General features: G+C 60.8%; 48 protein-coding genes and 1 pseudogene. 23 read left to right on the top strand and 26 right to left on the bottom strand.

Going from position 1 to position 52716, the window contains the following annotated elements; all coding sequences use genetic code 11:
• Together HSS18214_RS19510 and bfr are read left to right on the top strand one after the other, a co-directional pair.
• The coding region (locus tag HSS18214_RS19510) for an RNA-guided endonuclease InsQ/TnpB family protein (RefSeq protein ID WP_016914995.1) at nt 1-1066 on the top strand (1066 nt) is incomplete at its 5' end.
• Nucleotides 1067-1148: 82 nt separating this feature from the next.
• Nucleotides 1149-1634 carry a bacterioferritin gene (gene bfr, locus HSS18214_RS0109140; protein ID WP_016914994.1) on the top strand — a complete coding sequence of 162 codons (486 nt, stop codon included), beginning with the start codon at nt 1149-1151 and terminating at the stop codon, nt 1632-1634.
• A gap of 97 nt (nt 1635-1731) precedes the next feature.
• On the opposite strand, the gene HSS18214_RS0109135 is transcribed toward bfr, so the two are convergent.
• The 6 genes and pseudogenes from HSS18214_RS0109135 to HSS18214_RS18015 form a co-directional block, all read right to left on the bottom strand.
• Entirely contained in the window at nt 1732-3204 is a 1473-nt protein-coding gene (locus HSS18214_RS0109135; protein WP_016914993.1) for a carbon starvation CstA family protein, read from the bottom strand.
• 144 nt (nt 3205-3348) lie between these two features.
• On the bottom strand, nt 3349-3882 hold the full coding sequence (gene sodC, locus HSS18214_RS0109130) for a superoxide dismutase family protein (RefSeq protein WP_016914992.1): 534 nt from the start codon (nt 3880-3882) through the stop codon (nt 3349-3351).
• Between the two features lie 84 nt (nt 3883-3966).
• Entirely contained in the window at nt 3967-5388 is a 1422-nt protein-coding gene (locus tag HSS18214_RS0109125) for an ABC transporter ATP-binding protein (RefSeq protein WP_016914991.1), read from the bottom strand.
• Complete coding sequence (locus HSS18214_RS0109120) at nt 5385-6227, bottom strand: ABC transporter permease (RefSeq protein WP_016914990.1); 843 nt, start codon at nt 6225-6227, stop codon at nt 5385-5387. The genes HSS18214_RS0109125 and HSS18214_RS0109120 overlap by 4 nt, the downstream gene beginning before the upstream one ends.
• Nucleotides 6224-7159, bottom strand: a complete 936-nt coding sequence (locus tag HSS18214_RS0109115; protein ID WP_016914989.1) for an ABC transporter permease — start codon at nt 7157-7159, stop codon at nt 6224-6226. Before HSS18214_RS0109115 ends, HSS18214_RS0109120 begins: the two co-directional genes overlap by 4 nt.
• Before the next feature lie 20 nt (nt 7160-7179).
• A pseudogene (locus HSS18214_RS18015) lies at nt 7180-8460 on the bottom strand (ABC transporter substrate-binding protein).
• Nucleotides 8461-8640: 180 nt separating this feature from the next.
• On the opposite strand from HSS18214_RS18015, the gene HSS18214_RS0109105 reads away from it, so the two are divergent.
• The 3 genes from HSS18214_RS0109105 to HSS18214_RS0109095 are packed head-to-tail and all read left to right on the top strand — an operon-like array spanning nt 8641 to nt 10486.
• Nucleotides 8641-9414, top strand: coding sequence for a pseudouridine synthase (locus HSS18214_RS0109105; RefSeq protein ID WP_016914986.1), 774 nt, complete (start codon nt 8641-8643; stop codon nt 9412-9414).
• 8 nt (nt 9415-9422) lie between these two features.
• Nucleotides 9423-10271, top strand: a complete 849-nt coding sequence (gene tcdA, locus HSS18214_RS0109100) for a tRNA cyclic N6-threonylcarbamoyladenosine(37) synthase TcdA (RefSeq protein ID WP_016914985.1) — start codon at nt 9423-9425, stop codon at nt 10269-10271.
• Nucleotides 10268-10486 carry a DUF1653 domain-containing protein gene (locus HSS18214_RS0109095; RefSeq protein ID WP_016914984.1) on the top strand — a complete coding sequence of 73 codons (219 nt, stop codon included), beginning with the start codon at nt 10268-10270 and terminating at the stop codon, nt 10484-10486. Before tcdA ends, HSS18214_RS0109095 begins: the two co-directional genes overlap by 4 nt.
• 58 nt (nt 10487-10544) lie before the next feature.
• Here HSS18214_RS0109095 and chrA read toward each other — a convergent pair whose 3' ends face one another.
• Nucleotides 10545-12011: a chromate efflux transporter gene (chrA, locus tag HSS18214_RS0109090; protein ID WP_237718604.1), complete on the bottom strand. Its 1467-nt coding sequence runs from the start codon at nt 12009-12011 to the stop codon at nt 10545-10547.
• Between chrA and HSS18214_RS0109085 the strand changes: the two genes are divergently transcribed.
• On the top strand, nt 12000-12962 hold the full coding sequence (locus HSS18214_RS0109085) for a chromate resistance protein ChrB domain-containing protein (protein ID WP_016914982.1): 963 nt from the start codon (nt 12000-12002) through the stop codon (nt 12960-12962). The genes chrA and HSS18214_RS0109085 overlap by 12 nt on opposite strands.
• A 107-nt stretch (nt 12963-13069) precedes the next feature.
• Here HSS18214_RS0109085 and HSS18214_RS0109080 read toward each other — a convergent pair whose 3' ends face one another.
• The 6 genes from HSS18214_RS0109080 to HSS18214_RS0109055 all read right to left on the bottom strand — a co-directional run bounded on the left by HSS18214_RS0109080 (nt 13070) and on the right by HSS18214_RS0109055 (nt 18479).
• A complete protein-coding gene (locus HSS18214_RS0109080) occupies nt 13070-14491 on the bottom strand; it encodes an FAD-dependent oxidoreductase (RefSeq protein ID WP_016914981.1) in 1422 nt (473 codons plus the stop codon).
• Entirely contained in the window at nt 14491-15438 is a 948-nt protein-coding gene (locus HSS18214_RS0109075; protein WP_016914980.1) for a polysaccharide deacetylase family protein, read from the bottom strand. The genes HSS18214_RS0109080 and HSS18214_RS0109075 overlap by 1 nt, the downstream gene beginning before the upstream one ends.
• Before the next feature lie 4 nt (nt 15439-15442).
• Nucleotides 15443-16396 carry a polysaccharide deacetylase family protein gene (locus HSS18214_RS0109070; protein ID WP_016914979.1) on the bottom strand — a complete coding sequence of 318 codons (954 nt, stop codon included), beginning with the start codon at nt 16394-16396 and terminating at the stop codon, nt 15443-15445.
• A gap of 15 nt (nt 16397-16411) precedes the next feature.
• Nucleotides 16412-17077, bottom strand: a complete 666-nt coding sequence (locus HSS18214_RS0109065) for an isochorismatase family protein (protein WP_016914978.1) — start codon at nt 17075-17077, stop codon at nt 16412-16414.
• 68 nt (nt 17078-17145) lie between these two features.
• The gene (locus tag HSS18214_RS0109060; protein ID WP_016914977.1) at nt 17146-18063 is read right to left on the bottom strand and encodes an isocitrate lyase/PEP mutase family protein; all 918 of its coding nucleotides are present in this window, start codon (nt 18061-18063) and stop codon (nt 17146-17148) included.
• The gene (locus tag HSS18214_RS0109055) at nt 18060-18479 is read right to left on the bottom strand and encodes a nuclear transport factor 2 family protein (protein WP_016914976.1); all 420 of its coding nucleotides are present in this window, start codon (nt 18477-18479) and stop codon (nt 18060-18062) included. Before HSS18214_RS0109055 ends, HSS18214_RS0109060 begins: the two co-directional genes overlap by 4 nt.
• A 147-nt stretch (nt 18480-18626) precedes the next feature.
• Between HSS18214_RS0109055 and HSS18214_RS0109050 the strand changes: the two genes are divergently transcribed.
• From HSS18214_RS0109050 to HSS18214_RS0109025, 6 genes are all read left to right on the top strand, one after another.
• The gene (locus HSS18214_RS0109050; RefSeq protein ID WP_016914975.1) at nt 18627-19430 is read left to right on the top strand and encodes a GntR family transcriptional regulator; all 804 of its coding nucleotides are present in this window, start codon (nt 18627-18629) and stop codon (nt 19428-19430) included.
• Nucleotides 19431-19583: 153 nt separating this feature from the next.
• Nucleotides 19584-21017 (top strand): 3-isopropylmalate dehydratase large subunit, encoded by a 1434-nt coding sequence (leuC, locus tag HSS18214_RS0109045; protein WP_016914974.1) that lies wholly within the window; start codon nt 19584-19586, stop codon nt 21015-21017.
• On the top strand, nt 21014-21652 hold the full coding sequence (gene leuD, locus HSS18214_RS0109040) for a 3-isopropylmalate dehydratase small subunit (RefSeq protein WP_016914973.1): 639 nt from the start codon (nt 21014-21016) through the stop codon (nt 21650-21652). Before leuC ends, leuD begins: the two co-directional genes overlap by 4 nt.
• A 150-nt stretch (nt 21653-21802) precedes the next feature.
• Nucleotides 21803-22801, top strand: a complete 999-nt coding sequence (dctP, locus tag HSS18214_RS0109035; RefSeq protein WP_016914972.1) for a TRAP transporter substrate-binding protein DctP — start codon at nt 21803-21805, stop codon at nt 22799-22801.
• A gap of 73 nt (nt 22802-22874) precedes the next feature.
• Nucleotides 22875-23381, top strand: coding sequence for a TRAP transporter small permease (locus HSS18214_RS0109030; protein ID WP_016914971.1), 507 nt, complete (start codon nt 22875-22877; stop codon nt 23379-23381).
• Nucleotides 23381-24694 carry a TRAP transporter large permease gene (locus HSS18214_RS0109025; protein ID WP_016914970.1) on the top strand — a complete coding sequence of 438 codons (1314 nt, stop codon included), beginning with the start codon at nt 23381-23383 and terminating at the stop codon, nt 24692-24694. Before HSS18214_RS0109030 ends, HSS18214_RS0109025 begins: the two co-directional genes overlap by 1 nt.
• Nucleotides 24695-26115: 1421 nt before the next feature.
• Here the strand turns inward: HSS18214_RS0109025 and HSS18214_RS0109020 are convergent.
• Together HSS18214_RS0109020 and HSS18214_RS0109015 are read right to left on the bottom strand one after the other, a co-directional pair.
• Nucleotides 26116-27630: an AbgT family transporter gene (locus HSS18214_RS0109020; protein ID WP_016914969.1), complete on the bottom strand. Its 1515-nt coding sequence runs from the start codon at nt 27628-27630 to the stop codon at nt 26116-26118.
• 56 nt (nt 27631-27686) lie between these two features.
• Nucleotides 27687-28868 carry a M20 aminoacylase family protein gene (locus HSS18214_RS0109015; protein ID WP_016914968.1) on the bottom strand — a complete coding sequence of 394 codons (1182 nt, stop codon included), beginning with the start codon at nt 28866-28868 and terminating at the stop codon, nt 27687-27689.
• 144 nt (nt 28869-29012) lie between these two features.
• On the opposite strand from HSS18214_RS0109015, the gene HSS18214_RS0109010 reads away from it, so the two are divergent.
• Nucleotides 29013-29936: a LysR substrate-binding domain-containing protein gene (locus tag HSS18214_RS0109010; protein ID WP_026001835.1), complete on the top strand. Its 924-nt coding sequence runs from the start codon at nt 29013-29015 to the stop codon at nt 29934-29936.
• Between the two features lie 209 nt (nt 29937-30145).
• Here the strand turns inward: HSS18214_RS0109010 and HSS18214_RS19775 are convergent, their stop codons facing one another.
• Complete coding sequence (locus tag HSS18214_RS19775) at nt 30146-30514, bottom strand: DUF2946 family protein (RefSeq protein WP_371827793.1); 369 nt, start codon at nt 30512-30514, stop codon at nt 30146-30148.
• Nucleotides 30515-30836: 322 nt separating this feature from the next.
• Between HSS18214_RS19775 and HSS18214_RS0109005 the strand changes: the two genes are divergently transcribed.
• On the top strand, nt 30837-32225 hold the full coding sequence (locus HSS18214_RS0109005) for a PepSY-associated TM helix domain-containing protein (RefSeq protein WP_337459489.1): 1389 nt from the start codon (nt 30837-30839) through the stop codon (nt 32223-32225).
• A 70-nt stretch (nt 32226-32295) separates the two neighbouring features.
• On the opposite strand, the gene zigA is transcribed toward HSS18214_RS0109005, so the two are convergent.
• From zigA to HSS18214_RS0108985, 4 genes are all read right to left on the bottom strand, one after another.
• A complete protein-coding gene (gene zigA / locus HSS18214_RS0109000; RefSeq protein WP_016914965.1) occupies nt 32296-33522 on the bottom strand; it encodes a zinc metallochaperone GTPase ZigA in 1227 nt (408 codons plus the stop codon).
• Between the two features lie 97 nt (nt 33523-33619).
• Nucleotides 33620-33895 carry a TIGR03643 family protein gene (locus HSS18214_RS0108995; RefSeq protein ID WP_016914964.1) on the bottom strand — a complete coding sequence of 92 codons (276 nt, stop codon included), beginning with the start codon at nt 33893-33895 and terminating at the stop codon, nt 33620-33622.
• Between the two features lie 41 nt (nt 33896-33936).
• The gene (locus HSS18214_RS0108990; protein ID WP_016914963.1) at nt 33937-34584 is read right to left on the bottom strand and encodes a class I SAM-dependent methyltransferase; all 648 of its coding nucleotides are present in this window, start codon (nt 34582-34584) and stop codon (nt 33937-33939) included.
• 181 nt (nt 34585-34765) lie between these two features.
• Nucleotides 34766-35128, bottom strand: a complete 363-nt coding sequence (locus HSS18214_RS0108985; protein WP_026001833.1) for a helix-turn-helix domain-containing protein — start codon at nt 35126-35128, stop codon at nt 34766-34768.
• A 477-nt stretch (nt 35129-35605) separates the two neighbouring features.
• Between HSS18214_RS0108985 and HSS18214_RS0108980 the strand changes: the two genes are divergently transcribed.
• Together HSS18214_RS0108980 and HSS18214_RS0108975 are read left to right on the top strand one after the other, a co-directional pair.
• A complete protein-coding gene (locus HSS18214_RS0108980) occupies nt 35606-36025 on the top strand; it encodes a hypothetical protein (RefSeq protein WP_016914961.1) in 420 nt (139 codons plus the stop codon).
• Nucleotides 36026-36046: 21 nt separating this feature from the next.
• Nucleotides 36047-38413, top strand: a complete 2367-nt coding sequence (locus HSS18214_RS0108975) for a bifunctional diguanylate cyclase/phosphodiesterase (protein WP_156808499.1) — start codon at nt 36047-36049, stop codon at nt 38411-38413.
• Here HSS18214_RS0108975 and HSS18214_RS0108970 read toward each other — a convergent pair.
• Nucleotides 38406-39365, bottom strand: coding sequence for a helix-turn-helix domain-containing protein (locus HSS18214_RS0108970; RefSeq protein ID WP_016914959.1), 960 nt, complete (start codon nt 39363-39365; stop codon nt 38406-38408). The two genes, HSS18214_RS0108975 and HSS18214_RS0108970, sit on opposite strands and share 8 nt — an antisense overlap.
• A 212-nt stretch (nt 39366-39577) precedes the next feature.
• Here HSS18214_RS0108970 and HSS18214_RS0108965 point away from each other — a divergent pair, with 212 nt between their 5' ends.
• From HSS18214_RS0108965 to HSS18214_RS0108935, 7 genes are all read left to right on the top strand, one after another.
• Nucleotides 39578-40981, top strand: coding sequence for an ethanolamine ammonia-lyase subunit EutB (locus HSS18214_RS0108965; RefSeq protein WP_016914958.1), 1404 nt, complete (start codon nt 39578-39580; stop codon nt 40979-40981).
• A 1-nt stretch (nt 40982) separates the two neighbouring features.
• On the top strand, nt 40983-41822 hold the full coding sequence (eutC, locus tag HSS18214_RS0108960) for an ethanolamine ammonia-lyase subunit EutC (protein WP_016914957.1): 840 nt from the start codon (nt 40983-40985) through the stop codon (nt 41820-41822).
• Nucleotides 41823-41974: 152 nt separating this feature from the next.
• Nucleotides 41975-43408: an ethanolamine permease gene (eat, locus tag HSS18214_RS0108955; RefSeq protein WP_016914956.1), complete on the top strand. Its 1434-nt coding sequence runs from the start codon at nt 41975-41977 to the stop codon at nt 43406-43408.
• A 96-nt stretch (nt 43409-43504) separates the two neighbouring features.
• Nucleotides 43505-44017, top strand: coding sequence for a CIA30 family protein (locus HSS18214_RS0108950; RefSeq protein WP_016914955.1), 513 nt, complete (start codon nt 43505-43507; stop codon nt 44015-44017).
• A 142-nt stretch (nt 44018-44159) separates the two neighbouring features.
• A complete protein-coding gene (gene aceK / locus HSS18214_RS0108945; protein ID WP_016914954.1) occupies nt 44160-45926 on the top strand; it encodes a bifunctional isocitrate dehydrogenase kinase/phosphatase in 1767 nt (588 codons plus the stop codon).
• Nucleotides 45927-45928: 2 nt separating this feature from the next.
• Nucleotides 45929-46642 carry an SIR2 family NAD-dependent protein deacylase gene (locus HSS18214_RS0108940; protein ID WP_016914953.1) on the top strand — a complete coding sequence of 238 codons (714 nt, stop codon included), beginning with the start codon at nt 45929-45931 and terminating at the stop codon, nt 46640-46642.
• Nucleotides 46643-46763: 121 nt separating this feature from the next.
• The gene (locus HSS18214_RS0108935; RefSeq protein WP_026001831.1) at nt 46764-48101 is read left to right on the top strand and encodes an IS200/IS605 family accessory protein TnpB-related protein; all 1338 of its coding nucleotides are present in this window, start codon (nt 46764-46766) and stop codon (nt 48099-48101) included.
• Between the two features lie 57 nt (nt 48102-48158).
• Here HSS18214_RS0108935 and bioA read toward each other — a convergent pair whose 3' ends face one another.
• From bioA to bioF, 5 genes are all read right to left on the bottom strand, one after another.
• Nucleotides 48159-49436, bottom strand: coding sequence for an adenosylmethionine--8-amino-7-oxononanoate transaminase (gene bioA / locus HSS18214_RS0108930; RefSeq protein ID WP_016914951.1), 1278 nt, complete (start codon nt 49434-49436; stop codon nt 48159-48161).
• Complete coding sequence (gene bioD / locus HSS18214_RS0108925) at nt 49433-50155, bottom strand: dethiobiotin synthase (RefSeq protein WP_016914950.1); 723 nt, start codon at nt 50153-50155, stop codon at nt 49433-49435. Before bioD ends, bioA begins: the two co-directional genes overlap by 4 nt.
• Nucleotides 50152-50937 (bottom strand): methyltransferase domain-containing protein, encoded by a 786-nt coding sequence (locus HSS18214_RS0108920; RefSeq protein WP_016914949.1) that lies wholly within the window; start codon nt 50935-50937, stop codon nt 50152-50154. The genes bioD and HSS18214_RS0108920 overlap by 4 nt, the downstream gene beginning before the upstream one ends.
• Entirely contained in the window at nt 50934-51644 is a 711-nt protein-coding gene (locus tag HSS18214_RS0108915) for an alpha/beta fold hydrolase (protein WP_016914948.1), read from the bottom strand. Before HSS18214_RS0108915 ends, HSS18214_RS0108920 begins: the two co-directional genes overlap by 4 nt.
• Nucleotides 51641-52716 (bottom strand): 8-amino-7-oxononanoate synthase (gene bioF, locus HSS18214_RS0108910; RefSeq protein WP_016914947.1); only part of this gene is annotated, 1076 nt, incomplete at its 5' end. The genes HSS18214_RS0108915 and bioF, both read right to left, overlap by 4 nt.

Genomic DNA, 52716 nt, shown 5'->3' with positions numbered 1-52716 from the left:
AGCCATGAAGCAGACCAAGACCCTCAAGGTTCGAGTGAAGGACAAACACGCCGCCGAGCTTAACCGCATGGCCCGCAGCGTGAATTTTGTTTGGAACTACCTCAACGAACTGTCTTCCCGAGCCATTCGGGAGAAAGGTCTGTTTCTGTCTGCCTACGACATGCACCCCTATACCAAGGGTGCTGGCAAGGACCTCGGCCTGCACAGCCAAACGCTGCAATGCATCGCTGCTGAATACGTTGCCCGCCGCAAGCAGTTCAAAAAGCCCCGCTTGAATTGGCGCAAGTCCGGCGGTGTACGCCGCTCACTTGGCTGGATTCCGGTCAATACCGGCGCGGCCAAGTGGAAGAACGGGCAGGTATTTCACAACGGCACCTACTTCAAGGTGTGGGATAGCTACGGCCTGTCGACATACAAGTTCCGTGCCGGCAGTTTCAACGAAGATAGCCGGGGCCGGTGGTATTTCAATGTTGCGGTCGAGGTGGACGTGCAGCCGACGCTTGGGCAGGGCGCCGTTGGCATCGACCTTGGGCTCAAGGATGTGGCCACCTGTAGCGATGGAGGAAGGCTGGAAAACAGCCGCTTCTACCGCCGCATGGAAGACCAGTTGGCGACAGCCCAACGTGCCCGCAACAAGCGGCGGGTAAAAGCTATTCACGCCAAGATCAAGAACCGTCGCCAGGACGCGCAGCACAAGTTTTCCCGGAAACTCGTCAACCAGTACGGCGAAATCGTCGTGGGCGATGTTTCCTCAACCAGGCTCGCGAAGACCAGGATGGCCAAAAGCGTCTACGACGCTGGCTGGTCACAACTGAAAACGATGCTGGAATATAAATGCGCTCACGCAGGCATCGTCTTCAAGGTCGTTCGCGAAACCAACACCACCCGCGCCTGTTCGTCGTGCGGCTCGCTTAGCGGGCCGCAGGGCGTCAACGGGTTGCGAGTAAGGGTCTGGGAGTGCGTGGAGTGTGGTGTACTCCACGACCGGGACGTGAATGCGGCCCGGAATATCCTCAGCCTCGGGGCAGGACGTTGCCCTCAAGAAGTTGGAATCCCCGTCCTTTAGGGCGGGGAGGGCGTCAAGGCCTATACTCCTTGTTTGACGCAGCTGTAATCAACAGCACTATACTCTAAAAGAAGGTGACGGCATGAAAGGTGATCCGAAGGTCATTCAGCATCTCAACATCGCACTCGGCAACGAACTGGTCGCCATCAACCAGTACTTCCTGCACGCCAAGATGTACAAGGATTGGGGGTTGAAAACCCTGGCCAAGTGGGAGTACGACGAGTCCATCGAAGAGATGCAGCACGCTGACAAGCTGATCGAGCGCATCCTGTTCCTGGAAGGCATCCCCAACCTGCAAGACCTCGGCAAGCTGCACATCGGCGAGAACGTCAAGGAAATGCTGGAAGCCGATCTCAAGATCGAGCACGACGGCCGCAACGACTACATCGAAGCCATCACCTACTGCGAAAGCGTCAAGGATTACGTGACCCGTGACCTGCTGCGCGACCTGCTGGCCGATGAAGAGGGTCATATCGACCACATCGAAACGCAGCTGAAGCTGATCGAGCAGGTCGGTATTCAGAACTACCTGCAAAAGCACATGGCGTTGGCGACCGACGAAGAGTAACGCGTCAAGCCGGGCATGCACTGCATTGCCCCGCCAACCAAAACGGGCAGCCCCAAGGGGCTGCCCGTTTTTTATGCGCTTCGGAATGAATGGCGGGTCACTGGCCCTGAGGCGCCAGCTGGCCCTCCGGATTCGCTGGGGCCTCGAGAACGGGTTCATCGACGCTGAAGGTCGTCCGGCTCAGGCGACGTACCCGCTTCATGAACAGCGCGATGCACACCAGCGTACCGCACGCGGCAACTACGTAGCTGACCTGCAGCGGCAGGTTGAAGCCAATGGGGGCGTAGGCGAGGTAGGTGAACGTTGCCATGGTCATGAAGACCGCCGGGATGGAGGTGATCAGGTAGGGCTTGCGTGAGAGTACCAGGTACATCGTCGCGGTCCACAGGGCGATGACGGCGGTGGTCTGGTTGGCCCAGGAGAAGTAGCGCCACAGCAGCGTGAAGTCCATGTGGGTGAGCGCATAAGAGGCCACGAACAGCGGCAGCGCGATCATGATGCGCTTGGCGATCGGTTTCTGGCCCACTTTCAGATAGTCGGCAATGATCATGCGCGCACTGCGGAAAGCGGTGTCGCCGGACGTGATGGGCAGCACAATGACACCCAGTACCGCCAGCGTGCCACCGACGGCGCCCAGCATGGTGGTAGAGACTTCGCTGACCACGGCGGCCGGGCCACCGGACGCCAGCACGTCGGACAGGGTCTGGTCGCCGTAGAACAGGCTCATGGCGGCGGCGGCCCAGATCATGGCAATCACGCCTTCGGCAATCATCATGCCGTAGAAGATCTTGCGGCCATTGGTTTCGTTTTCAGTGGTTCGCGAGATGATCGGTGTCTGGGTGGCATGAAAGCCGGAAAGCGCACCACAGGAAATGGTCAGAAACAGCAGCGGGAAAATGGGCGCATTGTCTGGGTGCATGTTCTGGAAAGAGAGTTCGGGAATGGGCGCACCAGTGACCACGAGGCCGATGCCGATACCGGCGGCGCTGAACAGCAGCAGCGCTCCAAAGTAGGGGTAGATACGGCCAATCACCTTGTCGATGGGCAGCAGCGTGGCCACCAGGTAATAGGCAAAGATGGCCAGGATGATCAGCGTGACCGAGAAAGAGGTCATGTTGGCCAGCAGGGCAGCGGGCGACGTCACGAACACCGTACCCACCAGCAACAGCAGCAAAATGGCAAAGCCGTTGACCACGTGCTTCATGGCTTTACCCAGAAACTTGCCAGCCAGTTGGGGCAAGTGCGCGCCGTGGTTACGAATCGAGATCATGCCGGTCAGGTAGTCGTGAACGGCACCGGCGAAAATACAGCCAATGACGATCCAGACGAACGCCACCGGGCCGTACAGCGCCCCCAGGATAGGGCCGAAAATGGGGCCTACGCCTGCAATGTTAAGCAGCTGAATCAAGGAGTTACGCGTCGTATTCATCGGCACGTAGTCGATGTTATCGCGCATGCTGAAAGCGGGGGTCTGGCGCTTACGATCAGCGACAAACACGCGCTCGACGAACTTGCCGTAGGTAAAGTAACCCACGATCAGCAGTAGTATCGAGAGAATGAAGGTAATCATCTAAAGCACTCAACAGGTCTGGGGGAGTGCGTGGCCATTGACGGGCCACGCTTATTTAGCCGGAAGGAATGTACAGAGACCTGTCAGGTCATGCCTTACAACTTTAGTGGTTGACGACTTTAGTGGCTTACGACTTTAGTGGAGTTACGAGCTGATCACGCCACACGCCATGCGAGCACCGCCGCCGCCCAGGTGAGGTTCGTCATCGTAGGTGTCGCCGCCTTCATGAATGATCAGGCTGCGGCCCAGCACGTCTTCCATGCTCAGGCGCGGTGCCAGCACCGGCAGGTTGGCTTCTCCGTCCTCATTGACGGTCAGCACCGGCAAATCACCCAGGTGGCCATCGCCATAGGGGCCCTGGTGGGTGTCGGTCTCTTCGGGGTCGTAGTGGCCACCAGCCGCTTGCGCTGCGGTCATCTCGCCATCTTCGTTTTCAGCCGGGTCGCAGCTGGCGTTTTCATGCATGTGAAAGCCGTACACGCCTGGCTCCAGATCACTCAAGGAGGGCGTGAAGAGCACGCCGTGATCGGTATGCTCGATGGCGATGGTACCAATCGACTCTTCGATACCTTCAGCGCTCACCTTGTGTATCTCGACGTCCAATGCTTCATTGGCCTGTGCCGCGCCTGCCAACAGCAGGGCCGCAGCGATACCGGTCAGCGGTAATGAATAGCGCATGTGATGGCTCCTTTCCTTGTCCATGGAAGCCCTGGCACAGCGTGGCGTGCCAAGGGGTGCCTTATCAAGGTAGTTGGCGAAGGGCTAACCCGCCAACGCCAGGGCCATCTGACGATCACACACTTTCTCGATCAAGGCCGGGTCATGGCTGACCAGCATCACCGCACAGCCCTGTTCCCGGGCCAGCTCGATGAGCAGGCTGAGGGTGTGCTGCTGAGTGACGGGGTCGAGCCTGGACGTGGGTTCGTCGGCGAACAGAAAGCGTGGCTCGAGCAGCAACACGCGCAGCATCGCGAAGCGCTGCAGTTCGCCGCCGGAAATCTCCCCCGGCCGGCGGGCCAGCAGGTGGTCGTCGAGCCCCAGGCGCTGCAGCAGCGGTGCTACCCGTGCCGGGTCGAAGCGGTGACGGCACTGCAGGTCGGCCAGCAGCTGCGCCAGTGTCCAGTGGGGCGAAAAGGCGGCCGGAGGGTCCTGGTAGAGCTTCTGGCGGCCCAGTACGGGAATACTTTGATGGTAGTCGACGCGCCCCTGATTGGGCCGCGTGACGCCCAGCAGAATATCGCCCAGCGTGCTCTTTCCGCAGCCGGAAGGGCCCACCACGCCGACGATTTCGCCGGGGCGCAGGCTGACCTCCAGCTGGGAGAAGAGCTCTCGACCGCCGCGCGTCATGGCAAGCCCCTGGGCGCTGACCACGGGGGCCTCGGCGTGGCCACGAAACACGGGGGGATCGGGCCAGCGGCTGGGTTCGGCGGCCAGCAGGCGTTGGGCATACTCGGTATTCGGGTGGTTCAGCAGCACTTCGGCAGGACCGCGTTCAACCACCTGTCCCTTGCGCAGAATGATCACTTCGCCCCCCAGTCGCCGGGCGACTTCGATATCGTGTGTGATGGTCAGCAGGGCGCCGCCACGCTCGGGGGTGCTGGCCAGTAATTCGACCACGTCATCCCGGCGCGGGGCATCCAGCCCTTTGGTGGGCTCATCGGCAATCACCATGGCAGCCCCCGCAGCGCTGGCGGCCGCGAAGGCCACCCGCTGGGCCATGCCGCCGGAAAGCTCCCCCGGCAGTTTATGCAGCGCATGGGCAAGACCCAGGCGGCTCAACTCGGCCTTGGCGGCGGCTTGGGCGTCTGCTGCTGTCTTGCCAGCGACGAAACGATGGGTTTCTGCCACTTGTGGCAGGGCGCGCATGGTGGGGTCCAGCGCGTTCCAGGGCTCCTGGGGCAGCAGCGCCAGAGTGCGGCCCCACAGCGCCTGCCGGCTTTGCGGGGCGTCGGCAGGGTAAGTCACACCGGCAATCTCCAGCGAACCTTGCGCCGCCAGCCCCGGCGGCAGCGTGCCCATGATGGCCTGGGCAATCAGGCTCTTGCCCGAACCGGTTTCCCCCAGCAGGGTCAGGCGCTGGCCAGCGGCCAGGCGAAAGCTGATCGGGGCGATGGTGACGCCATCGCCAGTGATCTCCAGATCACTGACATCCAGCAGTTGAGTGGTGAGCGTCATGGAGGTCATCGTGGGTCCTTCCCTGCCAGCAGGTTCAAGCTCAAGACCACCACGAACAGCACGAAAATCGGCTGCGCCATGGCCCAGGGAGCTTCGTGGTAGTAGGGCAACAGCTCGATCATCATCAAGCCCAGTTCCGCCGTGGGCGGCCGCAGGCCAACGCTGACAAAGCCCAGCGCGGCCATGGCGAGAATCGCGCTGGCGGCACCGAAGGCGGCCAGTGTGAACACCTGGGGCGCCAGCTCCGGCCATAAGTGGCGACGAAACAGCATCACCGGGCCAAACCCCAGCAGTCGGCTGGCTTCGATCTGTGGCGAAGTGACCAGCGCTTGGGTGCGCGCTCGTACTACCCGGAAATACTCGATCCACAGCACCAGCGAGATCCCCACGTAGAGGGTCCAGAAGTTGCCGGGGGCGATGGCGGCCAGCAGCAGCACCAGCAACAGGCCCGGCAGCGCCAGGCAGGCATCGGCAACGCTACCCAGCAGGCGGTCGGTCCAGCCGCCCCGCCAGCCCGCCACGACGCCCAGCAGTACGCCGGGAATGGCGGCGGTGGCTACGCTGAGCAGTGCCATGCCCAATGAGAGCCGAATGGCGGCCGCCATACGCGCCAGCATGCTGCGGCCAAGGTGGTCGGTACCGAAGGGCTCGGCCAGCGAGGGTGCCTGCAGGATGCGGCTGAGCTGCTGGCGGGCGGGGTCGGCGTCGACCAGCCAGGGCACCAGCCAGGCAAAGGCGAGCAGCAGGGCCAGCAGGCCCGCGCCCCACCATTGGCGCGCCGATAGCAGCGTCGTATGGCCATGCAGGGGGCGGGAGGCAGGTAGCCGTGACGAGGTAGTGCCCATCATGCTTGGCGTCTCCTTGGGTCGAGTAGGTGGCAGGCGATATCCACCGCCGTATTCAGCAGCACGAACAGCAGGCCCATGACCAGCGCCGTGCCCTGAATCATCGGCACGTCTCGGGCCACGATGGCGTGCACCAGGGCGTGGCCGATGCCGGGCCAGGCGAACAGGGTTTCGACCACCACGACACCTTCGATCAGGTAGACGAACTGGACGCCCAGATAGGCCACCACGGGCACCGATGCGTTGCGCAGACCGTGGCGCAGGAAGCTGCGCCGTGGCCCAAGGCCCTTGGTGTGAGAAAAGGCGTAATAGGCCGACTGGGAAACCTCGGCCATGGCGTTGCGAGCCACGCGGCTGGAGACCGCCGCCAGGCCCAGCGCCAGCGTCAGGGCCGGTAGCACGGTATGCAGCGGCCCACCGTGGCCTGCCACCGGCAGCCAGCCCAGGGTGACGGCAAACAGCATGATCAGCAGCAGCCCGACGGCAAAGGCGGGCAGCGCGCGCAACACGCTGGCGGCGACTTCACTGGTGCGATCCAGCAGGCCGCCGGGGCGGCGCCCGGCCGCCAGCCCCAGCGGGGGGCCAATCAGCAGCGAGAGCAACACCGCCACCACGGCCAGGCTCAAGGAGTGGCCCAACTGGTGGGAAAGCTCTTCCAGCACGGGCCGCCCGCTCACCAGCGAGCGGCCCAGATCGAACTGGACGAGATCCCAGAGCCAGCCCAGGTAGGCGCCCAGGCCCGACTGGTCCAGCGCCAGCTCGGCCCGCACGGCCTCGGCGGCGGCGCCATCCACCATGTCATGCCCATAGCGACCGGCGGCAATGCGGTAGGCCATATCGCCTGGCAGAGTGCGGGTAATGATGAACGTCAGCGTGCCCACCAGCCAGGCCACCAGCCCTGCCTGCAACAGCCGCGACCACAGTAGTCGGCCCAATCCATGGTTCCAGCGTGATATCACTCTGCCCACCCCATTTGGTCGATGCGGTAACTGCGCTCCAGCGGATCGATGGAGAACCCTTCCAGGGCGCTGTTGACCGCTGCGGTTTGTTGATACCAGGCCACGGGAATCAGCGGCATCTGCTGGTGAAGGCGCTCTGCGACCAGCGGTGCCAGGTCATCGAGGGTCTGCTCGTCGGTGGCTTGACGCAGCGCGTCCAGCCACTGAGCCACCTCTTCGTCACGCCAGTTCATGGTGCCCCAGTCGCCGCCCATCGAGTTGGCGTCACTGCCGATATCGTCCATCAGCGAGCCCAGCGGGTTGGGCACCAGACCGTAGTTGCGGCCTACCAGGCCGACTTCCAGGCTGTTGTCGTGGTGGCCGGAAGGGATCTCGCTGGCGTTACCCATGGCGACTTCCAGCGCGACACCAATATCGCGCCACTGATCCTGCAGGGCAGTGGCCACGACCGGAAGCTCGGGGCGATCCGCATAGGTGCGCAGGGTCAAGGCAAACGGCTGGCCATCGCGCTCCAGCATGCCATCACGCCCTGCTTCCCAGCCCAGTTCGGCCAGCAGCGCCTTGGCGGCCTCGATATCCTGGGCATCCGCAGGGTCAAGCCCCAGGTGCCAGAGGCCAAGGCTATCCGGGAAGAGTTCGGCGGCCGCGGCTTCCGGGGTGCGCAGCAGGCCCGCCGCAATGCCCTGCCGGTCGATGGCCATGCTCAGCGCCTGACGAGCGCGCGCATCTTCCAGCAGCGCATGGCCTGCATTCAGTTTCAGCATGATGGTGCGTGGCAGCGGCTCGGCGTGCAGCGCTAGCCGTGCGTTGCGCGCCAGGCGTGCCTGGCTGGCGGGGTCCAGGGTGTACACGATATCGGCGTCACCGCTTTCGGCCATCAGGGCGCGGGTTTCGCCTCGGCTAACGGCCAGGTAGCTGGCGCTGGCAATGTTGGCGGGCTCCCCCTAGTAATCCTCGAACCGCGTGACGGTCATGCGCTGCGGGGGCGAGAGCGCCTCCACTTGATAAGGGCCGCTACCGATCATCGCCACGACGTCGCCATTATCGGCAAACGCCGCATCGGCAAGAATCAGCGCGGTGGAGTGTGCCAACAGGGCCGGCAGGGGCGAGAAGGGGCTTTCCAGCTCGATGACCACGGCACCCTGGTCGGCCCGCATCTGCTGAATCGGGGCGCTGTCGAGTATGCCCGGTTTGGCACGGGCGACTTCCAGGCTGTGGAGCGCTGCCTCGGCGGTCACGGCGCTGCCGTCATGAAAGGTGGCTCCCTCCCGCAGCAAAGGCGCGCTTCATAAGAAACTCCTGATGGAATAAAAGAGTTATCTTATAACATATCAGGTCAGGTATGAAAGTCATTCTCGTCTGTGCAACGGATGACATTCACCTCTGTAGCCGCGACAATAGCCCGCCGGGCATATCGCCACCCGGGTCGTCGTTTCATGCCGTTAGTAGGGAATTCCATGCCGCCACTCAACATCCTCTATCAGGATGAGCATCTCGTTGCCGTGCATAAGCCTTCCGGGCTGCTGGTGCACCGCTCCGCCCTGGCGCGGGGAGAAACCGAATTTCTGCTCCAGCGCCTGCGCGACCAGTTGGGCAAGCGGGTATATCCCGTGCATCGGCTGGACCGCCCCACCTCCGGGGTCATGGTGCTGGGGCTCTCGTCGGAAGCGGCGGCGCTGCTGGCCGAAGCGTTCAGCGAACGCCAGGTGGAGAAGCGTTACCTGGCCGTGGTGCGCGGCAAGGCACCTGAGCAGGAGCGGCTGGACTACCCGCTCAGGGAGGAGGACGGCACCCGACCCAAGGCGGAAATGCCCGCCATGCCCGCGATGACCGACATTCGCCGCCTGGACAGCGTCGAGCTACCCGTGCAGGTAGACCGCTACCCGGTGGCGCGTTACTCGCTGGTGGAGGCGCGCCCCCTGACCGGGCGACGGCACCAGATACGCCGCCACTTGTCCCGTCGCGGCTACCCGATCATCGGCGACGCCAAGCACGGCAAGAGTGTCCACAACCGCTTTTTTGCCGAACAGCTGGCAGCGCCACGCCTGCTGCTGGCAGCGACTTACCTGGCCTTCGATCATCCGCTGCTGGATAAGCGCATTCAGCTTGGCTGTGCCGTGGACGACACCATGAAGCACCTGTTCGAGCAGTTTGGCTGGCAGGGGCATTTACCCCTGGATAGCGTGCGAACGCCACCCATTGCCAAGCCTTCTGTCCTGCAAGCCCTGTGAGTCAGCCCATGTCATTGAATGAATCTACGCCCTCTTCCAGCGATTATGATTTCCGCTTTGGCGGTATTCGGCGCCTTTACGGCCAGCGTGCGGCGCAGGCATTTCGCCGTGCCCACGTGGTGGTCGTCGGGGTCGGTGGTGTGGGTAGCTGGACGGTCGAGGCGCTAGCCCGCTCAGGCATCGGCAAGCTCACGCTGATCGATCTGGACGACGTGTGTGTCTCCAATGTCAACCGCCAGCTTCACGCGCTGGATGGCACGATTGGCCAGCCCAAAGTAGACGTTTTGGCCCAGCGCTGCCGCCTGATTGCCCCCGAGATCGAAATCATCGCGGATACCGCCTTCGTCACGCCCACCAATCTGGCCGAACGCATTCCCGACGATGCCGACCACGTGGTGGATGCCATCGACAGCGTCATCGCCAAGGCCGCGCTGATTGCCTGGTGCAAGCGGCGCAAGATCCCGATTACCGTCACCGGTGCGGCAGGCGGGCAAACCGACCCCACGCGCATTCAAGTGGCGGATTTGACCCGTACCGAGCACGACCCGCTGCTCTCCAAAGTGCGCTCAAGATTGCGCCGCGACTACGGCTTCTCCCGCAATCCCAAGCGGCGCTTCTCGGTGGAGTGCGTCTACTCCGATGAGCAGTTGATCTACCCCAGTGCCGACGGCGAAGTGTGCCTGCAAAAGCCCGGCAGCAACGAGGCTACACGGCTGGACTGCGCCTCTGGCTTTGGCGCGGCGACCTTTCTCACCGGGACCTTTGGCTTCGTGGCCGCCTCCAAAGTACTGGAGCGCCTCGCCAAAAAAGCGCAGCAGCCCGCCGCCACACACACAACCGAAGAGGAAAGCGAATGATCACCCCCACCCCTGGCATTTACCGCCACTACAAAGGCAGCCTTTACGAAGTGATGGGCACCGCCCAGCACAGCGAAAGCGAAGAACCGCTGGTGGTCTACCGCGCCCTCTACGGCGACTACGGCCTCTGGGTGCGCCCGCTGGCGATGTTCATGGAGAGCGTGACGAAAGAAGGGAATACCCAGCCGCGCTTTGCGTTGGAGAAGGCGTTTTAGGCGCTGACTCAGATAACACACCATCGCACAATGAGTGAGTGATGGTGTATCTGATCGTTTACAAGCCTGCTAAAGATGCCAAAACACCAAAAATAGCGCAGCTAGCCAGCACTGTGAGCATGCCTACGTTGAAACGAAAAATTGCGATCATGGCGCTTGCCGACAGCAATAGTGCCAGCAGGTCCAGAGTGGCTACGTCAGGTATCAGCAAACGAGCGCCCATGATGTGCCATTCGCCTACGTCAGCGAAGATGACGTGAAGCCCGAACCAGATGGCCAGGTTGAGAATTACCCCGACGACTGCAGCGGTAATGGCGGACAGCGCAGCGCTCAGGGCGCGATTGTCGCGTAGGCGCTCTACATGGGGAGCGCCCAGAAATATCCAGAGAAAACAGGGAACGAACGTTACCCAAGTGGTCAGCAATGCCGCCAGCGTTGCCGCTACCATGGGGTCAAGGCCTGTGGCCTCACGAAAAGCGCCCATAAATCCGACAAACTGCACGACTTGAATCAGTGGGCCTGGGGTGGTTTCCGCCATGCCCAGGCCATCCAGCATTTCACCCGGCGCTAACCACCCGTAATGTTGCACCGCTTCTTGAGTGACGTAGCCCAGTACCGCGTAAGCGCCGCCAAACGTCACTACCGCCATTTGACTGAAGAAGAGCGCAATCTGGCTGAATACATTGTCGCTACCGAATAGAGCCAGGAGCAGTACTACGGGGGTCAGCCATAACAGGAGCAACGTACCTGACATGCGCAGAGACCACTGGCGACTGGGGCGTGCATGGGCAGGCAGCCCTTCGCCAAGTAGAGAATCCCGGTCGCTCAGTACCGAGGCGTCGGCATTGCCATGGCCGCCTCCTGCTTGAAAGGCCGCGATGCCATGTTTTCCTCCCCAATAACCGAGTAGAGCGGCGCTCAGAATGATCAGTGGGAATGCCACTTCGAAAAAGAAGATGGCAATAAACGCGGCCGCAGCAAGGCTGAGCATGACCCGGTTTTTCAAGGCTCGCTTACCGATGCGAACGACGGCATTGAGTACGACGGCCAGCACGGCGGCCTTGAGCCCAAAGAAGAGCCCTTCAACGGCACCCACGTTGCCCAAGGTGGCATAGAGGTAGCTCAAGGCAAGAATAGCGATGAAGCCAGGCAACACAAAAAGACTGCCCGCGACCAAGCCGCCTTTGGTGCGATGCATCAGCCACCCGATATAAATAGCCAGCTGTTGCGCTTCTGGTCCCGGAAGCATCATGCAATAGTTCAGTGCGTGAAGAAAACGGCGCTCTCCAATCCATTTTTTTTCTTCAACAAGAATGCGATGCATCACCGCTATTTGCCCTGCGGGGCCACCAAAGCTCAATAGCGCTATTCTCAACCATACTTTGACGGCCTCGCGAAATGGGACGTGATGGGGCGACTCATTGATGGGATGCATGGAACACTCTTTGGTGAAGTGAGAGGTTTTTTGTAAAATGTATAACAAGTTAGTCATACGTACAACGAAGGAGCCGGTATGGCTGATCATGCACAGCATTGGTTAATACTGATCATGCGTCTTGCGGGACGGGCGGGTACCCCACGGATGAGGATTTGGCGGGCACTGCGTGGTTTGGGTGCTGCGGTGCTCAGAGATGGCGTGTATCTGCTGCCTGCCAGCCACTCGCGTAGGAAAGCGCTGGAGGAGCAAATGGTCGCTGTTCGGGAATTGAAAGGAAACGCACTGCTGATCGAAGTAGCCGAATCCGCCATCGATAGTGCTGATGTGCTGGCTTCACTTTTTGATCGCACATCAGATTTTCAAGCGTTGCAGGCGGATGTACTCGTCTGGCAGCAAGCATGTTCTCAATTGGAGGCGCGAGAAGCACAGCGCCAACTGACCCAGTTGCAACGTCGTTTACATAGTATTGTGGAGATCGACTTTTTTCCTGGACCAGAAGGCGAACAAACTGTCCAGGAATTGGCAAACGCTGAGACCCTCTTCAATCGCTGTTTTGTACCAGACGAGCCACGGTCAATTCAGGCTGACATCCCTCGGCTTGAGCGTGCCAAATTTTGCGCCAAAGTGTGGGCAACGCGTCGTCGCCCTTGGGTGGATAGGCTCGCTTCTGCCTGGCTGATACGGCGTTTCATCGATCCAGAGGCCCACTTTGTCTGGCTTGCACATCCAAGCCAATGCCCAGTCGGTGCGCTTGGGTTTGACTTTGATGGCGCAGATTTCACTCATGTTGGTGAAAAGGTGACCTTTGAAGTACTGATCGCAAGCTTTGGCCTTGAGCAAGATATGGGTTTGCAAAGGATGGCAGCGCTTGTTCACTACTTGGATGTAGGTGGCACACCTGTCGCAGAGGCTGTGGGATTAAAGCTTATGCTAGCCGGGGCCAGGGAGCGCTGTGACAACGATGATGTCTTGCTGCAGCACACAGATAGCTTGTTTGACGACCTCTATCAGGGGTATTTGGCGGGGAGTACAGGTTAAATTAACGTTGGCTGCCCAATGGCAATGGGTGTGCCTTTTGCTGGATATTGCGAGTGGATTAAGCACACCACCTGACCATGGGGTGGTGTGCTACCAATCCATGAATATCAAGGAAGCGCGGCGGAGCTGAGCTTCAAGTGCAGCAGCTCGGCGGCACTTTTGCCTGCTACCGCGCCCAGCACCACGGCGCTCAACAGCCCGTTGCCGGAAAGATAGCCGCTGTCGTTGGAGCCCGACACCCCGCGCGCCGCGCCGCCTGCGGCAAACAGGTTGGGCAGTGCCTGGCCCTGGGTATCGAGCACGCGGGCCTTGCGGTTCACTTCCAGGCCGCCCTGGGTATGGAACAGCGCCCCGGTGACGCGAATGGCGTAGTAGGGGGCTTTCAGCAGGTTGGCGGGTTCGAAGCGGCGGCCAAATGCATCCGTGGTTTGCTGCAAGGCGTGCTGCTGCATCTGAGTGAAGGTGGCTTGCAGTGCGCCCAGGGGGAGCTTCAGGCCCGTGGCCATCTCTTCCAGGTTTGAGAAACTGCGTACCGCGCCGCTCTCCTCGGCATTACGATAATCTTCGAACGCCTGCGCAGACTCATGAATGCGCGCATCATACAGGTTCCAGGCCACTTGCTCCGGCTGCGCCAGCACCTTGGCGGCCTGTTCGGAGTAGCCGCCATGCTCATTGGAAAAGCGCTCGCCCTTGATATTGACCTGAATACCCCCTTGCATCATCAGCGCCCAACTGATCAGCGTTTGGTGCGGCGTGGCGAGGGAGCCATGGCCCTGGCAGGCGCCCAGATCCTTGGTGCTCGCGCCCATTGCCTGGCCCCACAGCAAGGCATCGCCCTGGTTGCCTTCGTGGCCGTAATAGAGTGCGTGTTTCAGCGTGGGCAGGTAGCGCTCGACCAGCTCAGGGTTACCGCCATAGCCGTTGCAGGCTAGAATCAGCGCGTCGCAACCAATGCTTTCGCGGCTGCCGTCTGGGCGCTCCAGGGTGACGCCACGCACGCGCTGGGAGCTGTCCACGTGCAGATCCACTACCCGGGCCTGGGTCAGGATGTCGATGCCTGCGGCTTCGGCGGCGTTGAGCAGCGCGCCCATCAACTCTTCCCCAGTGCGCCGAGGCGTGGCGTGCATGCGCAGGTGGCGGTGGCCAGGGTAGAGAAAGCCTTCCACCAGTTCGAAAGGCACACCGTGCCGGTCTGCCAGCCACTCGATGGTGGGGCCGGATTGGTTGGCCAGCAGGTCGACGATGGCCGGGTCCGCCTCGAAGCCGTTCTTCTTTTGAATATCCTCTGCCATGGCCTCGGCAGAGTCCGTGACGCCTAGCTCATGCTGAAAGCGCGTATTGGCGGCAGGAATAAACCCCGACGACATCGCTGTGCTGCCACGGGGCAGAGCATCGCGCTCCAGCACCGCAAGCTCGATACCCGCTTCCTGTGCTGCCAGGGCGGCCACCAGCCCGCAGGCACCCGCACCGATGATCAGCAGCGGCAGGTGGGCATCGAAACCACCGGGTGAATAAGGAAGTATCGCCATTATGCTTGCTCCGCCGCTTGGTGGAAGGCGTCCAGAATCTCGCCCGCCGGGGCTTGCCATACGTCGGCATGCCCGCTGATGTGTGCCAGCACCTCTTCCAGGCAGGCAATACGGTGAGGCTGGCCCACCAGCCATGGGTGTAGGTTCAGCGCAAACAGCCGCCCACCCTGTTCCCGGGACTCTTCCAGCAGAAAATCGAACGCGTCTTTTACCTGCGTCACCCATGAGTCTTCCGAATGCAGGTTTTGGCTCATCACGAACTGATCTTCGATCTCGGTGGCCAGCGGCATCATGATTAATTTGCCCGTGTTGGTGTTACACGCGTAAGGCAAATCGTCGTTGACCCAGTCGGCGCAGTACTCGATGCCGTTGTCTGCTAGCAGGTCCAGGGTGTTGAAGCTCTGGTGCTTGGCGGGGCTGAGCCAGCCGCGTACCGGTTGGCCGGTCACTTGCCGCAGGGTATTCACGGAGCGCTGGACCAGCTCGGCCTCTTCTTCGAGGGGCTGGCCGCCGTAGTGCAGGTGGTCCATGTTCCAGCCGTGGGCAATGAACTCGCCGCCGTGCTCTTTCAAGCGCTGCACCAGATAGGGGGTCTGCTCGGCAAGCTGGGCGTTGATCGCAAACGTAGGCGTGATGTTGTGCGCGGCCAGCGCTTTCAGCACGCGATAGATACCCACGCGGTTGCCGTAATCCCGCAGCGAGAAGTGGCGCAGGTCCGGGTAGGGCATGGTCATGCCGTTGGGTACCTTGAACGGTACGCCGCGCTGGTCGAGCGGGTAGAACTGCAGCGATATGTTGATCCACACCGCCAATGTCTTGCCGCCGGGCCAGGTAATGGGGGCGCGCTCGCCCAGCATCGACCATGCATAGCGGTCGTGGTCGTAGCCGTGGCGACGCAAGGGGTAATCGAGATAGTCGTCGTTGAGCGCCATGTCGTTGGATGCCATAGGATTAGCCCTCCCTGCGTGCGGTGGCGGCCTGGGCCTGGATGCTGTCGAGGGCGGCATCGTAATGGTGGGCCAGGTAGTAATCGGCAATCTCGCGGCCCGTGGCGACCCACACATCCGGGTGGCCGGTGATGTACTCCAGCGCTTCTTCGAATGCCTTGATGCGGTGGGGGCAGCTCACCTGATAGTTGTGGGTGGGAATGCACATCACCGTGCCGGACTCTGCGCCCTCCAGGTACAGGCGGTCAAAGTGGCGCTTGAGCATGGTGGCGTACTGGCGCGGCTCGACCTTGTTCACCGCGTAGACGATGGTGTCGTTCATCTCCAGCGAGTAGGGCATCGAGATGAACCGCTTGCCGGAACGCACGCTGACCGGCGTGGGTTGGTCATCGTGGAACAGGTCGCAGGTGTAAACACCGCCTTGCTCGCCGAATAGCTCCTCGCCCACTTCGGCAAACAGGTCCAGGGTGCGCTCCGAATGGGAGAGCGCAGGCGCCAGATACCCGGCGCAGGCCTGGCCGGTGTGGCGATGGATGGTCTCCATGCTGTCGCGGATCATCGCCCGCTCCTGGGCTTCGCTCAGCCCATAGGTGTAGCGGGTGTTGTAGATGCCGTGGCTGAAGAACTCCCAGTCGCGCTCTTTGCACATCTGGATGATTTCTGGGTGGTGCTCGCAGAGCGCCACGGAAAGCGATACCGAACCACGAACTCCGTACTTATCCAGCAGGGCCATTTGGCGTTGGTGGCCCACCCGGTTGCCGTAGTCGCGAATGCTGTAGCCGGGCACCGACGGGTGGGGGTGCGGCCACGGCTTGCGGCTCGGGTTCTGCGGCGGGTCGATCTCGTAATACTCGATATTGGGGGCCACCCAGAAGGCTACCTTCGCGCCGCCGGGCCAGGTGATTTTCGGGCGCTGGTCGTAGCCCCAGTAGTCGTAAACGCCAAGTGACTCTTTCATCGTGGGCTCCTCGCCTTATGCATCGCCCTCGAGCCACGCCAGCACGTCAGCCACGGGCATGACATCGGCGTACTTGAGGTGCAGGTCGGTCAGGTTGGCGTAGTGGTAGCTCTCGTGCTTGTCGGCCACGCACTCCATGGGCACGATAGTGCGATAGCCTCGGGAGAGGCTCTCCACGGCGGTGGCGCGGATGCAGCCCGACGTGGAGCCACCGGTGATGATCACCGTGTCGACTTGGTGCCATACCAGCAGTGACTGCAGCGGCGTTTCAAAAAATGCCGAGGGCATGCGCTTGGTGTAGATCACGTCGCGGCTGCGATCGATCTCGCAGCGCTCGTCGAACTCGGCGCGCTCGGAGCCGTACTTGATGTTTTGCAGTGAGTCGGGGGTGTCGGTACGGGTGCCCCACACGCCCGCATCTTCAGCGGAGTCCAGAAAGGCAACATGGGTCCAGACCACCGGCCAGCCCTTCTCCCGAAAGCCACGCGCCAACTGGTTCGTATACTCCAGCTGTTCGGGGTCGGTTTCGTAGGCGGTCTTGAAGAGGTCGGTGCGGGTGTAGGCCTTTTGCGGATCCACATTGACCAGCACCGCTTTCTTGCCAAAGCCGAAGGGCACTCGCTGCGGGTTGGCCATGACCTCGTGAAAGATCTCTTTTGCCGTTTTGTCGGTGGTCTGCATTATCGTCTCCTGAGTCGTTATTGGTTGGCGGCACGGGTCACTAATCGCAACGTACCGATGAACGAGCGCTAGCGATTGTCGTACTGTTCGCCCAGCTCGAGCATCGCCTGGGTGCCCAGGTAGTCGTTGAGCTGTTTGAAATCGAGCATCTGGTCGCGGAACGCATCGGTGGTGCCATCCTCTTTCAGCGTGGCAAAAAAGCGGCTGGCCATGTGGGTGATGGCCCGGACCAGCGCACCTGGGAAAATCACCATCGAAAAGCCCAGTGCTTCCAGGGCTTTGGCATTTTTCAGCGGGGTGTCGCCGCCTTCCACCATGTTGGCCATGATGGGCACCTTGCCTTTGAACTGTGCCATGATCTTGCCGATATCTTCGTCGCTGCGAATGCCTTCGATGAACAGCATGTCGACGCCCGCTTCATGGTAGGCCTGGGCGCGCTCGATGGCGCTGTCGGTGCCTTCGACACCCAGTGCGTCGGTACGGCCGATGATCAGCGTACTGTCGCTTTCCCGAGCGTCCAATGCGGCATGCAATTTGCCGACCATTTCACCTTTGGAGACCAGCGTTTTGCCACGCAGGTGGCCGCAGCGTTTAGGATAGGTCTGGTCTTCCAGCTGAATGGCATTGGCACCTGCGCGCTCCAGCAAACGTACGCTGCGCATGACGTTCATGGCGTTGCCGAAGCCGGTATCGCAGTCCACCACCACCGAAAGCTGCGTGCGCTCGCGAATGTGCGACATGGCGGTGCAAATTTCGGTAATACTGAGCAGGCCAATGTCCGGGCGGCCCAACTGGGTGTAGGCCAGGCTGGCACCCGACAGGTAGACGGTGTCGAAGCCTGCTTGCTCGGCAAGCGATGCGCCGAGGGCATCGAAGACGCCGGGGGCCACGACGATCCTGCTGTCGTTCAAGTGCTGCTTCAGTTGGGCTGGCTGGTGCGCCAGGGGAGAGGAAGCCTGATGGGAAACATTGTGTTGGCGTGTCATAGCGGTCTCGTCATGTGGGGGGCGGGTTGCGCCAGCGCCAGGTCATTCCAGACATCCTGGCGGGTAATCAGTCCATCGGTTAATTCGAAGCGGTCAATGAAGCGCACGCTGGCGCTGGTGCTGCCGTCCAACCACTCGACGGCCAGCTCGCCGTGGCACACGACGATGCTCTGGCGAGGTGTCAAACAGTGGTTCACGGCATGAAAGGTTTTACTGACGCGGCGATAACGGTGTCGGGCCCACGCCACCACGTCGTCGAGATGATGCATGGCGGGCGCCCCCGGGAACTGCATGACGACATGCTCGGCCAGACAGCGCTGGGCAAGCGGTAGATCGCGTGCTTCCATGGCGTCCAGAAACGTCAGCACCTGCTGCACGTCATGGGGGTGAACATCGAGGCATTGCGTATTCTTCACGGCGCATTACTCTTGTTGATATGGCAAATGCGGTATGCTGATACGGTGTTTTATATGTATTATATTTAATACATTTTTATGTCTATTGTTGTTCTCGCGTCAAGCCCGATGTGAATATTTTTTGAAGCATACCCTGGAGGGGCGTGAATGAGTGATGCACAGTCCTCGGCGGTGGGTGGGACCAAATCGCACCGGATATACCTGTTGCTGAAAGATGCCATTCTCAGCGGCAGGCTGCCCGCCGACAGCAAGCTGCCGGGCGAAAACAAGCTGGCCGAGCAGCACGGCGTTTCCCGCGTGACCGTTCGGCGCGCCATGGAGGCGCTGCAGTCTGCCGGGCTGGTCGATCGCAGGGCGGGGGTGGGAACCGTGGTGCTGGAGCAGCCGCTGGATGCCACGGTGATGACGGCCAGCGTCTCCAACCTGATGCCCAACATGGTCAAGATGAGCCAGGCGTCCCAGGTGCGCCTGCTGGAGTTTGCCTACATTCCGCCCCCGGAGATGATTCGCGAGCGGCTGGGCATGGCCAGAGGCGGCAAGGTGCAGCGTTCGGTGCGGGTGCGGATGGTCGATGGCAAGCCGTTTTCGCATCTGATTACCCATGTGCCGGAGGCCATCGCGCTGCACTACAACGAGATGGATCTGGCCAATACACCGCTGTTCGTGCTGCTGGAGCGCAGCGGCGTGAAGGTGGACCACGCGTCGCAATCCATTTCGGCCACCCTGGCGAGCCATGACGTGGCCCAGGCGCTGGATGTCACCGTGGGCTCGCCGCTGATCTCCCTGACCCGCGTGGTATTCGATGAGCAAGGGCGGGGAGTGGAGCATCTGGAGGCGCTGTATCGGCCCGACCGCTATCGTTTTCAGATCGATCTGGAGCGCAACGGCGATGGTGATGCGCGGTACTGGGAGCCCCGTGTGGGCGGTGGACCCACCCAGGGCGAGGGGTAAGTGGGCATTTTTGCTCTGCTTTTAATGTATTAAATTTAATACAGATTTAAAATTTCAAAAAATACATTTGACCTGTGCTGGATAACTGCGCTAGTTGTATTGGGGTAACAATGACAAGCCTGGCAAGGCGCACTGAGGCAGCGAGTGACGACAATGAGTTCCCCCAAGACGCTATTCGACAAGGTATGGCAAACCCACGAAGTGCATCGCAGCGAAAGCGGCCAAAGCCTGCTGTGGGTAGATCGTCACTTTGTCCATGAAGGGTCGTTCCACGCCTTCAACAAGTTGAGTGAAAGGCAGCTGCCTGTCGCCCGGCCAGACCTGACCTTTGGCATTGCCGACCACTATGTGCCCACTCAGGCACGCGACCTTGCCGAGGTGGCAGACGCCAAGGTGCGCTCGATGATTGAGCAGCTCAGCCATAACACGCAACAGCACGGGGTGGCGCTGTTTGGCCTGGAGGACCCTCGCCAGGGGATCGTGCATGTTTTGGGCCCCGAGCAGGGGCTTACTCAGCCCGGTATGGTGATGGTGTGCGGCGACAGCCATACCGCCACCCACGGGGCGTTCGGCAGTATTGCTTTCGGGATTGGCGCGTCAGAAGTGGCCCATGTGCTGGCCACCCAAACCCTGTGGCAGAGCAAGCCCAAAGTGATGCGTATTACGGTGGATGGCCAACTGGCGGCAGGTATCACCGCCAAGGATATCGCCCTGACCTGGATTGCCAAGCTGGGGGCCGACGGTGCTCGCGGCTATGCCATCGAGTATGCGGGCGAGGCGATTCGGGCGCTCTCCATGGAAGCGCGGCTGACGCTATGCAACCTCTCCATCGAAGGTGGCGGGCGCTGCGGCATGATCGCCCCGGATCAAACGACGTTCGACTACCTGCGTGGACGCCCCTGGTGCCCGAAGGGCATGGCTTTCGAGCAGGCCTGTGCGCACTGGGCGACGCTATGCAGCGACCCTGATGCGGAGTTCGATCTGGAAGTGGTGCTGAATGCCGACGAAATCGCCCCCACGGTGACCTGGGGCGTCTCGCCTGAAGAAGCGCTGCCCATTGATCAGCACGTGCCCGATCCTGCGCAATTGGATGACCCCGCCAAAGCGCGCCAGGCCCGGGAGAGCCTGGCCTACATGGGATTGACGGCAGGGCAAAAGCTCACCGACATCACCATCGACCGTGTCTTCATCGGTTCCTGCACCAATGCCCGGATCGAAGACTTGCGTGCCGCCGCCGCCGTGCTGGCAGGCCATGAAAGCCGCGTGCCGGGCATGGTGTCTCCGGGCTCGACCCTGGTAAAAGCCCAGGCCGAAGCCGAGGGGCTTGACCGTGTTTTCAAGGCCGCAGGACTGGAGTGGCGCCACTCCGGCTGTTCCATGTGTGTGGGCATGAACGGGGACCTGGTGGCCAGCGGCGAGCGCTGTGCGTCCACCACCAACCGTAACTTCAAAGGGCGCCAAGGCCCGGGAGCGCGTACGCATTTGATGTCGCCCGCCATGGTGGCCGCTGCGGCCATCAACGGGCGGCTGACTGACGTGCGCCAGCTCGCTTCCTCCTCACCCCGCGCCTCGGGAGAGCCGTCATGAAACCCATCACCATCCTGGACACTCTGGGGGTGGCGTTACCCGCCGCGAACGTCGATACCGACCAGCTGATTCCTGCCCGCTTCATGAAGGAGCCACGCAGCGTGGGGTACGGGCAGTTTCTGCTGCATGACGTGCGCCATGACGAACAGGGCCAGCGGGTGCCGAACGTCATGCTCAATCATCCCATGGCGAGCCAGGCGGAAGTCATGGTCAGTAGACGCAACTTTGGCGCTGGCTCTTCCCGCGAGGCGGCTGTCTATGCGCTGGTGGACGATGGCTTTCGCTGCGTCGTGGCGCCGAGCTTTGGCGATATCTTCGCCTCCAACGCCGTCAACAATGGCTTGCTGCCCGCCGTGGTGACGGAGGAGGCCGCAGAACAGCTGCTGCAGGCGCTGGCCGAGGCCCCTGCGCCTATCGTGGTGGACCTGGAAGCGCAGCATATTCGCGTCGGCGAGCTGTGCGTATCCTTTAGCGTCTCGGCCGTGTGGCGCACCAAGCTGCTGAACGGTTGGGACGATATCGATATGACCCGGCAGCATCTTGAAGAGATCGATACTTTCGCCGCGCACTACGAACAGCAGTTTCCATGGGTGGCGCCCGTGCCGCCCAGTGCCGCGATCATCAGCAAAGGATAAAGCGGCCCGGGCCAGGCGGCCGTCAGAGCAGCCACCCCGCGCCGTACATGACGGACCGATAACAACACGACGCACGCTTGCAACAATGGTTTTAGGCAGTAGATCAACACAATAACCGCTACAAAAGATCACCTTGTGCAGGAGATACACATGAAAAAAGTAACCCTTACGTTGGGCATGCTCACGGCGCTGGCGTCTACCCATGCCTTGGCGGTGGATCAAATCACCGCCGTCCATGCTTTTCCTCCTTCGCTGATCTACACCCAGAGCTTTCTGGAGTTCGTCGACAAGGTCAACGAGCGCGGTGAGGGCGTGGTGCAGATCAACGTGCGCGGCGGCCCTGAGGTCATCGGTCTTTCCGAGCAACCCGACGCGGTGCGCAACGGCGTGGTGGACATGGCCTACACCGCCGCCAGCTTCTATGCGGGCACGGTGCCTGAGCGTGATGCCATGGTGGCGTCCAATACCAACGCTATCTTTGCCCGTGACAATGGCGGTATCGATCTGCTCAACGAGATCCATCAAGCGAAGATGGGCACCTATTATCTGGGCTGGTTCGATAGTGGCGTGAGCTACAACCTCTACACCATCAACGAGCCTACCATCGATGCAGAGGGCAACCTCAGTGTCTCGGGGCTGCGCCTGCGCAGCAACCCGGTCTATGATGCGTTCTTCCAGGACTATCTGGGCGCCCAGCCCATCAGCTTGCCGACCACCGATGTTTACGCGGCCCTCGAGCGTAGCGTGGTCAATGCCACCGGCTGGACGCAAATTGGCCTGAAGGATCTCAACTGGGATCGCTTCCTCAACTACCGGGTAGATCCCGCGTTCTTTTCCACGGACATGGGCGTGATCGTCAACCTCGACAAGTGGAATCAGCTCAGCCCCGAGGCCCAGGAAATCCTTCAGGAAGTGGCCATCGAGCACGAGCGTGACAGCGCCGAGAAGCTATCAGCCCTTGCCGAAGAGCAGCAGGCCGCACTGGAGGCCGATGGCATGCAGGTGATCACTCTGGAGGGGGAGGTGGGCGAACGTTATGCCGAAGCCGCCCGTGAGGCCACCTGGGAGCGCATGCGTCGTCAAATGGAGCGCCACCCCATGGGGCTGGAGCACTACGACACGCTGCTTGAGAAGTTCAACGACTTATAAGCAAGCAACCCCGGTGGGCGCTGCCCCTCATGGGTAGCGCCTGCCGGTTTCCAGGCGACTTCCAGGACTTCCTATGCGTTACGCACAACGTGGCTATTTGCTGCTGCTCAACGGCATGGCCCTGCTGGCAGCCATCATGCTGGTATGGCTGATGGTGGCCGTGGTGCTCTCGGTCGTGATTCGTAATTTGGGTCTGCAACCTTCGGCGTGGTTCTTTCTCTCCACCGAGTACGCCATGTTCTATCTCACCCTGCTGGGCGCGCCCTGGCTGGTGCGACAGAAAGGGCATGTACACATTGAGCTACTGACCTCCATCCTGCCGCTGCCCGCGCTGAACATCCTCAGCCGGGGTGTCTCGCTGCTGTGTGTGGTGGTGTGTGCCGTGTTGGCGTGGAAAGGGCTGGATCTGGTGATGCTGAATATCGAACGCAGCGACTATGACGTACGCGCGTTCTTCGTTCCCAAATGGCTACTGACCATCGTATTTCCCATCAGCTTTACGCTGATGGCCATCGAGTTTGCTCGCTTTGTGGTGGGCCATGAACTCCTTCACAGCGGCGAAGCGGGGATTAAAGAATAATGGAATGGTACTTTGCGCTCGCTTTTCTACTGTCACTGATCCTCATCTTCATGGCGATCGGTACGCCGATTGCGCTGGCCTTCCTGGCAGCCAACGTGATTGGGGCCTGGCACTTCATGGGCGGGCAGGCAGGCATCATGCAGATGCTGAACAATGGCTTTGGCGCGCTCTCAAGCTTCAATCTGGTGCCCATCCCGCTGTTTCTGCTGATGGGTGAACTCTTCTTTCGCACCGGGCTGGGCATGAAAATGTTCAACGCGGTCGATCAGCTGCTGGGCAAGGTGCCGGGGCGCTTGTCCTACGTCACCGTGGTAGGTGGCACGGCTTTCTCCACGTTAAGTGGCTCTTCCATGGGCTCTACGGCATTGATGGGGTCGTTGCTGGTGCCCGAGATGGAACGCCGAGGCTACAAGAAGAAGATGGCCATTGGCCCCATTCTGGGAACCGGCGGTCTGGCGATCATCATTCCTCCGTCAGCACTGGCGGTGCTGCTGGCGACGCTGGCAAAAGTGGATATTGGCGCACTGCTGATTGCCGGTATTCTGCCTGGCCTGACGTTGGCGGGTTTTTATATCGTGACCATCTTCATCCAGACCCGGCTGGATCCGCAGTCAGCGCCTGCCTATGAGCTGGAGCCCGTGCCGTTGAGGGCCAAGCTCAAGCTGATCGTGACCGATATCCTGCCCATGCTGAGCGTCATGATTATCATCGTGGGCATGATGTTGATGGGCTTTGCTACGCCTTCCGAGGCGGCTGCCTTTGGGGCCCTGGGGGTGATCATCCTGGCTTTCATCTTCCGCTGCATGACCTGGGAGGCGTTCAAGCTTTCGGTGTCAGGTGCGCTCAAGGTCACGCTCATGGCCTATCTGATCGTGTTTGGCTCGGCGACCTTCAGCCAGCTGCTGGGCTTTTCTGGTGCCTCGGGCGGGCTGATCCAGTGGGCCACCAGTTTTGATCTCTCGCCGATTCTGATGCTGTTAGCCATGTTCGCGGTGCTTTTGGTGCTGGGCACCTTCATGGAGCAGATTTCGATCATGATGCTGACCGTGCCAATCTTCTTCCCGCTGGCCCAGGCGCTGGGGTTCGACCTGGTGTGGTTTGGTGTGGTGGTGCTGCTGGCACTCGAGATCAGCTTTTCGACACCGCCCTTGGGGCTTTTGCTGTTTGTCATGAAGGGGGTTGCGCCGCCTGGTACCACCATGCGTGAAATCTACTCCGCGGCGATTCCGTACATCGTCTGCTCAATGCTGCTGGTGGTAGTGCTGATCATCTTCCCGAGTCTTGCGACGTGGCTGCCCGGCATGGTGCGCTAATGGTTTTGATGGCAATAAAGGAAGAGAGGCCTCGGCCTCTCTTTTTTCATGGTGCGCCAGGCATGGCGCGCAGCGCCAATTAGGCGCTATCCGGTCCGCCGTGGTGGTTGGCCGGATGACTTGGGGGTGAAAGTCCCCTACGGACCCTGATAGCGGGAACCGTTAGCTGAACAGCAAGGGTGTTCGTCGTGAGGCGGAATCTGAAGGAAGCTGTAGGCAAACTCCTGGCCCGACGAACAGGAACCGCATATGAGGCAGCCACATCTGGGCGAGAGGGCCATGAAACTCGAAGCCCAATAGCTATCCAGAAGATGTGGAAGTAGATGCGGCGGGTAGATGGGAGGAAGGTCGCGCGTCTTACCCTGGGAGGCCTGTTCGCCTGCCACTGGCTACCGACACCGTGAGGTGTCGGGATGGGCGAACAGGAGTCAGCAGAGGCCATATTAGGCTCTCTAACCAAGAGCTGAAGGGCTGAACCTGTCACGAGTGGATAGTTGACCACTCTCTGATGTGTACGAGCAGAAGCCTCCCCGGAGGGCTCTCGATAACTGTATGGCGGGCCGGAAGCCCAAAGACTGTCGAAGCGCTCAGAGCACACAGGCGAGCGAATTCAGCGGAACGAAGCTCAGCCCGATAATGGGGGGCAGGAACCGCCGTGGTACGGATCCGTTTGCCCGGTGGTGTGAGAGGACGGGGGAGGCGACTCCCCCTCCTACTCGATGTGCGCCAGGCATGGCGCGAAGCGCCGCTCAGGCGCTATCCGGTCAACCGTGGTGGTTGGTGGGATGACTTGGGGGTGAGAGTCCCCTACGGACCCTGATAGCGGGAACCGTTAGCTGAACAGCAAGGGTGTCCGTCGCGAGGCGGAATCTGAAGGAAGCTGTAGGCAAACTCCCGGCCCGACGAACAGGAACCGCATACGAGGCAGCCACATCTGGGCGAGAGGGCCATGAAACTCGAAGCCCAATAGCTATCTAGAAGATGTGGAAGTAGATGCGGCGGGGAGATGGGAGGAAGGTCGCGCGCCTTACCCTGGGAGGCCTGTTCGCCTGCCATTGGCTACCGACACCGTGAGGTGTCGGGATGGGCGAACAGGAGTCAGCAGAGGCCATAGTAGGCTCTTTAACCAAGAGCTGAAGGGCTGAACCTGTCACGAGCGGATAGTTGACCGCTTTCTGATGTGTACGAGCAGAAGCCTCCCCGGAGGGCTCTCGATAACTGTGTGGCGGGCCGGAAGCCCAACGACTGTCGAAGCGCTTAGAGCACACAGGCGGGCGGATTCAGCGGAACGAAGCTCAGTCCAATAGTGGATGACAGGAACCGCCGTGGTACGGATCCGTATGCCCGGTGGTGTGAGAGGACGGGGGAGGCGACTCCCCCTCCTACTCGATCATGGTCTATCAGGTCATTACAAAGAATGCTCACAGACCAAAGGGTAATTCCAGCAGATACCAGATGAAGAATAGGCTGCTCCAGCCAGCCAGAATGGCAAGGGAGTAGGGCATGGCAATGGTCAGCAGGTGACCGAGCGTAAACGACTTGTTGTAGAGATGAATGACCGCCAGCACCAGTGGCAGGTAGGGATTGATGGGTGAAATGACATTGGTCGATGAATCCGCGATCCGATAAGCCGCCTGGATGGCTTCCGGCTCAAGTCCCACGAGCATCAGCATGGGCAGGAAAATCGGTGCCATCAATGCCCACTGCGCCGAGCCGCTGTACAGAAACAGGTTGACAACCGCTGCCAGCAGAATGAAACACAACAAGGCCATCGGCGTCGGCATGTTGATACTCAACAGCCAGTCGGCTCCATTGACCGCGCTGACGATGGCCAGATTCGACCAGTTAAAGATGGCAATGAACTGCGCCACCATGAACACGATGACGATAAACCCGCACATGTCGCGCATCGCTTCTTCCATTAAGCGCGGCACGTCGCTTGCCTGCTTGATCTTGCCGATGGTAATACCGTAAACGATGCCGCACAGGCTGAAGAACAGCACGATGATGGGGACCAGGCCGCTCATGAACGGTGAGGGCAGCAGGCCGCCTTCGGCATTACGCAGCCCGGAACTCTCGGGCAGGATCAGCAGCAGGACAGCCGCAATATATGCCAAGGCCGCGAGGCCGGTGTAGCGCAGCGCACGCCGCTCCCTGTCGGTTAGCTGTATATCCTGCTCTCCTTTTTCCTCGGTGCCCTGATCTTCAAAACGTGCCAGCGTGGGCTCGACGTACCGGTCATTCATCACCGTAATGATAAGCGTGATCAGCGGTACCGACGCGCACATGAAAAACCAGTTGGACACAACGCTGACTTCATAGCCCGGGCGAACGCTCTGCACGACTTCGGTCGATATTCCAGAAATCAGAAGGTCCGTTCCGGCAATGAAGAAGTTGGCGCTGAAACCGGCAAAGACAGCGATGAATGCCACGATAATACCAGCAATCGGGTTGCGGCCGACCGTTTTGAACATGAGAGCTGCAAGCGGCGGAATAAGAAAAATGGCGGCATCCGATACCAGATTGGCGAGGATGGAAGTGACAATCACCGCCGGCGTAATGAGCGACGGTGCCACGTTGCTAAGCATGCGCCGGATGGTCGCATCGGCAAGGCCGGTTTTCTGAATCAGCCCCAGCGCCAGTACCATTACCAGTACCAGGCCAAGCGGGCGGAAGCTGGTGAAATTGGTCACCGCGCCGGTCACCATGAATCTCAGTCCGTCCCAGCTAAGCAGGGAGCGAACCTGTACGAGTTCATCGGTAGCAGGATGGCGAACCGGGGCGACCCACTGGCTCATCACGGCGGACAGGCCCAGCGTGACGAGAAAGATAACAAGGAACATGATAAAGGGGTGGGGCAGAGCATCAGCGATACGCGCAATGCGGTGCATGATTCCGGTGTTGCCACCGGAAATCTGATTTTTACTGGCTTCCATATTGTTCTCCGCTTTATACGAGGAAGTGCCTTTTAAAAGCTTTATGGGTCAACTGCTTAGTGAGCGGGGAGTTCGCGCTTGATGAGCTGGACAAAGTAGGAGGCGCCTGCCGGGATGATGCTGTCGTTGAAGTCGTAGCTTGGGTTATGAACGCTGACACCCCCGGTTTCGCCTTCCACACCATTGCCCAGAAATACATAGCAGCCCGGAACAGCCTGCAGCATGAAAGAGAAGTCTTCGCTGCCGGAAACCGGCTGGCAGTTCTTGTTCACCTTGGCATCGCCTACCACGTCTCGGGCAACGTCGGCGGCCAACTGCGTGGCATGAGCGTCGTTGACCGTGGCCGGATAACTGCCGGGGCGAAAGGCGAGCGTTGCGGTGGCGCCATAGGCGGCCGCGGTACTTTCCACCAGCTGCTTCAACCGTTGGATGGCATGCTCGCGAACGGTGTTGTTGAAAGAGCGGATGCAACCCATCATGGTAGCGTTGTCGGGTATGACGTTGAATGTGCCAGAGCCTGCGTGCAGGTCGGTAAACGATAGCACCGCCGCATCCAGCGGGGAGGTATTGCGGCTGACGATGGATTGCGCACCGCTGATGATGGCGCTCACGATCAGCATCGGGTCGACAACGTGCTGGGGCATGGCTGCGTGGCCGCCCTTGCCGTGTATGTCGATGGTGAAGCGGTCGGAACTGGCCAGCAGCGCGCCCTCGCGAAGCCAGAATTCGCCTTGAGGAATACCCGGCATATTGTGGATGCCGTAGATGCGGTCACAAGGGAATCGGTCAAATAGACCTTCGTCCACCATGACCTTGGCGCCGCCCAGACCCTCTTCAGCAGGCTGGAAGATGAAGTGCACGGTACCGGAAAAGTCGCGATGCCTGGCCAGATACCACGCGGCGGCCAGCAGCATCGTGGTATGCCCATCGTGACCACAGCCGTGCATCTTGCCTGGGGTGAGTGATGCATGACCGAACTGATTGTTTTCTGTCATGGCAAGGGCGTCCATGTCGGCACGCAGCCCGATAGTGCGAGAACTTGGCGTCTTGCCCCGCAGCACACCCACAACGCCGGTCGTCGCGATCCCGGTATGCACTTCGTCAAACCCCCACTCTGTCAGCCGGTCGGCTACTAACTTGGCAGTACGCTGCTCTTCGAAGCCCAGCTCGGGATGCTGGTGGATATCGTGGCGCCAAGCGGTAAACAGGGCATTGTTAGCAGAGATTTCATCGATCATGGTCAATCCTTTTTGATTTTATCAGGCGATAGCCAAATATTATGTCGTGAAGCTGGATGCATCTTTTTTAGCTTCATTCAACTGTATACTGGCTCTATTGAGCAGTTATATTGATTTTTGATTATCGAAGGATGACGAAATGTTATGGCTTATCGAGGATTTACGGATAGTCAGATAGAAGCTTTCATGTGGATCATGAAAACCCGAAGCGCAACGGAAGCCGCCAGCAAGATGCTGATTTCGCAACCGGCCATCAGCCGTTTGATAAAACAGCTGGAGGCAAGGCTCGGGTTCGATCTCTTTGAGCGCCATAACAACCGCCTGCTGCCGACCCGGCGTGGCACGCTGTTCTATGACGAAGTGGAACGGGTTTATGTGGGGCTGCACCACCTGCGTCAGTTTGCTGAACGGCTTAAAGATCAGGCGGCTGGCCAGCTGAGGGTGGTCAGCATGCCCTCGTTCGCCATGAGTCTGGTACCGGATGCCGCAACGCTGCTGGCCGAGCAGTTTCCCGAGCTGGAGATCAGTCTCTACTCCTATCGCTCAAGCCAGATACCCGATGACATGGTGGCCCAGCGCTTCGATTTCGGTATTACCAGTGATACTCGTGTCGATCCGCGTTATCAGAGTTTCCAATACTCTCTGCCCGGTATGTGTCTTATTCCCTCGGGGCATCCGCTGGAGGCCAAGGCGTTTATCGACATCAAGGATTTTGCCGACGAAACGCTGATTTGTGGGGAGCCCAAGGAACAAGGACGCCATCTGATTTCCCAGCGCTTGGCGAAGCATGCCGTCTCGCCCAGCAAAATATGGACCGTCTCATTGGGAGAAATGGCGATTCGTCTGGTGGCGAATGGTGCAGGCCTTGCCGTCTTGAACGCCGTGTCGGCCAGCGACGCCAAGCGAGCGGGCGTGGTGGTTCGCCCGCTCGGTTTTGATCTGTATTATGACTTTCAGATCATTCTGCCGCTGGAAAAGAATCTCGAGCCCGCCATCAACGCCATCAATGTCGAGTTGGTTGCGTTAGTCGAGCAAAAAATCTTCGAAAGCCTCAAGATATTCGATTAGTTATCGTTCCTTGGCTGCTGATCTACAAATATTCGATCAATTAAGACTTTATCGCTGGGCTTATACTTCGATTATTCAAGCCATTTTAAAGAGTGATTTATAACGATCAAGCAGCAGTTGTTCCGAGCGCTGTTATGCTTGAAAAAAGCATAGTCGCCCTATTTGATTTTCTGTTTTACGCGTTACTATAAAAGCAACTGCGCAGAGTTTTAATGAGCGCTAGATAAGGATGGAGGCCCGCGCGTTAACGAATGCGGATAGTTGTAGTGGAAAACCGCACCGATGTGAGGCGCAGGCGTAACGTCGTCAGAAGTGACCAGGGCGCCTTGGGCAATCGCAGGCAACGCTGTCGAGAGCGAAGGGCTGTGTTGCCATAGTTCGCAGTAGCCGCACTGCGTATGCCAGTTCGCCAGAGCACCGAAAGCTGTGGGCTCACTCGCGGTATCATGGGAATGACCCGAGGGGTCTATAGCGGAGACGAGATGGTGATGGTGGCCAGTGTGGGCGGAATGGGCATCTTGAGGATGCGGGGCGGCCTGGAACTGAGAAATGACCGGCCCTGCAAACAACAGGCACATCGCCACCCACGCCATCGCAAGCGTGCAGCGGTAGTAGAACATGCGTGCTGAGCGGGACAGTGGCATCGAACAACCGGTTTCCAGAAATCTTCACGGAGGGGGATTATAGCAGCCTCCTTGCGGCTGCCCTAATCCCTGGAAGCGCATCATCAAGTAAATGAGAGGGAGTTTAAAACACTCGCTATATCTCTTTTACCATAATGTCAGGTCGTTATTTTGAAAAGGCTACTGGTCATTACCGATAGTTAATATTTTCTTTAACTATTTTATACCATAGATGCATATCGGCGTCTCTTGAAATACTTCTCAGGAAAGATAGAGCATGCCATCGAAAAAAGCTGGATTATCACCGCCCAGGCGAAGCGGAAAGATTCTCTTTGCCCTACTAATGCGTATGCACTTTTACGTAGGGTTACTGGTAGGGCCTTTTATACTGGTGGCGGCGCTAACCGGCATGGTTTATGTATTGACGCCTTCGGTTGAGGCCTGGCTATACCGCAATGCGTTGACCGCAAGCGCCGAAGGTGCGCCACAGCCGCTTGCCCGGCAAGTCGACACCGCCCGGCTTGCAACAGGGCAAGACGTGCTGCCGGCAGCGGTTCGCCCCGCGCCGGATGCGCACAGCACCACGCGAGTGATGTTTGCCGACACGGCCCTTGGGCCATCCGAACATCGCGCTATCTTCATTGATCCGGCAACCCTTGAAGTGAAAGGCGACATGACGGTGTACGGCACCAGCGGTATCCTGCCGTTTCGTACCGCCATTGATCACTTCCACCGCGGCCTGCTGCTCGGCGATACCGGCCGGCTCTACAGCGAGCTTGCTGCCTCCTGGCTATGGATTATCGCGCTGCTGGGGCTGGTGCTCTGGGTGGCGCGGCGTAAAGCGCTCAACGGCACCAGCCCGCGCATGAAGCCCAGGCGCCATCATGCCACTGTGGGGGCGTTGGCACTGGTCGGGCTATTGTTCTTTTCAGCCACCGGGCTTACCTGGTCAAAGTGGGCTGGCGGCAATATCGGTGAGTTAAGGCAAGCCTGGGGCTGGGGCACACCCAGCGTGTCTACCATGCTTCCGATGCCCGGCGATGCATCGATTCATGGTGCCCACAATCATCACGACATGCATGCCGACCATGGCGTGAGCAGTGCGCCACAAGCCGGGGTAAGCGCTGAAGGGTTTGATCAGGCGCTGGCAGCGGCAAGAGGCGCCGGATTGCTGGCCGGCAGGCTTCAGATAGAGCCGCCCGCCAATGAGGGCCGGGCGTGGCGGGTGTCTGAAATCGATCGCCGCTGGCCTACCCAGGTCGATCAGGTTGCTCTGAACCCCGGCGATATGCGGATTCTCGATCAAACGGATTTTGCCACTTTTCCGCTGGCGGCAAAGCTGACGCGCTGGGGTGTCGATTTACATATGGGGGTGCTGTTCGGGCTGGTGAACCAGCTGGTGCTGGCCCTGTTGGCCGCCGCGCTGGTATTTTTGATCGTGTGGGGTTACTGGATGTGGTGGCAGCGCATCAAGAGTGTCACGGTCAATCAGGCACAGACCCTGACGGCGCTGTTCGTCATGCTACCTCTGGCCATTCAGGCAAGCCTGCTCATCGTTCTGGTACTGTTGGGCATCGCCTTGCCGGTACTGGGTGGAAGCCTGGTCGTCATCGTGCTCATCGATGCGCTGCGCTGGGCCGTCTCTCGAAAGCGGCAAAGCGTCTGACGCGTGGCTATCAAGGGGTAACAGAAAAGGCCCCGGATCGTTATCCGGGGCCTTCGGTGGGGTCGGTCACTTATTCCCAGGCAGGAAAGGGGTCCGGCAGCGTTTTCCAGTGTTCGGCCCCAGCGAGCAGTTCGTCCTCTGTCAAAAGGCAGTCATTCAGCGCCTGACGCATCCGCGCCTGATCCAGGCGCTGGCCGATAAATACCAGCTCCTGGCGCATATCGCCAAACGGCTCTTCCCACTTCTCCAGAATGAAGGCGCGATACTCTGCGTCCTCCGGCCAGCGCTCTTCCGGGATGGCCTTCCAGAACACCCCGGCAGGGCCGTGATGGGCAATACCGCCTGCCTGGCTCCACTGGCCCGCGTAGCGGGGGCGAGTGGCCAGCCAGAAAAAGCCTTTGGAGCGCAGCAGACCCTTGCCGAACCACTCGGCATTCAGCAGGTCGTGAAATTTTTGCGGGTGGAAGGGGCGGCGGGCGTGGTAGGCGAAGCTGCCAATGCCGTACTCTTCGGTTTCCGGCACGTGCTCTCCGCGCATCTCCTTGAGCCAGCCGGGCGCCTGCTGGGCGCGCTCGAAATCGAACTTGCCGGTATCCAGCACCTTGTCCAGCGGGACGCCGCCCTGGGTGATGGGCACCAGCTCGGCCTCCGGGTTGAGCGAGCGCAGGATCGCTTTCAGTGACGCCAGTTCGGTCTCACTGATCAAGTCCGTCTTGCTGATCAGCAGCACATCGCAAAACTCGATCTGGTCCACCAGCAGGTCGGCGACGTTGCGCTCATCGTCCTCGCCCAGGCTTTCTCCTGCCTCGGCCAGGCTCTGCGCTTCCTGGTACTGAGCCAGGAAGTTGGCGCCATCGACCACGGTGACCAGCGTGTCCAGTCTTGCGACCTGGGAAAGGCTCTGGCCGCTTTCGTCTTCGAAGGTAAAGGTTTCTGCCACGGGCAGCGGCTCGGAGATGCCGGTGGACTCGATGACCAGGTAATCGAATTTGCCCTCGCGAGCCAGTTGGCTCACCTCTACCAGCAGATCTTCGCGTAGCGTGCAGCAGATGCAGCCGTTGCTCATTTCGACCAGCCGCTCTTCCGAACGATTCAGTGCGACGTCACTGTCCAGCATCGGCTCGCCGGGGCCGCCGCGTACCAGTGCACCATCGATATTGACCTCGCTCATGTCGTTGACGATCACCGCCACGCGACGACCCTCGCGATTGGCGAGAATATGATTGAGCACGGTGGTTTTCCCCGCGCCCAGAAAGCCGGAAAGCACGGTCACGGGTAAAGGAGCGAACGCAGACATTGCCAGTACCTCTAAACGGGTTTATGTTATGTGATAATATAACATTTATTTGCCGATGAAAACGATACCTTGAATACTGGCTGATCAGGACGTGAGCTTACCGCTTGTATTGGGTTGGGCAGTAACCGCGCAGAACCTCTGGGGAGCGCAGTGCAGCATGCTTGGTGGTTCTACCTGATACCCGTTGGCGCCATAGGCGAAAAGAGGTCGGTTTGAGCTGGTGACGCATGATGGCGATCACCTCAGGCTCGCCTAGCCCGAACAGTGATGCAATTGCCTCGAAAGGAGTACGATCCTCCCAAGCCATCTCGATGATGCGAGACTGCTCGTCGAGTGGCAAACGATGAAAGCGTTTTACAGCAGCATGGGGCATGGCGGGGTCAATGGCGCAAAGAGTGGTACGTTCATTGTACGCTATGAGCAACTTGTATTGGTACTGTCTGGTTTGTCTTTGGCTGCCAGCAGGGCTCGAAAAAGCCCGTTCATCAGCACTGGCCGATCATGACGAATCCGAAAACCTGCCTGCGTCAGCAGTGGGGTTGCTTGGCGAGTGATGTCGGTAGCGATAAAAGAGGTCAGCAGATTCAACGCCCGTCGCCCCCTTCCCGCTGCGTGGGTGTCAGGCTGAAACTTGTCCAGGACGCACAGCTGCCCGCCGGGCTTCAAGACGCGAAACGCTTCTGCCAGCCCTTTTTCGGGTTGGGGCATGACCGCCAGGATCAGATGCATGACCACCACATCGAAATGCCCCTCGGCATACTCCAGCGCCGCAGCATCCATGACCTTGCAGAATACGTCGCGCTGGTGGCGGCTGGCCCTGGCATCGGCGCGCTTCAACATGGCGGGCGTTACATCGGTCAGGTGCACTTCCAGCTCGCGGGGGAGAAAGGGAAGATCGAGCCCCGTCCCGGCTCCCACCACCAATACGCGCATGCCTGGCTCCCAATCCACGTGGCTCAGCGCCACCTGGCGCGGTTTGCGCAGTGCTCGTGAGATCAGAACGTCATAAACAGGTGCATACAGGCTATAGCGCAGACGATTCCAGGCGGTGGTATTCAGCATGAGCGTTACCTTGTGATGCGCATTGGGCAGTCGGGCGTGTTGGCGCGGAAGGCATGAACATCTATAGCATGAATATCGAAAGGCTACCAAGCCGTACGATTTATTCTTGGATACACTTTGAATCCATTTTGTTACTTATGGATACATTTTGTGGTGGTTTGACGTGGTGCGGAGGGGGAGATTACTCACCCAAAGAGGCCTGTTGCTGTAAGCGGTGGGCAAGACTTTCGGTAATGTCCAGTATCAGTTGTCGATCTTGTTGCTTTAATGGCGCTAATAAGAGTTTGATTCTTTGCGTCTGGTCATCGATATGTACACTGGCTTCTCCGAGTAATTCCGCGGCCTCACAATTGAAAATCTCGGCTAATTCAAGTAAGCGCACAATATTGGGTATGACCCGCCCTCTCTCAATACGTGATACCGCTTCGTTGCCTACCCCCAACCGCTCGGCAACCTCTTCTTGAGTGAGTTGGCAGCGTATTCGCTGCTTGGCAATGGCTCGTCCGATATTTCCAGCTAGCCGTTTCTGTTCAATTTTGTTCACACTTTCCTCCATATAGCCCTGAATGGTTGGGGAACGGCCTATTGACATGAAGGACTGTTTAGGTTGAATATCATCCTGATGGGTTGAGTGGTGATGAGGTCCCAAGCTTTTTTTTCACGCCAGCGCGCACGCGCAGCGTTAAACGGATTAACTTTTTTTAAATTAGTCATTTGATTAAATGTTGATGCTGGTGGGGAGAAAGTGAAGTGAGTTTCATTAGGTTTTGCAACCCAGTCATGAATCGTTTTTAAGATGACGAAAAAAGAGTCTTGTTGAGTGCGTTAAAACAGCAAGAGAGCGAGTACAGGTGAGCAGTACCTAAACTCGAATCAAGTCAGTGAGCCCGCTAAAGGGTTGACTACTCATACCATCACTGTATGGCTCAGGGATGATCACACAGCGGTCAATAGGGCTTATTAAAAAAGCATCTGGCTTGCCATCGTGGCTGACCTATAGAACCCGAAGGCGCTAAATATCATGGCTTCCACGACGGCTCCAGAAATTTTTCAGCAACTTGCCGCCAGCTTGATGCGTATCAGCCAGGGTGAGTTTTTTGGTCATGTCGCAGAATCCGTGGCCGAACTACTCGATATCGATCATGTCATGATTGTGCGTATCGACCCTGGTAAGAAACGCGCCTTGCCGTTGGCGACATGGTCCATCAGCGGCTTTGTCGATGCGCCGAGTTACGACTTGAAGCACACCCCCTGTGCGAAGGTGTCATCAAATAGCTGCTTTCACATGCCATCGCGGGTAGCGGACCACTTTCCTCATGACCCAAAGCTGGCAGGTTATGAGGCCGAAGGTTATCTTGGCGTGCCCATGTCGGATGCCTCTGGCCAGTGCCAGGGGATTATCGTCATGATGCATTCTGCTCCGCTTGAGCTGCCTGCCTAAGCGACAGAGGTGCTGCGTATCGTGGCTTCCCTGTCCGGGTTCGAGCTGGCCCGCCGCCGGATGGGGGAGCGAGCCGATGAGCAGATCGCCAATAAACAGCGCATTCTACGCCTGCTGAACCGGGTCAACGAAGCGCGCTTTCACGCAACGGACGAGCAGGCGTTGCTTAAGGCAGCCTGCCGAGCCATGGTCGAGGTAGGCGGTTATAGCGCTGCCTGGGTGCATGGACGCCCGTTTGCCGCTATCAAGCGTGAACTGGGACCTGTGCAGGCCAGTGCCGATGTGGAGAGTGGCGATCTGGCGTGGCTGAGCCCCAGGCAGCTGATGGTCGAAGGCGTCTGTCACGCTCTGGCGCTTACGGCGCTGGAAACCCAGCAAGCCGTCACCTGGTCCTCTTCTACGGTGACTGACGACACTGCACGGACACCCATGTTGCACGAGCTGGGTGTCAATGTCTTCATGGCGTTGCCGTTGATCTATCGAGGGCAATCGATGGGCGTGCTTTGCCTCTCCCGGACGGAAGAAGCATCGATAACCACGCGCGAGCTGCGTTTGCTGAGCGAGCTGGCAGATGACGTAGCCTTCGGGATCGATAACCTTCTGCATCGGCAATCCGAAGCGCGTATTCAACACGCTGTAGCCCAGGTGGCGACGGCCGTGTCTGCTCAGCATGGACAAGCCTTCCTGACACAATTGACGGATCACATGGCCAATGCGTTGGCGGCCGAAGTAGGCTTCATTGCCACGCTAGATGAGCGTGACCCCAATCTCGCCAACGTCTTGTCGCTGTTCGTGAACGGTCAGCCACAGGCACCTTTCAGCTACCATCTGGCCGGGGTGCCGTGTCAGGATGTGCTCATCGAGCAGGAGTGCGTCGTTCTTGAAGGAGCAGGTATCCGCTTGCCCAAGGAAGCCAACGGCGCATTGGAATGGGTCAATGCTTATGTGGGGCGTCGGCTGGACGATGTCGAAGGACGGCCCGTGGGCATCATCGGGGTCATGTTCAAGGCACCCTTGGAAGATGCCCATATCGTCTGCACCGTGCTGCAAATCTTCGCGGCGCGGGCTGCCTCGGAGTTGGGACGTCAAAAAGATGAAGCGCGCATTCGACAGCTGGCATTCTGCGATGCCGATACCCAACTCCCCAATCGGGCAGATTTCATTCAACACCTCGAAGAGCGAGTGATTCGCAAGACGAGCTCGCGCTTTGCATTGCTGCTCCTGGATCTCAATCACTTCAAGGAGATCAATGATACCGCGGGACATGACATTGGCGATCTGGTGTTGAAAAAAGTCGCCCAGCGCTTTCGTCATGCATTGCCCGCCGGGGAGTACCTGGCAAGGCTGGGAGGAGATGAATTTGTCGTGGTGTGTGACAACGCCAACGATAAAGGCCGTGCCTTGATAACCGCCGAGCGGCTATGCAACAGTTTAGAGAATCCTATTGTTATAGAGCAGCACTCTTGCGAATTATCGGTCAGCGTGGGCATTTCGCTCTATCCGGTACACGGGCAAACAGCGCAGGCGTTATTAAAGCATGCGGATATCGCCATGTACCAAGCGAAACGTCACAAGCTCTCCGCGCGTACGTTCGAACACTGGATGGGCCGCGCCGTGGCCGATCAACTACGCATTGCCAAGCGCCTGGCAGTGGCGCTGTCCAACCACTCCCTTTATCTGCACTTTCAACCTCAGGTCGACATGCGTACCGGCGAACTGATCGGTGCCGAGGTGCTGTGCCGCTGGCGGGACGATGAGCTTGGCGAAGTCCCGCCCAGTCAGTTCGTGCCTATTGCGGAAGATCGAGGGATGATCGTGGCGCTGGGCAATTGTGTCATTGAGCAGGCGTGCCAGCAGTTGGCTGCCTGGCAGCGTCAAGGGTGCCAATTGAGCGGCCAGCTCTCCATCAATATTGCCGCAGACCAGTTTGAAGATAGCGAACTGGTGGCCACCTTACTGAATAGTTGCCGACAGCATAGTATCGCCCCCGACCAGCTGAGCGTCGAGATCACGGAAAGTGGCATCATGACTCACCCTGAGGACGCCATTGCAACCACCGAGATCTTGAAGGGTCATGGCCTGGGTTTATCCATCGACGATTTCGGCACGGGCTATTCGTCGTTGGCCTACCTGAAGCGTTTTGCCGCCGACCGGATCAAGATCGATATTTCGTTCATCCGTGACATGCTGGTCAGTGATAGCGACCGCACCATCGTGGCCACGATCATCGCCATGGCCGACACATTGGGGCTGCAAACCATCGCCGAGGGCATCGAGTGTCAGGCCCAGGCAGAAGCGCTGCTGGAAATGGGCTGTTATCAGGCGCAGGGCTATTTTTACGACGCACCGCTCGACCCGCAGCAGTTTGCCCAACGCTGGCTCAAGTGATTCGATCTGCCAAGGGAGTACGCAGCGTATCCGATGGGCACTCGCCAAATTGACGCCGATAGTCGTGGGCAAACTGCCCTAGATGGCAAAACCCCCAGTACGTGGCAACCTCGGTGACCGTCTGGGGCGGCTCGGCGGCGCGCAGGGCACGGCGCACATGGTTCAACCGCGATAAGCGCAAGAATTGCAGTGGGCTGATCCCCAGAATGGAGGTAAAGCTGTATTGCAGCGTGCGTCGGCTGACATGGGTCAGATCGCATAGCGCTTCCATGGTCACGGGGCCTTCGAGATGCGCTTCCACGTAGCGTTTAACGCTGTCTACCACCGCTTTCCGATGGGCGTAGCTGGGGGGCAGTTCTTCATTGGGTTGCCAGGTGCCCAATAGCTCCAGCAGGCCCATCATGACGATGTCCTGGTGCAGCCGCTCGACAACGGGGGCACCTTGTTCTCCCAGTAGCCGCTCCAGAACGAACATCAAGGCGTGCCGTGTCGATGGGTGAACCATGCGTCTTGGTTCCCGCCGCCAGCGTTCATCCAAAGCAATACCCTGCTGCTGAGCGGCGGCGTAGAGTGCAGGCAGTCGCACGACCAGCCCGTAGATATCGAAGTGGCCAGGGGTCACCAGCTCGAAAGCCTGGCCCCCCGGGCGGCACATGATCTGGTTGCCTGCCAAGGGTTGCCCGTTGATGCGTGAGCCGTGGGGGCGAACGGGAATTCCCAGCCACAGCGAATCCTCCCACACCTGGCAATCCTGGCGCAGCGCCTGTTCGGTATGCTCCTTGAAGAGCTGGACGGCGGGCAGCGCGATTTCATCCAGCCGCCCGTAAAAGCGGCCTGGGCTGAGCTGGTCGTACTGCTGCTGCCAGCGGGTCAGGTTCTGGGCGTGCTCGTCGGCATCGCAGGCTTCTCGTGTGCACTTTTGTGGTGCGTTATTCGACAACGTCATCTCCATGACCTGCTCCTGAAGGTGTCGCCATGTGGCTGTTCTGCGATGGAATTTCGTGCAAGGCTTTGTTTTTGTTTGTTTTTCGAGCCTGTCAGGTGGTTTGCCAAAACTCGATACTCCCCGTTAAGTGATAGCGCTATTGTGACAACAAGCAAGTTTTGTTCCGTTTACCAGCACGAAACAGCACCGCCCAATACGAGGCAGGGCAGGAGAGGCCTATGGCGCACTATCACTCGACGGTGGGCAGCCGCCATTATCGATTCAAGGGGCTGGCCGAACTGATGGCCAAAGCTACGCCACCGCGCTCTGGAGACCGGCTGGCCGGCGTCATGGCAGACACTGCCGAAGAGCGGGTGGTGGCCCAGATGGTACTGGCGGAGCTGCCGCTCACGACCTTCTTGAACGAAGCGCTGATTCCCTACGAGCAGGATGAAATCACTCGCCTGATCATCGATGACCACGATGCCCAGGCCTTTGCACCGCTGCAGCACCTCACCGTGGGCGACTTTCGCAACTGGCTGCTCTCTGATCACGCCACCAGCGAGGCCCTGGCCGCTGCCCGCCCCGGCATCACGCCGGAAATGGCCGCAGCAGTGAGCAAGCTGATGCGCAACCAGGACCTGATGCTGGTGGCGAAGAAGTGTCAGGTGACCACGGCGTTTCGTAACACCATCGGCCTGCCGGGGCGGCTTTCCACTCGCCTGCAGCCCAATCACCCCACCGATGACGTGACCGGTATCGCGGCCAGCATTCTCGATGGCCTGCTGTATGGCAGTGGCGACGCGGTGATCGGCATCAACCCCGCCACCGATAACGTCGCCCAAAGCATCAAGCTGATGCGCCTGATGGATGAGGTGATTCAGAAATACGAGATTCCCACCCAATCCTGCGTGCTCACTCACGTCACCAATACCCTGGAAGCCATCGAGCAGGGCGCGCCGGTGGACCTGGTGTTTCAATCCATCGGCGGCACCGAAGCCACCAACCGCAGCTTCGGGTTCGATTTGAGCACCCTGGCCGAAGCCGAAGCCGCCGCACAAACGCTGAACAGAGGCAGCGTAGGTCGCAACGTGATGTATTTCGAAACCGGCCAGGGCAGCTCGCTCTCGGCCGACGCCCATCACGGGCTGGACCAGCAAACCTGCGAAGCCCGCGCCTACGCCGTGGCGCGCAAGTTCAACCCGCTGCTGGTCAATACGGTGGTCGGGTTCATCGGCCCTGAGTATCTGTACGACGGCAAGGAGATCACCCGTGCGGGGCTCGAGGATCACTTCTGCGGCAAGCTATTGGGCGTGCCGATGGGGTGCGACGTGTGCTACACCAACCATGCCAACGCCGACCAGAACGATATGGATAACCTGTTGACGCTGCTGGGCGTGGCGGGCTGCAATTTCGTGATGGGTATCCCCGGCTCCGACGACATCATGCTCAACTATCAAACCACCTCGTTTCACGACGCGCTCTATGCCCGCCGGGTGCTGGGGCTGAAAGCCGCGCCGGAGTTCGAACAGTGGCTGGCCAGGATGCAGATCTTCCAGGATGTGAGCACCCATCGCCTGAACGACCAGCTTCCCGCCGCCTTTGCCAACAGCCTGCGTCACTTGCCGAAAGGGAGCGACTAAGATGCCGAAGCCACCCTCGCAGGACACCAGGGCGCCCATCGTGATCGAGAACCCCTGGGAGCGCCTGCGCGCTTTTACCGATGCGCGCATCGGGCTGGGGCGTGCCGGGGTGAGCCTGCCCACCCATCAACTGCTTGCATTTCAACTGGCCCATGCCCAGGCCCAGGACGCAGTGCACTGCCCGCTCGCGTGCGAGGCACTGGCCGATGAGCTCACCCGGCAACTGGCGTTGGGCAGCGCGCCGCTGGTGGTACACAGCCGCGCCGAACACCGGGCAATGTACCTGCAGCGCCCCGACTACGGCCGACGGCTCGACGAACCATCCCGGCAGGCACTGCAGCAAGCGGCGGCGAGCGGCCAGCGCTATGACCTGGCGGTGGTCATCGTGGATGGCCTCTCGGCCTTGGCGGTGCAGCAGAACAGCGCGCCGTTTCTGGCCGCCCTTTACGATGCACTGCAGCGCGACCACCACGACTGGCAGCTGGCGCCGCTGACCCTCGTCGAGCAGGGGCGCGTGGCCATTGGCGATGAAGTGGGCGCGCTGCTCAATGCCGACGCCGTGCTGGTGATGATTGGTGAGCGCCCCGGCCTCAGCTCACCGGATAGCCTGGGACTCTACATGACCTGGGCCCCCGAAGTGGGCTTGAAGGATGACCGACGCAACTGCATCTCCAACGTGCGCCCCGCTGGGCTGGCCTATGCAGAGGCGGCAAGGCGTCTGTTGCTGCTGTTGCGCGAAGCGCGGGAGCGCAAGCTCTCTGGCGTGAAGCTCAAGGACCGCAGCGAAGACAGCGTGCTGGAGGGCAGCCACTCGACCCGGAATTTCCTCGTGGCCGATTGAAAAAACAGGCGACGGCTCAATGCGCGAGATGACTTCTCCGCTCGCGCTCTGAACGGCCATTTCCACACAACAAGAACATCGCCAATCACAACGCAAACAACGCAGCACGCCGCTGACACCCATTGCGTTCCACACTGAAAAAGGGCGAGACCATGACACAACCAACGGTTGATCAGACGTATCTGGCGAAGCGCCAGCTGCGTAAGGGTACGGCAGGCTGGATGCTGCTGGCAGGGCTTGGGGTTTCCTACGTTATTTCGGGGGATTTTGCGGGCTGGAACTTTGGTATTGCCGAAGCGGGCTGGGGGGGCTTTGCCATCGCCGCCTGTCTGATGGCCGTGATGTACCTGGCCCTGGTGCTCTCCCTGGCCGAAATGTCCGCAGCGATCCCGGCGGCAGGCGGGGGCTACAGCTTTGCCCGCCAAGCCATGGGGCCGGCGGGAGGCTACTTGACGGGGCTGGCGGTATTGATCGAATACGCGCTGGCGCCTGCAGCCATCGTGATCTTCATCGGTGCGGCGGTCGAGGCCTTGTTGGGTGTCAACGGCCCGCTGGTGTATCTGCTGTTTTATGCGGTGTTCATCGGCATTCACCTCGCCGGGGTGGGCGAAGCGCTGAAGGTGATGATGGTGATCAGCGGCTTGGCGGTCTTCGCGATTCTGGCCACCGCCGTGGCGCTGATCGGTGACTTCGATGCGGCCAACCTGTTCGATATTGCCCCCACCGAGGCGGCGGGGGCGAGTACCTTCATGCCCTTTGGCTGGTACGGTATCTGGGCGGCACTGCCCTTCGGCATGTGGTTGTTCCTGGCAGTAGAAGGCGTGCCGTTGGCGGCGGAAGAAGCCAAGGACCCCGCCCGCGACATGCCCAAGGGCATCATCGGTGCCATGCTGTTTTTGCTGTTCACCGCACTGCTGGTGGTCGTGCTGCTGGCGGGAGCCACCAGCGCCGAGATGATCGGCCAAAGCGGCGTGCCGCTGGTGGATGCCTTGAATGCTGCAGGCAACCCGACGCTGGCGACCCTCGTTAATGTGCTGGGTCTGGCGGGCTTGATTGCCTCGTTCTTCTCGATCATTTACGGCTACAGCCGCTTGGTGTTTGCGCTCTCCCGGGCGGGCTATCTGCCCAAACGGCTGTCTCTGACCAGCGAACGTAAAGTGCCTTACCTGGCGCTCATCGTGCCGGGGGTGTTTGGCTTCCTGGCCTCGCTGAGCGGGGAGGGTGACCTGATGCTGGGCATGGCCGTCGTGGGGGCGACCATCTCCTATGCGCTGATGGCGTTCAGCCATATCTGGCTGCGCCTCAAACAGCCCGAGCTGCCGCGCCCCTACAGAACGCCGGGTGGTATCGTCACCTCCTCGGTGGCCCTGGTACTGTCACTGGTGGCCATGACGGGTGTATACGCCTTCGACCCCCGCGCGTTCAACTACACCCTCCTGCTGTTTGTGGCGGGCGCGGCTTACTACTTCCTGTACAGCAAAAACCACCTGGTGGCGAAAACGGCCGAGGAGGAGTTCGCGCTGGTCACTGCGTCGCCAGAAGAGATCGAACCTCCCGCGTCGGGCGTCGCTGCGGCCAGGCTTTAATCAGCGCGGCGAATCACCTAGTCTGAAGCTCGGCAGCCCGCCTCTGGCCCTGGTGCCAAGGCGGGCTCATTGGCCAAGCGACAGAGGGAAACCGTGATGATGCTCGATTTTACCGACCCAGCCCTGGGCGATGCCGAACAGGCGCGCTGGTACGCCGTGGACGATGGTGTGATGGGCGGCGTGTCCCACAGTGGCTTTCGTGTGGAAGAGGGGCATGGCTGCTTTTATGGAGAGGTCTCGCTGGAAAATGGCGGCGGCTTTGCCTCGGTGCGCCGTGAGCCCGGCACGTTTGAGCCAAGCCTGGCCCAGGCCAAGGGCATCACGCTGCGGGTGCGCGGCGATGGCCGTCGCTATCAACTGCGCCTCAAAAGCCATGCGCTGGACGATGCGAGTGCCTACCGCGTGGCGTTCACGCCCAGCGCCCAGCAGTGGGAAACGCTGCATTTCAGCTGGGCGCAGTTCGACGCCGTGCGCCGGGGGACGCTGCTGTCCAACGCGCCGCCGCTCGAGCCCGGCAGCGTTCACCAGTTGGGCTTTCTGATTGCCGACCGCACCGCCGGGCCGTTTCAGCTGGAAATTGCCTTTATCGCGACGTATTCACAGGGCTGATGTACACAGGACGACTCTTCACAGGGCTTATCTTCACAGGACTTATCTTCACAGGACTTATCTTCACAGGACTAAGGTCGTCTCGTATGTAGTTTGCCGTTCGAGGAGTCTGGGAAGCCTTCTATCGACGTGAGCCAGTCTGATGAAACACTCTCCGGCCTACCGCCTGGCGGCGACGGTACTGCATGGGTTCGATGAGTACCGTGCACGCTTCCAGCAGATTACTCAGGACGCCAGCCGCCGCTTTCGCGATGCGGCGTGGCGCGAGGCGCAGCAAGCCTCGGCGGCGCGGATCAATCTCTACGGCGAAAAAGTCCAGGACACGCTGGGGCGCCTGCAGCGTACGTTTCCCCAGGACGTGCTGGCCCACTGCGAGACCTGGCGCGAAGCCCGCGGGTACTATGCCAATTTGATCGGCCAGCGGTTGGATTACGAGCTGGCCGAGACCTTTTTCAATTCGCTGTTCTGTTCGGTGTTTGAGCATCGCCATATCCGCAACGACTGGATGTTCGTCTACAGCTCCCGTGAAGATGCCGCGCACCGTTCGGGCATCGAGCTGTGCCGCCGTCATGCGGTCAACGGCGACTGGGCCGGAGCGCTGGCCTGGGCGCTGCAAGAGGCACCGCTGGAGACGCCCTTTGCCCATCTGGAACGCGATAGCCAGTTGGGGGCGGGCTTGCTGGAAGCCCAGCTGCCCGCCCGCCTCTGGCAGGCGGTGGATGCACGGGTGGAGCTGCTCAACAGCGTTTTCTACCGCAACAAAGGGGCCTACCTGGTGGGGCGTATACTCGGCGGCGGTGAGCAGGTGCCGCTGGTGCTGCCGATTCTGCATGGCGAAGGGTACGGCGAGCAGCAGGGCGGTGACCCCCGCCTGCATCTGGATACCGTGCTCACCGAAACCGATGAAGTGTCGATCATCTTCTCGTTCACCCGCGCTTACTTTCAGGTCGATGTGCCGGTTCCCGGGGAGTTCGTGGGCTACCTGAAACAGCTCATGCCCCACAAGCCGGAAGGCGAGCTGTACGCCGCCATCGGCTTTTTCAAACACGGTAAAACCGAGTTTTTTCGCGCCCTGAACCAGCAGGTAGCCAAGCGCGAAGAGCGCTTCATCATCGCCCCGGGGGTGCGGGGCATGGTAATGGCGGTGTTCGTGCTGCCCAGCTTTCGCACCGTGTTCAAGATCATCAAGGATAAGTTCGACCCCGCCAAGGAGGTTACGCCAGCCATCGTGCGAGAGAAGTATCGGCTGGTGAAGCGTCACGACCGGGTAGGGCGCATGGCCGATACCCAGGAGTTTTCCAACTTTATCGTGCGCCAGGATCACTTCGCGCCGGAGTGTCTGGCCCATTTGCTGGAAGTTGCCCCCTCCACGGTATCGCTGAAAGGCGACAAGGTGATTATCAAACACTGCTACACCGAGCGGATGATGACGCCGTTGAACCTCTATCTGGAGCAGTGCAGCGCCGATGAGCGGGTGACGGTGCTGAAGGATTACGGCAATGCCATCAAACAGATGGCAGCCGCCAATATCTTTCCGGGCGATATGTTGCTGAAGAATTTTGGCGTTACCCGTCACGGACGGGTGATTTTTTACGACTACGACGAAGTGAGCTACCTTACGGAGTGTCGTTTTCGCCACATGCCCAAAGCCCAGCAGGGCGATAGCTACATGGATGGCGGCGCTAGCCTCTCCATCGGCCCTCACGATATCTTCCCCGAGGAGTTCGGTCCGTTCATGTTTGCCAACCCCGAACTTCGCGCGCTGTTCATGGAGCAGCACCCGGAGCTGTTCGACCCGGACTATTGGCTAGGGTTGCAGCAGGCCATTCGCAATGGGCGGGTGATCGATGTCTACCCTTACCGCAACAAGCAACGGTTCTCCGGAACCATCGGCCAACTGGTATATTAGTCATGACTCAACCCCCTCACCTGGTGGTACTGACCGGATCGGGTATTAGCGCCGAAAGCGGCATCGAGACCTTTCGGGCCAGCGACGGCCTGTGGGAAGATCATCCCGTGGAGGACGTCGCCACGCCCGAGGGCTGGCGGCGCAACCCCGAACGGGTGCTGGCCTTCTACGACCAGCGCCGTGAGCAGATCCGCCGGGCCAAACCCAATGCCGCCCACAAGGCGCTGGCCGCGCTGGAGCAGGAAGGCTTCCGAGTCAGCGTGGTGACGCAGAATATCGATGACCTGCACGAGCGTGCCGGTTCGCGCCACGTGCTGCACCTGCACGGCGAGATTCTCAAGGCACGCTCATCCGTCGATGCCCGGCTGCGCTACCCGCTGCCCAAGGGAGGAATCCGCCTGGGGGAGGTGTGCGACAAAGGCAGCCAGCTGCGCCCGGACGTGGTGTGGTTCGGGGAAGCCGTGCCGCTCTTCGAAGAGGCCTGCGAGCTGGTCAGCCAGGCCGATTTCCTGCTGGTGGTGGGCACCTCGCTGGCGGTGATGCCCGCCGCGTCGCTGCTGACCTACATCGACTACGATACCCCCTGTGCACTGATAGACCCCGATGCCGATGCGCTCAGCCCGCCTGGCGTGCTGGCGATCAACACCACGGCGGGGGAAGGCGTGCCAGCGCTGGTTCACCAGTGGCGCAAGCAGGGCAACTTGCTCTTGCCTTGAGTAAGTCAGCCGCGCATCCTACGTATCGACGCGAAGCGTGATGCGCTAGTTAAGCGGCGAGCCTTGGCGAACGTCAAGGCAAATGCTGGATAAATATCAGGTAATGGCTTAGGCTTTTTCCATGACTCGAACCATGATTCGCACGGACAAGTGGCCACTACAAGCCACGACGCAGCAGCGACACCTGATGCGTTTGACGCTGGCGGAGTATCGCCAGTTCTGCCGTGCGTTGTCGGTGGTGGTCCTGGCCAACTGGCCGTCGCTGCAGCAGGCCCCTAGCTTTGCCGCTGCCGTGGAGCGGCTGATGCACCCGACCAAGAAGAACCCCTCGCCTCGCCACCACTACTTCGTGAAGCGTTTCTACAAGTTCCCGTCCTACCTGCGCCGAGCCGCCATCGAGTTCGTCAAGGGCCAGGTATCGAGCTACCTGACCCGCTATTGGGCCTGGCAGTCGGGAGATCGCCAGCGGAAACATGCCCAGCCACCGCGTTTCAACCCCGTGGCCGGCTGCTATCCGGCGATGTATCGCGGGCAGTTGGTCAAGTTCGATGCCGACTTCACCACCGCCAGCCTGAAGCTGTGGGATGGCAAGGAGTGGCTGTGGCATAACGTGGCGATCAAGGCGGTACGTCAGCGCCATCTTCTCGGCACTGTGAAGTCGCCCACCCTGGTGCTCAATCGACGCTGCCACCTGGCGGTGCCGGTGGCGTTGGCGCCTCAATCCCTCCCTGACCAGCAGCGCGTATGCGCCGTGGACGTGGGGATCAATACGCTGGCCACGGCCAGCATCGTGACACCGGACGGCACTGTCGCAGCGCGTGGATTCTTCCACCCCGCCGCGGACATAGACCGTCGCGACAAGCGCGCCACGCTGATTCGCCGCAAGGCGCGCAAGACCGCCAGGCTCTCGAAAGGGTTCGGGCGGATGTGGTACCGCAAGGCCCAGCACATCAACGAGCAGATTGCCCAGCAGACCTCCCGTCGACTGGTCGACTTCGCACTGGCACAGGGCGCCGATGTGATCGTGCTGGAAGACCTGAAGGGCTGGCGCCCCAAAGCCGGCAAGAAACGGTCGGGACTTCGCCAGCGCTTCCATCAGTGGCTACATCGCCGGCTGACCACGCTGATCGAGCAGAAAATGGCCGAGGCGGGTGGTCGGGTTGTCTACGTCTATGCCCGGGGCACGTCTTCCTGGGCTTTCGATGGCTCGGGTCGCGTCAAGCGGGACAAGGCACAGCACGAACTGGCTATCTTTCCGAACGGCAAGCAGTACAACGCCGACCTCAACGCCAGCTACAACATCGGTGCCCGCTATTGGGCCTGGAAACACAAGCTGACCCGCCGCAAGGACGGGCAGTTGTCAGCGGGCAGAAGCTCCCCTGGCAAACCGAGAACACCGGTCACGCTCTCAACGCTCTGGCGGCGAGAGCCTGAAGCCCCGCATCAATGCGTCGCATGATGCGTGGGAGTGTTCACTCAACGACGGGGCGGAGTGAGCGAACCGATGGATGGCAGATTACCGGCGCGCTTCGAGAAACCACGCTTTCATGACTCCGGTAATCTGGATGAGCTCGGCGTCCGTCGCAATATAGGCGGGCATGGTGTAGAGCCAGCGGCCAATGGGGCGCAGCCATACGCCCCGTGCTCTGGCAAACGCGGCCACGCCCGCCAGCGCCTCGCTGCCATGGGTCTCGATCACCGCTGTCGCGCCCAGCACCCGGACATCCGCCACCGCCGGGTGCGCGCGCAGCGCCGCGTCCTCCAGCAGCTCGCGCTGTAGCACTTGGCTGAGCGCGGCGATTTTCTCCAGGTAATGCTCCTCTTCGAACACCCGCAGGCTCTCCAGCGCCACGCGGCAAGCCAGTGGATTGCCCATGAAGGTGGGGCCGTGCATGAAGGCGTGGTGCTGACTGTCGCCAATGAACGCCTCGTGCACCCGGTCGGTGGCCAGCGTGGCCGCATGGCCCAGATACCCGCCGGTCAGCCCCTTGGAGAGCACCATGATATCCGGCGTGACGCCCGCGTGGTCGGCGGCAAACAGCCTGCCGGTGCGGCCAAAGCCGGTGGCCACTTCGTCGAAAATCAGCAGCACGCCAAACTCGTCGCACAGCGCCCGGGCGCCGCGCAGGTAGTGCGGCGAGGTCATGTTCAGCCCGCCCGCCGCTTGCAGCAGCGGCTCCATCAGTAGTGCGGCGATCTCCTGGTGGTGGCGCGACAGCACCTCTCGGAGCGCAGCGAGGTCATGCTCTACCCGGGCTGGCGTGGCATCGAAGGGTGCCGTGGGGGCCGGGGCGAAGTGGTGCTGAGGCAGCAGGCTGGCGAACAGGCCGTGCATGCCCCCTTCGGGGTCGCATACCGCCATGCAGCCGGTGGTGTCGCCATGGTACGCCTTCATCAGCGAGAGCATCTTGCGCTTGCCGGGCTGGCCGGTGAGCACCTGATACTGCAGCGCCATCTTCATGGCCACCTCCATGCCCACCGAACCGCTGTCGGAGAAGAACACGTGGTTCAGCCCCGGCGGGGTAATGCGCACCAGCGCCCGTGCCAGCTGGTCGGCGGGGCCGTGGGTCAGGCCCCCCAGCATCACATGGCACAGCTCGCCGGCCTGTTCGCGGATGGCGGCCACCAGGCGCGGGTGGCCGTAGCCGTGAATCATGCACCACCAGGAGCAGGTGGCATCCAGCAGGCGTTCACCGCTTTCCAGCGTAAAGTGGCTGCCGCTACCGCCCACCACCTTGGGGGCCGGTGTCTGGGTCTTGAGATGGGCGTAGGGGTGCCACACGGGAGAGTTCATTGCGTAGCCTCCTGGGCCGTGGGAGTGAGCAGCGCATCCAGGAAGATAAAGCGCTGCGCGGCAGCGGCGTCTGCCGGTGCCAAATAGGGAATGAGCCCTAAGCAGGGAGCGGGCAGGGCGCGTTCGAGCAGCGCCACATTGGCCGCAAAGCGTGCGCTATCGCTGGCAAAGGCCGGGTCCACCACGCTGCCCACCCAGCCCGCCAGCGTCACGCCATCGGCGGCGACGGCCTCGGCGGTGAGCCGCGCATGGTTGAGGCAGCCGAGTTTCAGCCCAACGACCAGAATCACCGGCAGACCCAGCGCACGGGGCAGGTCGGAAAAATCCTCCTCCTCATTGAGCGGCACTCGCCAGCCGCCGGCGCCTTCGATCAGCGTCAGGTCGCGTGGCGTTTGGCTCAGGGTTTCGCGCAGCGCTTGGGTCACGCTGGCCATACCCAGCACCGTGCCCGCCTCCAGGGCCGCCAAATGGGGCGCAATGGCGGGGGCAAAGGTCCAGGGGTTGACCGTCGAGTAATCCACCGGCGGGAAGCTTTGCGCCTGTAGCGCCAGAGCATCGCGGTTGCGCAAGCCGCTGGGCGTGGCCTCGCTGCCGGAGGCAATCGGTTTCAACCCCAGCGTGGTGTACTGGCGCTGACGGGCAGCACACAGCAGTGCGCTGGCGGCCAGGGACTTGCCCGCATCGGTGTCGGTACCGGTGATGAAATAGGTGTTGTTCATTTCGCGCTTTCCAGGCATAGCGTCAGGCAGTGGTAGCTCACCGGCAGCCCCCGCGGCGTGCGCAGTGCTTCATAGCGCAACCGGGCATCGGTCAGTGCCTGGCGGGTGAGCTGTGCGTCGGGTCTTGCCACCTGAGCGCCCACGCCCTTGATGGAGGCCATGACGGCATTCAGGTCGGGGTAGAAAAAGCGCCGCTGCTCGCACACGTGGTGGGTAAGCCGCAAGCCGCTTCGCGCAATTGCCCGTCGCACGGTGCTGGCGTCCGGCGTTTGCAACAGGGCCTCGGGCCGCTGCCAGGCGGTGGCCACCTCATGAAGCGTGCCGGGCAGCAGGGTAGTGATGCGCGCCTGCCCGCCAGGGGCAAGCACCCGCGCCAACTCCTGCATGACATCCTCGATGCTCGGGCACCACTGAATCGCCAGATTGGAGAACACCAGCTCAACGCTGGCATCGTTTTGCGGCAGCGCGGCGGCGTCCCCCAACTGCCAGCGGATGGCATCGCCATAGGTTGCCTGGGCGTGGGCGAGCATGCCCGGGGCCAGGTCGAGCCCGGTGATGGCGGCCTCCGGGTAATGGGTGGCCAGCCGCTGGGTCCAGTAGCCGGTGCCGCAGCCCAGGTCGAGCACCTGCTGGGCGCTCTTCGGCAGCGTTTGCCAGAGCGCTTCACCGATATCGCGCTGGGCGCTGGCGAGCGCGTCATAGCGCGGCGCCGCTCGGGAGAAGGCCCGGGCAACGCGGGCCTGCCAGTGGGGTACGGGGGTAGAGAGCAACGGTGAGTTCATCGCGGCACCTGTGTCGCCTGCTCGGCCAGCCGAGCGGCGAGCTGGGCCGGGCGTGAGAGCATCGGACAGTGCCCGGCGTCTTCCAGCCGCAAGGCCTGTTGGCGAGTGCGGTTTGGCAGCAGCGGGTCCTGGGCGCCTGCGAGCAAGTGGATAGGACAGGGCAGTGCCGCGAAGTGCGTGCGGTTGTCCAGCGTGGCCAGCCATGTCAGGCCTTGGGCCAGGGTGGCAGAGTCCGCGCAGGGCGCGTCGCCCAGCAGCCCACTGAGTTGGCGGCGAGCCTCGCGAGTGTTGGGTTCACCCTGACACTGCCAGCGTAGAAAGTGGCGCCATGTGGCCATGGCGTCGCGGCGAAAGGCGCGCTGAAAGCTGGCAAGCTCGTCACGGGTCACGCCGCCGTCTTCCGCGTCGTCGTAAAAACGCTGGCCAATACCCAGCAATAGCAGGGCGTGAGGGGGTGGCAAATGGTCCAGCAGTGCCGTGGCCAGCAATCCCCCCAGCGACCAGCCTACCCAGACGGCATCGCTGGGGAGTTGGCTGGCCATGCGCTCGGCCAGGGCGGCAAGGCGAGCAGGGGCGGGGAGCGCTGGTGAAACACCGTACCCTGGCCACTCGACGGTAATCGGCTCGACGGTGTTGGGCCAGTGCGCTTCCAGGGGCTGCCAGATACGGCTATCGATGCCCCAGCCAGAGAGCAGGACAAGCTTCATCGCCGCTCCTCGTGCAGGCAGGTCGCGGCCACGTCCAACAGCCGGTCGATATCGCGCTGGGTATGGCGGGCGCTTAACGTGATACGCAGTCGCGCCTCGCCGTTGGGCACCGTGGGCGGACGTATCGCGCCTACCTGAACATCGTGTTTATCGAAACGGGCGGCCCAGGCCATGGTGCGCTGCTCACTGCCCAGTAGCAGCGACTGAATCGGCGTGTGGGAGTGGCCCAGGGGAAGCCCCAGGGCCGTGGCCTGCTGGCGAAAGTAGTCGATGTGGCGCGCAAGCCGCTGTCGGTGCTCCGGTTCCCGCTGGACGATGGTGAGCGCTTCCAGAGTAGCGGCGGCAATGCCGGGCGGTTGGGCGGTGGTGTACACATAGCTGCGGGAAAACTGAATCAAGTGCTCGATCAGTGCCGCATCCCCCGCCACGAAAGCGCCCGCGGTGCCTAGCGCTTTGCCCAGGGTGCCAACCAGAATCGGCACCTGCTGGCTATCGAAGCCTGCCACGCAGCCTGCGCCGTTTTCGCCGAGGACGCCAAGCCCGTGGGCATCGTCGATCATCAGCCAGGCGCCGTGTTGCTGGCTGAGGTGGGCGAGCTGTTCGATGTCGGCGATATCACCGTCCATGCTGAACACGCCGTCGCTCACCACCAGCTGATGGGTGGCCCGGCTGCGCGCCAATAAACGCGCCAGATCCTGGCCATCGCGGTGGTGGTAGCGTCGGGAACGGGCGCCGCTCAGCGCGGCCCCGTCGAGTAGCGAGGCGTGATTGAGGCGGTCCTGAAAAATCGCGGTGTGGGAATCCGCCAGCGCTTGCAGCACGCCCAGGTTCGCCATATAGCCGGTGGAGAACAGCAGCGCCCGCTCGCGCCCGGTCCACTCGGCCAGCGCAGCTTCCAGGGCGTCGTGAATGCCCAGGTGGCCGCTGACCAGATGCGACGCCCTGGCCCCGGCGCCAAAGCGCTTGGCGCCTTCTGCCTGGGCGGCTTGCACCCGTGGGTCCTGGGCGAGGCCCAGGTAGTCGTTGCCGGCAAAGTCCAGCGCATCGTGGGAGGCGACTCGGCGGGAGCGCC

The sequence above is a fragment of the Vreelandella stevensii S18214 genome, from assembly GCF_000275725.1.
GTDB lineage: Bacteria > Pseudomonadota > Gammaproteobacteria > Pseudomonadales > Halomonadaceae > Vreelandella > Vreelandella stevensii.
The sequence above is the reverse complement of the archived record's forward strand: the minus strand, read 5'-3'. Positions and strand labels throughout refer to the sequence as shown.

Excerpts from the sequence above, each read along its gene's own strand:
- HSS18214_RS0109010 (WP_026001835.1), top strand. The coding sequence starts at position 29,013 with ATGGCTTATCGAGGATTTACGGATAGTCAGATAGAAGCTTTCATGTGG.
- HSS18214_RS0109075 (WP_016914980.1), bottom strand. The coding sequence starts at position 15,438 with ATGGCATCCAACGACATGGCGCTCAACGACGACTATCTCGATTACCCC.
- HSS18214_RS19775 (WP_371827793.1), bottom strand. The coding sequence starts at position 30,514 with ATGTGCCTGTTGTTTGCAGGGCCGGTCATTTCTCAGTTCCAGGCCGCC.
- HSS18214_RS0109085 (WP_016914982.1), top strand. The coding sequence starts at position 12,000 with ATGGCTGATCATGCACAGCATTGGTTAATACTGATCATGCGTCTTGCG.
- sodC (WP_016914992.1), bottom strand. The coding sequence starts at position 3,882 with ATGCGCTATTCATTACCGCTGACCGGTATCGCTGCGGCCCTGCTGTTG.
- zigA (WP_016914965.1), bottom strand. The coding sequence starts at position 33,522 with ATGTCTGCGTTCGCTCCTTTACCCGTGACCGTGCTTTCCGGCTTTCTG.
- HSS18214_RS0108965 (WP_016914958.1), top strand. The coding sequence starts at position 39,578 with ATGGCGCACTATCACTCGACGGTGGGCAGCCGCCATTATCGATTCAAG.
- leuD (WP_016914973.1), top strand. The coding sequence starts at position 21,014 with ATGAAACCCATCACCATCCTGGACACTCTGGGGGTGGCGTTACCCGCC.
- HSS18214_RS0109060 (WP_016914977.1), bottom strand. The coding sequence starts at position 18,063 with ATGACACGCCAACACAATGTTTCCCATCAGGCTTCCTCTCCCCTGGCG.
- HSS18214_RS0108990 (WP_016914963.1), bottom strand. The coding sequence starts at position 34,584 with ATGCTGAATACCACCGCCTGGAATCGTCTGCGCTATAGCCTGTATGCA.
- HSS18214_RS0109065 (WP_016914978.1), bottom strand. The coding sequence starts at position 17,077 with ATGCAGACCACCGACAAAACGGCAAAAGAGATCTTTCACGAGGTCATG.
- HSS18214_RS0109070 (WP_016914979.1), bottom strand. The coding sequence starts at position 16,396 with ATGAAAGAGTCACTTGGCGTTTACGACTACTGGGGCTACGACCAGCGC.
- HSS18214_RS0109135 (WP_016914993.1), bottom strand. The coding sequence starts at position 3,204 with ATGATTACCTTCATTCTCTCGATACTACTGCTGATCGTGGGTTACTTT.
- HSS18214_RS0108915 (WP_016914948.1), bottom strand. The coding sequence starts at position 51,644 with ATGAAGCTTGTCCTGCTCTCTGGCTGGGGCATCGATAGCCGTATCTGG.
- aceK (WP_016914954.1), top strand. The coding sequence starts at position 44,160 with ATGAAACACTCTCCGGCCTACCGCCTGGCGGCGACGGTACTGCATGGG.
- HSS18214_RS0108950 (WP_016914955.1), top strand. The coding sequence starts at position 43,505 with ATGATGCTCGATTTTACCGACCCAGCCCTGGGCGATGCCGAACAGGCG.
- HSS18214_RS0109025 (WP_016914970.1), top strand. The coding sequence starts at position 23,381 with ATGGAATGGTACTTTGCGCTCGCTTTTCTACTGTCACTGATCCTCATC.
- bioD (WP_016914950.1), bottom strand. The coding sequence starts at position 50,155 with ATGAACAACACCTATTTCATCACCGGTACCGACACCGATGCGGGCAAG.
- HSS18214_RS0109030 (WP_016914971.1), top strand. The coding sequence starts at position 22,875 with ATGCGTTACGCACAACGTGGCTATTTGCTGCTGCTCAACGGCATGGCC.
- bfr (WP_016914994.1), top strand. The coding sequence starts at position 1,149 with ATGAAAGGTGATCCGAAGGTCATTCAGCATCTCAACATCGCACTCGGC.
- eutC (WP_016914957.1), top strand. The coding sequence starts at position 40,983 with ATGCCGAAGCCACCCTCGCAGGACACCAGGGCGCCCATCGTGATCGAG.
- HSS18214_RS0108940 (WP_016914953.1), top strand. The coding sequence starts at position 45,929 with ATGACTCAACCCCCTCACCTGGTGGTACTGACCGGATCGGGTATTAGC.
- HSS18214_RS0109015 (WP_016914968.1), bottom strand. The coding sequence starts at position 28,868 with ATGATCGATGAAATCTCTGCTAACAATGCCCTGTTTACCGCTTGGCGC.
- HSS18214_RS0108980 (WP_016914961.1), top strand. The coding sequence starts at position 35,606 with ATGGCTTCCACGACGGCTCCAGAAATTTTTCAGCAACTTGCCGCCAGC.
- HSS18214_RS0109125 (WP_016914991.1), bottom strand. The coding sequence starts at position 5,388 with ATGACCTCCATGACGCTCACCACTCAACTGCTGGATGTCAGTGATCTG.
- HSS18214_RS0109080 (WP_016914981.1), bottom strand. The coding sequence starts at position 14,491 with ATGGCGATACTTCCTTATTCACCCGGTGGTTTCGATGCCCACCTGCCG.
- dctP (WP_016914972.1), top strand. The coding sequence starts at position 21,803 with ATGAAAAAAGTAACCCTTACGTTGGGCATGCTCACGGCGCTGGCGTCT.
- HSS18214_RS0109050 (WP_016914975.1), top strand. The coding sequence starts at position 18,627 with ATGAGTGATGCACAGTCCTCGGCGGTGGGTGGGACCAAATCGCACCGG.
- HSS18214_RS0109095 (WP_016914984.1), top strand. The coding sequence starts at position 10,268 with ATGATCACCCCCACCCCTGGCATTTACCGCCACTACAAAGGCAGCCTT.
- bioA (WP_016914951.1), bottom strand. The coding sequence starts at position 49,436 with ATGAACTCTCCCGTGTGGCACCCCTACGCCCATCTCAAGACCCAGACA.
- HSS18214_RS0108920 (WP_016914949.1), bottom strand. The coding sequence starts at position 50,937 with ATGAACTCACCGTTGCTCTCTACCCCCGTACCCCACTGGCAGGCCCGC.
- tcdA (WP_016914985.1), top strand. The coding sequence starts at position 9,423 with ATGTCATTGAATGAATCTACGCCCTCTTCCAGCGATTATGATTTCCGC.
- HSS18214_RS0109105 (WP_016914986.1), top strand. The coding sequence starts at position 8,641 with ATGCCGCCACTCAACATCCTCTATCAGGATGAGCATCTCGTTGCCGTG.
- HSS18214_RS0108995 (WP_016914964.1), bottom strand. The coding sequence starts at position 33,895 with ATGCCCCATGCTGCTGTAAAACGCTTTCATCGTTTGCCACTCGACGAG.
- HSS18214_RS0109020 (WP_016914969.1), bottom strand. The coding sequence starts at position 27,630 with ATGGAAGCCAGTAAAAATCAGATTTCCGGTGGCAACACCGGAATCATG.
- HSS18214_RS0108935 (WP_026001831.1), top strand. The coding sequence starts at position 46,764 with ATGACTCGAACCATGATTCGCACGGACAAGTGGCCACTACAAGCCACG.
- HSS18214_RS0109005 (WP_337459489.1), top strand. The coding sequence starts at position 30,837 with ATGCCATCGAAAAAAGCTGGATTATCACCGCCCAGGCGAAGCGGAAAG.
- chrA (WP_237718604.1), bottom strand. The coding sequence starts at position 12,011 with ATGATCAGCCATACCGGCTCCTTCGTTGTACGTATGACTAACTTGTTA.
- eat (WP_016914956.1), top strand. The coding sequence starts at position 41,975 with ATGACACAACCAACGGTTGATCAGACGTATCTGGCGAAGCGCCAGCTG.
- HSS18214_RS0109120 (WP_016914990.1), bottom strand. The coding sequence starts at position 6,227 with ATGATGGGCACTACCTCGTCACGGCTACCTGCCTCCCGCCCCCTGCAT.
- HSS18214_RS0108970 (WP_016914959.1), bottom strand. The coding sequence starts at position 39,365 with ATGGAGATGACGTTGTCGAATAACGCACCACAAAAGTGCACACGAGAA.
- leuC (WP_016914974.1), top strand. The coding sequence starts at position 19,584 with ATGAGTTCCCCCAAGACGCTATTCGACAAGGTATGGCAAACCCACGAA.